This window comes from Virgisporangium aurantiacum (genome assembly GCF_016863635.1).
GTDB lineage: Bacteria > Actinomycetota > Actinomycetes > Mycobacteriales > Micromonosporaceae > Virgisporangium > Virgisporangium aurantiacum.
This window is the reverse complement of the sequence record NZ_BOPG01000001.1, coordinates 1-45373: the sequence shown is the minus strand read 5'-3', so window position 1 is coordinate 45373 and position 45373 is coordinate 1. Positions and strand designations below refer to the sequence as shown.

General features: G+C 70.1%; 50 protein-coding genes and 1 pseudogene. 10 read left to right on the top strand and 41 right to left on the bottom strand.

Annotated features, from left to right (window positions below):
* Together Vau01_RS00255 and flhA are read right to left on the bottom strand one after the other, a co-directional pair.
* Window positions 1-928 (bottom strand): annotated as a pseudogene (locus Vau01_RS00255) (hypothetical protein); the annotation flags it as partial.
* Window positions 906-2948, bottom strand: a complete 2043-nt coding sequence (flhA, locus tag Vau01_RS00250; protein ID WP_239151180.1) for a flagellar biosynthesis protein FlhA — start codon at window positions 2946-2948, stop codon at window positions 906-908. The pseudogene Vau01_RS00255 and the gene flhA, both read right to left, overlap by 23 nt.
* Window positions 2949-3198: 250 nt before the next feature.
* Here flhA and Vau01_RS00245 point away from each other — a divergent pair, with 250 nt between their 5' ends.
* Window positions 3199-4350 (top strand): EAL and HDOD domain-containing protein, encoded by a 1152-nt coding sequence (locus Vau01_RS00245; RefSeq protein ID WP_239151179.1) that lies wholly within the window; start codon window positions 3199-3201, stop codon window positions 4348-4350.
* Between the two features lie 12 nt (window positions 4351-4362).
* Here the strand turns inward: Vau01_RS00245 and Vau01_RS00240 are convergent, their stop codons facing one another.
* The 28 genes from Vau01_RS00240 to Vau01_RS00105 all read right to left on the bottom strand — a co-directional run bounded on the left by Vau01_RS00240 (window position 4363) and on the right by Vau01_RS00105 (window position 27215).
* Entirely contained in the window at window positions 4363-5448 is a 1086-nt protein-coding gene (locus tag Vau01_RS00240) for an EscU/YscU/HrcU family type III secretion system export apparatus switch protein (protein ID WP_203985519.1), read from the bottom strand.
* Window positions 5449-5457: 9 nt separating this feature from the next.
* On the bottom strand, window positions 5458-6225 hold the full coding sequence (gene fliR / locus Vau01_RS00235) for a flagellar biosynthetic protein FliR (protein WP_203985516.1): 768 nt from the start codon (window positions 6223-6225) through the stop codon (window positions 5458-5460).
* Window positions 6222-6491, bottom strand: a complete 270-nt coding sequence (gene fliQ, locus Vau01_RS00230; RefSeq protein ID WP_203985513.1) for a flagellar biosynthesis protein FliQ — start codon at window positions 6489-6491, stop codon at window positions 6222-6224. Before fliQ ends, fliR begins: the two co-directional genes overlap by 4 nt.
* Before the next feature lie 15 nt (window positions 6492-6506).
* Window positions 6507-7115: a flagellar type III secretion system pore protein FliP gene (gene fliP / locus Vau01_RS00225; protein WP_239151178.1), complete on the bottom strand. Its 609-nt coding sequence runs from the start codon at window positions 7113-7115 to the stop codon at window positions 6507-6509.
* A gap of 155 nt (window positions 7116-7270) precedes the next feature.
* A complete protein-coding gene (gene fliO / locus Vau01_RS00220; RefSeq protein ID WP_203985510.1) occupies window positions 7271-7636 on the bottom strand; it encodes a flagellar biosynthetic protein FliO in 366 nt (121 codons plus the stop codon).
* Window positions 7633-8451, bottom strand: coding sequence for a flagellar motor switch protein FliN (gene fliN / locus Vau01_RS00215; RefSeq protein WP_203985507.1), 819 nt, complete (start codon window positions 8449-8451; stop codon window positions 7633-7635). The genes fliO and fliN overlap by 4 nt, the downstream gene beginning before the upstream one ends.
* A 5-nt stretch (window positions 8452-8456) precedes the next feature.
* Window positions 8457-9407, bottom strand: coding sequence for a flagellar motor switch protein FliM (locus Vau01_RS00210; protein WP_203985505.1), 951 nt, complete (start codon window positions 9405-9407; stop codon window positions 8457-8459).
* Between the two features lie 103 nt (window positions 9408-9510).
* Entirely contained in the window at window positions 9511-9954 is a 444-nt protein-coding gene (locus tag Vau01_RS00205; RefSeq protein WP_203985502.1) for a flagellar basal body-associated FliL family protein, read from the bottom strand.
* A 20-nt stretch (window positions 9955-9974) separates the two neighbouring features.
* Window positions 9975-10886 carry an OmpA/MotB family protein gene (locus Vau01_RS00200; RefSeq protein ID WP_203985500.1) on the bottom strand — a complete coding sequence of 304 codons (912 nt, stop codon included), beginning with the start codon at window positions 10884-10886 and terminating at the stop codon, window positions 9975-9977.
* Between the two features lie 11 nt (window positions 10887-10897).
* Window positions 10898-11674: a motility protein A gene (locus Vau01_RS00195; protein WP_203985497.1), complete on the bottom strand. Its 777-nt coding sequence runs from the start codon at window positions 11672-11674 to the stop codon at window positions 10898-10900.
* A 3-nt stretch (window positions 11675-11677) separates the two neighbouring features.
* Window positions 11678-12007 carry a flagellar FlbD family protein gene (locus tag Vau01_RS00190; protein WP_203985494.1) on the bottom strand — a complete coding sequence of 110 codons (330 nt, stop codon included), beginning with the start codon at window positions 12005-12007 and terminating at the stop codon, window positions 11678-11680.
* Window positions 12008-12065: 58 nt separating this feature from the next.
* Complete coding sequence (locus tag Vau01_RS00185; protein ID WP_203985491.1) at window positions 12066-13277, bottom strand: flagellar hook protein FlgE; 1212 nt, start codon at window positions 13275-13277, stop codon at window positions 12066-12068.
* 15 nt (window positions 13278-13292) lie between these two features.
* On the bottom strand, window positions 13293-13748 hold the full coding sequence (locus Vau01_RS00180; protein WP_203985488.1) for a flagellar hook assembly protein FlgD: 456 nt from the start codon (window positions 13746-13748) through the stop codon (window positions 13293-13295).
* A 27-nt stretch (window positions 13749-13775) separates the two neighbouring features.
* Window positions 13776-15740, bottom strand: a complete 1965-nt coding sequence (locus tag Vau01_RS00175; RefSeq protein ID WP_203985487.1) for a flagellar hook-length control protein FliK — start codon at window positions 15738-15740, stop codon at window positions 13776-13778.
* A gap of 4 nt (window positions 15741-15744) precedes the next feature.
* Entirely contained in the window at window positions 15745-16350 is a 606-nt protein-coding gene (locus tag Vau01_RS00170; protein WP_203985485.1) for a lytic transglycosylase domain-containing protein, read from the bottom strand.
* The gene (locus Vau01_RS00165) at window positions 16340-16789 is read right to left on the bottom strand and encodes a hypothetical protein (RefSeq protein ID WP_203985483.1); all 450 of its coding nucleotides are present in this window, start codon (window positions 16787-16789) and stop codon (window positions 16340-16342) included. Before Vau01_RS00165 ends, Vau01_RS00170 begins: the two co-directional genes overlap by 11 nt.
* A complete protein-coding gene (locus Vau01_RS00160) occupies window positions 16789-18081 on the bottom strand; it encodes a FliI/YscN family ATPase (RefSeq protein ID WP_203985536.1) in 1293 nt (430 codons plus the stop codon). Before Vau01_RS00160 ends, Vau01_RS00165 begins: the two co-directional genes overlap by 1 nt.
* A 5-nt stretch (window positions 18082-18086) precedes the next feature.
* A complete protein-coding gene (locus Vau01_RS00155; protein WP_203985481.1) occupies window positions 18087-18746 on the bottom strand; it encodes a FliH/SctL family protein in 660 nt (219 codons plus the stop codon).
* A gap of 19 nt (window positions 18747-18765) precedes the next feature.
* On the bottom strand, window positions 18766-19773 hold the full coding sequence (gene fliG, locus Vau01_RS00150; RefSeq protein ID WP_239151177.1) for a flagellar motor switch protein FliG: 1008 nt from the start codon (window positions 19771-19773) through the stop codon (window positions 18766-18768).
* A 44-nt stretch (window positions 19774-19817) separates the two neighbouring features.
* The gene (fliF, locus tag Vau01_RS00145) at window positions 19818-21437 is read right to left on the bottom strand and encodes a flagellar basal-body MS-ring/collar protein FliF (RefSeq protein ID WP_203985479.1); all 1620 of its coding nucleotides are present in this window, start codon (window positions 21435-21437) and stop codon (window positions 19818-19820) included.
* The gene (gene fliE / locus Vau01_RS00140; protein ID WP_203985478.1) at window positions 21434-21766 is read right to left on the bottom strand and encodes a flagellar hook-basal body complex protein FliE; all 333 of its coding nucleotides are present in this window, start codon (window positions 21764-21766) and stop codon (window positions 21434-21436) included. Before fliE ends, fliF begins: the two co-directional genes overlap by 4 nt.
* Window positions 21767-21842: 76 nt before the next feature.
* The gene (locus Vau01_RS00135) at window positions 21843-22253 is read right to left on the bottom strand and encodes a flagellar basal body rod protein FlgC (RefSeq protein ID WP_203985477.1); all 411 of its coding nucleotides are present in this window, start codon (window positions 22251-22253) and stop codon (window positions 21843-21845) included.
* A 5-nt stretch (window positions 22254-22258) separates the two neighbouring features.
* The gene (gene flgB, locus Vau01_RS00130; RefSeq protein WP_203985476.1) at window positions 22259-22600 is read right to left on the bottom strand and encodes a flagellar basal body rod protein FlgB; all 342 of its coding nucleotides are present in this window, start codon (window positions 22598-22600) and stop codon (window positions 22259-22261) included.
* 254 nt (window positions 22601-22854) lie between these two features.
* Window positions 22855-23199 carry a hypothetical protein gene (locus Vau01_RS00125; protein WP_203985474.1) on the bottom strand — a complete coding sequence of 115 codons (345 nt, stop codon included), beginning with the start codon at window positions 23197-23199 and terminating at the stop codon, window positions 22855-22857.
* A gap of 4 nt (window positions 23200-23203) precedes the next feature.
* The gene (gene fliS / locus Vau01_RS00120; protein ID WP_203985472.1) at window positions 23204-23608 is read right to left on the bottom strand and encodes a flagellar export chaperone FliS; all 405 of its coding nucleotides are present in this window, start codon (window positions 23606-23608) and stop codon (window positions 23204-23206) included.
* 43 nt (window positions 23609-23651) lie between these two features.
* On the bottom strand, window positions 23652-25112 hold the full coding sequence (fliD, locus tag Vau01_RS00115) for a flagellar filament capping protein FliD (protein ID WP_203985470.1): 1461 nt from the start codon (window positions 25110-25112) through the stop codon (window positions 23652-23654).
* 181 nt (window positions 25113-25293) lie between these two features.
* On the bottom strand, window positions 25294-26124 hold the full coding sequence (locus Vau01_RS00110; protein WP_203985468.1) for a flagellin N-terminal helical domain-containing protein: 831 nt from the start codon (window positions 26122-26124) through the stop codon (window positions 25294-25296).
* A gap of 224 nt (window positions 26125-26348) precedes the next feature.
* Entirely contained in the window at window positions 26349-27215 is an 867-nt protein-coding gene (locus Vau01_RS00105) for a sigma-70 family RNA polymerase sigma factor (RefSeq protein ID WP_203985467.1), read from the bottom strand.
* 240 nt (window positions 27216-27455) lie between these two features.
* Here Vau01_RS00105 and Vau01_RS00100 point away from each other — a divergent pair, with 240 nt between their 5' ends.
* Genes Vau01_RS00100 through Vau01_RS00075 form a run of 6 tightly spaced genes read left to right on the top strand, consistent with a single transcriptional unit; the run spans window position 27456 to window position 32648 of the window.
* Window positions 27456-27938 carry a flagellar protein FlgN gene (locus Vau01_RS00100; protein WP_203985465.1) on the top strand — a complete coding sequence of 161 codons (483 nt, stop codon included), beginning with the start codon at window positions 27456-27458 and terminating at the stop codon, window positions 27936-27938.
* Between the two features lies 1 nt (window position 27939).
* Window positions 27940-29340: a flagellar hook-associated protein FlgK gene (gene flgK / locus Vau01_RS00095; RefSeq protein WP_275423900.1), complete on the top strand. Its 1401-nt coding sequence runs from the start codon at window positions 27940-27942 to the stop codon at window positions 29338-29340.
* A gap of 6 nt (window positions 29341-29346) precedes the next feature.
* Complete coding sequence (gene flgL / locus Vau01_RS00090; protein ID WP_203985462.1) at window positions 29347-30225, top strand: flagellar hook-associated protein FlgL; 879 nt, start codon at window positions 29347-29349, stop codon at window positions 30223-30225.
* Between the two features lie 11 nt (window positions 30226-30236).
* Entirely contained in the window at window positions 30237-30692 is a 456-nt protein-coding gene (gene fliW / locus Vau01_RS00085; protein ID WP_239151175.1) for a flagellar assembly protein FliW, read from the top strand.
* 58 nt (window positions 30693-30750) lie between these two features.
* A complete protein-coding gene (gene csrA / locus Vau01_RS00080; protein ID WP_203985461.1) occupies window positions 30751-30990 on the top strand; it encodes a carbon storage regulator CsrA in 240 nt (79 codons plus the stop codon).
* A gap of 56 nt (window positions 30991-31046) precedes the next feature.
* Entirely contained in the window at window positions 31047-32648 is a 1602-nt protein-coding gene (locus Vau01_RS00075; RefSeq protein ID WP_203985460.1) for an ATP-binding protein, read from the top strand.
* A gap of 12 nt (window positions 32649-32660) precedes the next feature.
* Here the strand turns inward: Vau01_RS00075 and gsmA are convergent, their stop codons facing one another.
* The 4 genes from gsmA to Vau01_RS00055 all read right to left on the bottom strand — a co-directional run bounded on the left by gsmA (window position 32661) and on the right by Vau01_RS00055 (window position 36644).
* Window positions 32661-33527 carry a sporangiospore maturation cell wall hydrolase GsmA gene (gsmA, locus tag Vau01_RS00070; protein WP_203985459.1) on the bottom strand — a complete coding sequence of 289 codons (867 nt, stop codon included), beginning with the start codon at window positions 33525-33527 and terminating at the stop codon, window positions 32661-32663.
* Window positions 33528-34024: 497 nt separating this feature from the next.
* Window positions 34025-35020 carry a zinc metalloprotease gene (locus Vau01_RS00065; RefSeq protein WP_203985458.1) on the bottom strand — a complete coding sequence of 332 codons (996 nt, stop codon included), beginning with the start codon at window positions 35018-35020 and terminating at the stop codon, window positions 34025-34027.
* A 79-nt stretch (window positions 35021-35099) separates the two neighbouring features.
* A complete protein-coding gene (locus tag Vau01_RS00060; RefSeq protein WP_203985457.1) occupies window positions 35100-35732 on the bottom strand; it encodes a response regulator transcription factor in 633 nt (210 codons plus the stop codon).
* 45 nt (window positions 35733-35777) lie between these two features.
* The gene (locus tag Vau01_RS00055; protein WP_239151173.1) at window positions 35778-36644 is read right to left on the bottom strand and encodes a peptidoglycan DD-metalloendopeptidase family protein; all 867 of its coding nucleotides are present in this window, start codon (window positions 36642-36644) and stop codon (window positions 35778-35780) included.
* A 246-nt stretch (window positions 36645-36890) separates the two neighbouring features.
* Here Vau01_RS00055 and Vau01_RS00050 point away from each other — a divergent pair, with 246 nt between their 5' ends.
* The 3 genes from Vau01_RS00050 (at window position 36891) to Vau01_RS00040 (ending at window position 40288) form a co-directional block, all read left to right on the top strand.
* Complete coding sequence (locus Vau01_RS00050) at window positions 36891-38768, top strand: sensor histidine kinase (RefSeq protein ID WP_203985455.1); 1878 nt, start codon at window positions 36891-36893, stop codon at window positions 38766-38768.
* Window positions 38765-39460 carry a response regulator transcription factor gene (locus tag Vau01_RS00045; protein WP_203985454.1) on the top strand — a complete coding sequence of 232 codons (696 nt, stop codon included), beginning with the start codon at window positions 38765-38767 and terminating at the stop codon, window positions 39458-39460. Before Vau01_RS00050 ends, Vau01_RS00045 begins: the two co-directional genes overlap by 4 nt.
* A 99-nt stretch (window positions 39461-39559) precedes the next feature.
* Entirely contained in the window at window positions 39560-40288 is a 729-nt protein-coding gene (locus Vau01_RS00040; protein WP_203985451.1) for a hydrolase, read from the top strand.
* A 10-nt stretch (window positions 40289-40298) separates the two neighbouring features.
* On the opposite strand, the gene Vau01_RS00035 is transcribed toward Vau01_RS00040, so the two are convergent.
* The 7 genes from Vau01_RS00035 to Vau01_RS00005 form a co-directional block, all read right to left on the bottom strand.
* Window positions 40299-40748 carry a deaminase gene (locus tag Vau01_RS00035; RefSeq protein WP_203985448.1) on the bottom strand — a complete coding sequence of 150 codons (450 nt, stop codon included), beginning with the start codon at window positions 40746-40748 and terminating at the stop codon, window positions 40299-40301.
* Window positions 40748-41386 carry a RibD family protein gene (locus Vau01_RS00030; protein WP_203985447.1) on the bottom strand — a complete coding sequence of 213 codons (639 nt, stop codon included), beginning with the start codon at window positions 41384-41386 and terminating at the stop codon, window positions 40748-40750. The genes Vau01_RS00035 and Vau01_RS00030 overlap by 1 nt, the downstream gene beginning before the upstream one ends.
* Before the next feature lie 6 nt (window positions 41387-41392).
* Entirely contained in the window at window positions 41393-42808 is a 1416-nt protein-coding gene (locus tag Vau01_RS00025; protein WP_239151171.1) for a glycosyltransferase family 2 protein, read from the bottom strand.
* The gene (locus tag Vau01_RS00020; RefSeq protein WP_203985446.1) at window positions 42805-43914 is read right to left on the bottom strand and encodes a HEAT repeat domain-containing protein; all 1110 of its coding nucleotides are present in this window, start codon (window positions 43912-43914) and stop codon (window positions 42805-42807) included. The genes Vau01_RS00025 and Vau01_RS00020 overlap by 4 nt, the downstream gene beginning before the upstream one ends.
* A gap of 10 nt (window positions 43915-43924) precedes the next feature.
* Window positions 43925-44299 (bottom strand): response regulator transcription factor, encoded by a 375-nt coding sequence (locus tag Vau01_RS00015; RefSeq protein ID WP_203985445.1) that lies wholly within the window; start codon window positions 44297-44299, stop codon window positions 43925-43927.
* Between the two features lie 32 nt (window positions 44300-44331).
* A complete protein-coding gene (locus tag Vau01_RS00010; protein ID WP_203985444.1) occupies window positions 44332-44841 on the bottom strand; it encodes an SRPBCC family protein in 510 nt (169 codons plus the stop codon).
* Window positions 44842-44963: 122 nt separating this feature from the next.
* The coding region (locus tag Vau01_RS00005) for a proprotein convertase P-domain-containing protein (protein ID WP_203985443.1) at window positions 44964-45373 on the bottom strand (410 nt) is incomplete at its 5' end.

The following is a 45373-nucleotide window of genomic DNA, read 5'->3' as shown; positions in this document are numbered from 1 at the left end:
TGCCCGTGCCGTTCGGGGCACCGTTTGCTGTGCCGTGCAGCGCGCCGTTGGCGGCGCCGTTCGCGGTTCCGTTGATGGCGCCGTTCGGGGCGCCATTCGGAGCGAGGCCGGCGGGCGAGGGGGGCGCCTCGGGGCGCTTGGCCGGTGCGAAGATCGGATCCATCGAGAACTCCACCGTTTCTAGGCCGGACGGGCTCGATTCCTGCCGCAGGGCACCGGGCAAGGAACTTTCCAGAGCGTTCTCCAGAGCGCTCTGGGCGCTGGACTGTGCTGGTTGGGCCGCTCCCTCGGCGGCGGTGGCCTGGGCGATGGCCGCGGCCCGGGCGATGGCGGCGCCGTTGCCGACACCGGTGTTTCCGTTGACGCCGCGCAGCTCGGCGAGGACGTCGTCGAAGTTGCCGACCGCGGAGGAGTCGGGGGTGGCCTGCTCGCGCTGTTCGAGCAGCGCCAGCAGTTCGTCGACGTCGGGGGCCGCGTCGCCGGTGGCGATCGCCTGCCGGGTGGCCGGCGCCGCCGGGCGCGCCCCGGTGCCGGCGGTGCCGACGGTGCCGGCAGTACTGGCGTTGCCGGCCTTCGCCGCGGCCGTCGTAGCCGGGCGGGTCGTCGTGGCGGGGGCCGCCGCTGCGCGCGTCACATTTGATGGTGATGCCGGACGGGCCGCGGGCGCGCCCGGTGGTGGGGGCGCGGCGGCCGGACCGGCCGACCCGCCCGCGCCCGCCGGCGCGCCGACGGCGACCGGCGCCTCGGCGGACTCGTCGTCGGCCAGTTCGACCGTGATCTCGTAGCGTTCGGCGCGCAGGAGGCCGGTGAGGCCGCCCGCACGGACGCGCTCGGCCGAGACGATCTTCGCGCGCGCGCCGTGCTCCTCGCGCACCTGCGCGAGCAGCTCCTGTAGGTCGCCGCCTTCAAGCAGCAATCGAGTGGGCACCGCTTACCACCCCAACAGTTTCGATACGGAATGTGCACTTCGCGATCTCGGCGTAGGACAAGATCGGCAACCGGGGGACGGCCACCGCGGTCAGCCGCCGGAGCGGCATGCGCAGTTGCGGCGAGACCACGACGACGGGCGTCGTGCCCTGCTGCTCGGCCGTTTCGAGCAACCGGTTCAGGTCGCTGAGCAGCGACTCGGCCCGGTGCGGGTCGACGAGGATCTGCAGCCCGGCGTCGGTGGGACGCAGGGACTCCAGCAACGACTGCTCCAGGCGGGGCTCCAGCGTGATGGCGTGGAGCGTCCCGTCGGTGAGGTGGCGGGCCGCGATCGCCGGGCCCAGCGCCACCCGCGCCGCCTCCAGGAGGGAGTCGTGGTCGGTGGTGACCTTCGCGGTCAGCGACAGCGACTCGAAGATCCGCACCAGGTCGCGGATCGGGACGCCCTCGTCGAGCAGGCCCGCGAGCACGCGCTGGACCTGACCGAGCGAAAGCAGAGTCGGAGTCAGTTCTTCCACCACTACAGGATGCGTTCGTTTGACCACTTCTGTGAGAGTTCGTACATCTTCGCGACCGAGTAGTCGCGCAGCGTTGGAACGCACGACTTCAGCGAGGTGCGTGATGATCACTGAGGCGCGGTCGACCACCGTTGCGCCGCTCATTTCGGCCTGGTGCCGCAGTTCGGCCGGCACCCATTTGCCGGGCAGGCCGAACACCGGCTCCACCCCGGCGCGGCCGGGCAGGAAGTCGAGGCCCTCGCCGATCGCGAGCACCGTGCCGGGCGGCGCCTGACCGGTCGCCACCTCCACGCCCGAGATGCGGATCGAGTACGTCGACAGGTCGAGCGTCAGGTCGTCGCGGGTGCGCACCGGCGGCATGAGGATGCCGATGTCCAGCGCGATCTTCCGCCGGAGCGCGCGGACGCGGTCGAGCAGGTCGCCGCCGCCGGTGTCGACGAGGTCGACGAGGTCCGGCGCGAGCGCCATCTCCAGCGGGTCGACCCGCATCTCGCCGATGAGCGCCTCGGGGGAGTCCGGCGAGGGCAGTTCCGGCGGCGCCTCCTCCCGCGCCTCGATCGCTTCCAGCTCCGACGCCTTCGGCAGCCGCTGGGCCAGGATCAGCACCGCGCCGCCGACGATCAGGAACGGCAGCTTCGGCAGGCCCGGTATCAGGCACAGGGCTAGCGCGGCGGCGCCACCGATCTGCATCGCCAGGCGCTGCCGGGAGAACTGGGCGATCACCGTCGACCCCATGTCGCCCTCGCCGGCGGCGCGGGTGACCATGAGACCGGTGGCCACGCTCAGGAGCAGCGCGGGGATCTGCGACACCAGGCCGTCACCGATGGACAGGAGACTGTAGGTCTCCACGGCGTCCATCGCGTCCATGCCCTTCTGGAGCATGCCGACGGCGAACCCGCCGATCAGGTTGATCAGCGTGATGATGATCGCGGCGATCGCGTCACCCTTGACGAACTTCGAGGCACCGTCCATGGAGCCGTAGAAGTCGGCCTCCGCGCCGACGTCCTCGCGACGCTTGCGGGCCGTGTTCTCGTCGATCAGGCCGGCGTTGAGGTCGGCGTCGATCGCCATCTGCTTACCGGGCATCGCGTCGAGGGTGAAGCGGGCGCCGACCTCGGCGACGCGCTCGGCGCCCTTCGTGATCACGATGAACTGGATGACGACCAGGATCGCGAAGATCACCAGGCCGACGATGAGCGAGCCACCGACCACGAAATGGCCGAACGCCTCGATGACGTCACCGGCGAACCCGTCGAGCAGCACGAGCCGGGTGGCACTGATGTTCAGCGCGAGCCGGAACAGCGTGGCGACCAGGAGGATCGCGGGAAAGGCGGAAAACTCGAGCGGACGGTTGACGAACATCGCGACCAGCACGATGAGCATCGCCGCCGTGATGTTGACCGCGATCAGAAGGTCGATCAGCAGCGCCGGCAGCGGCACGACCATCATGATGATGATCAGGACCACGCCAACCGGCACCACGAAGCGACCGATCCGACCCACGCACACCCACCCTGCCCCGGTGCCGTGCAGATGTCGGCCACCGTGTCAACTCGGAGCGCCGTCCTGGCAGAGTTTTTCGCCGTCCTGGCAGTCGTCCGATCGGCCACTCCTGCGCAGGGTTGAGGTTTTTCTTCATTCAGTGCCGTGGGTGCCGATCCGGACCAGCGTGACCCTCGTGACTGAAGCCGCTGGAGCCAGCGGACTCGTACACATCGGCAGACAGCCGATCCATGACCGCTCGGGAGCGATCGTGGCGTACGAACTTCTGTTCCGGGGCGCGCGGTCGGCCGTCACCGCCACCCAGTCCGACGCGTACGCGACCACGCAGGTGATCCTGACGGCGTTCCAGGAGTTCGGCCTCGACCAGATCGTCGGCGACAAGCGCTGCCTGTTGAACATGACCCGCGAGTTTCTCGTCGGCGACCTGCCGTTGCCGTTCGAGCCGGAGCGCGTGGTCCTCGAAGTGCTGGAGACCGTCGAGATCGACGAGGAGGTCATCGCCGGTGTGGCCGCGCTGGCCGCCCGCGGTTTCAAGATCGCATTGGACGACTTCGTGTGGGGCAGCGGGCACGAGCGTCTGCTGGGGTTGGCGTCGTACGTGAAACTCGACGTGCTCGGCGTGCCGATCGCGGAGGTGGAAGCCGCTCTGCACGACGTGCGGCGGTACCCGCACATCGAGGTGCTGGCCGAGCGCATCGAGACGCAGGAACAGCTCGACGCGTTGATGGACCTGGGGTTCGACTACTTTCAGGGGCACGTGTACGCGCGTCCGCAGACGCTCACCGCGGTGTCGGTGAACCCGTCCCGGCTGCGCCGGCTGGAGCTGTTCACCGCTCTGTCGGCCGCCGACACCGACATCGACGAGGTCGTGCCGATCGTCACCGCCGATCCCGCCCTGTCGTTCCGGGTGCTGCAGGCCACCAACTCCGCCGCGGTCGGCCTGGCGCGCAAGGTGTCCTCGGTACGCGAGGCCGCCACGGTGCTCGGTGCCAACCGCATCCGCCAGTGGGTGGTGCTTCTGATGGCGTCCGACGTCGCGGAGGCGTCGCCGGAACAGTTGGCCGGCACCCTCACCCGGGCCCGCCTGTGCCAGTTGGTGGCCCGGCACGCGGGTGCGCCCACAGATGCCGCCTTCACCGTCGGTCTTCTCTCGGGGGTGGCCGACCTGGTCGCCGAGCCGATCGAGGAGCTGGTGCCGCGCCTGCCGGTGACGCCGGAGATCGCCGCCGCGCTGACCGGCGGCTCGGGGCGGCTCGGCGCGGTGCTGCAACTGGTGCGGGCCTACGAGAGCTCGGATCTGCCGGCGCTGGCGGTGTCGCCGATGTCGGCGACGGAGCTGGCGCGGGCGTATCTGTCGGCGGTGGGGTGGAGCGAGAGCGCACTCGCGGGGCTGGCCCGGTAAGCGACCGCCCGGTCAGGCGACGGGGGCGTTCGGTTGGCGATGCAGGCCGGCGGCCGCTCCCTTGGCCTTCAGCGACATGACGAACGCCAGCACCCGCGCCACCGCCACATACAACTCGGGCGGGATCTCCTGCCCGAGCTCGACCGTCTTGTAGAGGGTCCGGGCGAGCTCGTGGTTCTGCACCATCGGGATGCGTAGTTCGGTCGCCTTCTCGCGGATCTTCGCCGCGATGGCGCCGGCGCCCTTGGCGATCACCCGCGGCGCGCCCTTCGACGGCTCGTAGGCCAGTGCCACCGCCACGTGCGTCGGGTTCACCATCACGACGTCGGCCACCGGCAGGTTGGACATCATGCGGTTGCGGGCCATCGCGATCTGCTTCGCCCGGATGGCGCCCTTCACGTGCGGGTCACCTTCGGTGTTCTTGTGTTCCTGCTTGATCTCTTCCTTGCTCATGTAGATCTGCTTGTTGATGCGCCGTTTGGCCATCGCGTAGTCGGCCGCGGCCATCACCAGACCGGCGGCGGCCGCATACCGCATCAGGCCGACAGCCGTGTCGGCGACCAGGTGCAGGAGTGTCTCCAGCGGCATCGCGCCGTGTGCGATGACCGCCGGCACCAGGTCCTTGACGGCGTAGTACAGCACCAGCCCGAGCACCGAGGTCTTCAGCGTGACCTTCACGGCCTCCCACACGGCGTGGCCGCCGAACGTGCGCTTGAGGCCGGGGAACGGGTTGAGCCGGTTGAACTTCGGCATGAACATCTTCGCCGGGAAGTGGATCCCGCCCTGCGCCGCGCCGGCCGCCAGACCGAGTGCCATGAGCCCCAGGCCCAGCGGCGCGACGGCCATCGCCGCGTCGATGAAGCCGCTCTTGAACAGTTCCTGCGCCTTGCCGATGTCGGGGTCGCTCGCCATCTGGACGCCCTGCCGGAAGACCTGTGCGGCGCTGTCCATCGCGCTGCCGAGCGCCCTCGGGACGAGGAAGCTGGCCAGCAGCATGCCCGCCCAGGCGCCGAGGTCGGGGGTCCGCGCGATCTGCCCCTCGGAGATCGCCTTCTTCTTGCGTTGCGCGGTGGGTTTTTCGGTCTTCTCACCGGACATCGGATCGGCTCACCCCCCGATCAGATCCAGCACCGCCCGCACGGCCCGGTCGATCAGACCGGTGAACGCGTGCGGCAGCAGCACCAGTGCGGTGCCGGCGACGGTGAGGGTCAGGGCGATCTTCAGCGGGAACGCGAGCGAGAACACGTTGAGCCCGGGCGCCACGCGGGTGAGCAGGCCGAGCGCGACGTCGGTGCAGAACAGCACCGCGACGAGCGGTCCGGCGATCTGCAGCGCGGCCAGGAACATCTGGTCGACGCCGGTGGTGAGCAGCCGGGCCAGGCCCTCCCACGAGAAGACGCCGCCGATCGGCAGCGTGCGGTAGGACGTGGCGAACCCGCGGACGATCATCGCGTAGCCGTCGGTGGCGAACAGCAGCGCCGTCGCGAGGATGTTGTAGAACCGGCCGAACACGGCGGTGCCGCTGTTGGCGAACGGGTCGAACGCGAACGCCACGGAGAAGCCGCCGAACAGGTCGATCATGCTGCCGGCGGCCTGCACCGCGGCGAAGAACAGCGCGGTGACGAAGCCCAGCGAGGCACCGACCACCACCTGTTCCAGGATCGCGCCGAGGAAGCGCCCCGTGTCGGACGTCGGCGGGGCCGAGTCGACGAGCATCGGCGCGAGCGGAAGCGCGATGGCCACGCTCACGATCGCCTTGACCCGCGCCGGAACCAGCCGGGAGTTGAACGGGGGGACCGCGATGAGCCACGCCAGCGCGCGCACCGACGCCAGCAGCACCGCGATCAGGGTGTCTTCCGCGACCCCCAGGTTCATAGCAGGAGGGACGGAATCTGCTCGTACAGGTTCGTCGTGTACGTGACCATCTCGTGGAGCATCCAGTTGCCGCTGAACAGCAGCGCCACGCCGATGCCGGCCGCCTTCGGCACGAACGACAGGGTGGCTTCCTGGATCTGGGTGACGGACTGGAACAGGGAGATGCCGAATCCGAGGATGAGCGCGGTGAGCAGGATCGGCGCGCCGAGCTTCAACGAGATCTGGAACGCCTGCATGCCCAGCGTCACGACTTCGTTGTCGGTCATGAAGACCCCCAAACGCTACTGGTAACTCGCCACCAGGGCCGTGATGATCAGGCCCCATCCGTTGACGAGCACGAAGAGCAGCATCTTGAACGGAAGTGACACGGTCACCGGGGGGAGCATCATCATGCCCAGCGACATCAGTGCCGCCGATACGACCATGTCGATGATCAGGAACGGTATGTAGATGACGAAGCCGATGATGAACGCGGCCCGCAGTTCCGAGAGCGCGAACGCCGGGATCAGCGTGGTCAGTTCGACGTCGTCGGCGTTCTTCGGCTGCGGCTTGTTCGCCACCTTGGTCAGCAGCGCGATCTCTTCCTCGCGCGTCTGTTTGAGCATGAACTGGCGCAGCGGCTTCACCCCGTCCTCGAAGGCGACCGTCTGGGTCTTCTCGCCTTTGAGGTAGGGCTGGACGCCCTGCTTGTTCATCTCACCCACTGTCGGCCCCATGATGAACAAGCTGAGGAAAAGGGCCAGTCCGGCTATCACCTGATTGGGTGGCACGGTGGTCAGGCCGAGCGCGTTGCGGGTGATCGACAGGACCACGAACACCTTGGTGAACGCCGTCGTCATCAGCAGGATCGAGGGGGCGATCGACAGCACCGTCAGCGCGAGGATGATCACGATGGACGTGCTGGGCTTGCCGCCGCCGATGTCGATGTTGACCCCGGCCGGTGGCGAGGGCGGTGCCGGTGGCGAGGGCGTGGGCGCCGCCTCGACACCCGAACCCCACAGGACGACGAGCAGCATCCCGAAACACGCGCCCGCCACCAACCTCCTCACGACTTCCGCCCGCCGCGGATGGCGTCGACCGCGCGGCGCCAGGTCGTGGGGGACAGCACGGAACCGTCGAGCGGGATCTGTTCCCGGATCTCGTGCGGCGGGTTGACCGCCGCCTCGATCGCGGCGGGGTCGGTCTCCGCGAGCAACGTCACGGTCTGATCGGTGACGCCGAGCACGAACGCCTGCCGGCCGACGCGCACCACGGCCACCGACGCCCCACGCGTCAACGGTTGGCGGGCCAGCACCGCCATCGCGCCGGCACCCCGCCCGCCCAGCGGCCGCCGGACCAGCCGGGTCAGCAACCACATCAGCCCCAGCACGAAGGCCAGGGCCAGGAACATGTTCACCGCGATCTGGATCATGCGACGATCTCGGTGATCCGGATGCCGAAGTTCTCGTCGATCACCACCACTTCCCCCCGGGCGATGAGCCGGCCGTTGACGAGCAGGTCGGCCGGCCCGCCGGCCAGCCGGTCCAGTTCGATCACCGCGCCGGGCGCGAGCGACAGCAGGTCCCGCACGGTCATGCGGGTGCGGCCCAGTTCGGCGGTGACCTCCATCTCGACGTCGTGCAGCAGTTCCAGCCCGCCCCGCACCACGGGCGCGCCCCGGGGTCCCGGCGTCAGCGGCGAGAAGCCGGCCGGCACGGCGCCCGGGTCGCCGTCGAGTTCGCCCTCCAGCACGTCGTCTTCGTCGTCCCCACCGCCGAACCCGCCGCGGGCGCCGCCGCCGCCCGCCCCGCCGATCTGACGGTCGATGACCAGCCCGATGAGCGCCCGGACCTCGGGCTCCTCGGCGCCCTCCTCGACCAGCGGCACCAGGAGCCCGCCCGCGTCGATGATGGACTGCATCGCGACCGCCGGGTCACCCTCGACGCCCGGGTCGACCACGACGGGGCCGAGCGTGGCCGCGGCGGCCTCCAGCGCCGGGCGGACGGCCTGCGTGATGTCGAGCGCGCCGAGCGGGCTGAGCGCCAGCGCACCGACGAGTTCGGGACCCACCATGACCGCGATCTCGCCCTGCGCGGATCCGGTGAAGCGGGCGGTGATGGCCTGTCCGAAGAGTTCGACCGGCTCGTTGCCCGGCGTGCCGACCGCGAGCGGCGTGGGGGCGGGCAGCAGCCCCACAGCCGCCTCAGCGGCGGCGCTCGCGCGCGCGTCGGTCAACGCAGAGGTCATGCGGTTCAGTCCTCCTTCGGCGGCGGGACCACGAGACAGGCCAGGCGGTTACCGGAACTACCGGCGACGGCGTGCGCGAACGTGACGCCGTGCGAGGTGACGACCAGCGGCGTGGTCACCGGGTGCTCCAGCGGAACGATGTCGCCTGGTCGCAACGTGACCAGATCGCGTGGGGACATCAGCACCGAGTTGAAGCGCACGGAGACCTCCACCGGTGCGGTGCCCAACCCTGCGGTCATCGCCCGGAGGGCGGCGTCGCGGGACTGCCGCTGCGTGTCCGTCAGCTCGGCGCCCTCGGCATCGGGGCGCAGCTTCGGGAAGATCGAAGCGAACGGCATGCAAATGGTCGCGACGCACTCCTGGCTGCCCACCTTCAACTCGAACGAGGTGACGATCATCGCGTCAGACATGGAGGCGGTCTGCGCGAACTGCGGGTTGTACTCCAGCCCGACGATTTTCGGCGGACTGAGCTCGACGATGTGCTCGAACGCGCCCCGAAGTTCGCCGAACACCCGGTCGAGCATGCTGTTGACCAGTGGTACCTCGATGTCTGTCAGTGGCCGTTGGGGCTGCTTGCCGCCCGGGCCGCCGAGCATGTGGTCGACCCAGGCCAGCGCCGTCGTCAGTGAGAACTCGAAGATCGTGACCCCGGGCAGCGGCTCCATTTCGATCATGAACATGCAGGTCGGGTTGTTCAGGCTGGCGATGTAGTCGTCGTAGGTGACCTGCTCGATGGACAGTAGGGAAACCTGTGAGACGGCGCGCAGGGTGCTCGTGAGCAGGGTCGTGTACTGGCGGGCGAAGGCCTCGTACGCGACCTGGAGCGTCCGGATGTGCTCCCGGGCGAGCTTCGTCGGGCGCCGGAAGTCGTACTTCTCCGGCCCGGCCGACTTGGCGCGCCGGTTGCCCCGCCCGGTTGACCGGGTGGTGCCGGTCTTAGGCGCCGAATTGCTCACAGTCGGCCCATCGGCAGCCCATATGCCGGGTTAAGCAAAGTCCGTCCCGATGCGATCCACGCGTCATCACGCCATAAACTAACTCACTAACGGATCAAATGGGTCACTGCATGACAAACTCGGTGAAGTAGACGTCGTACACCTCTTCCTCGTACGCCTTCTTGATCTTCTCCACCAGCTCCTTCTTCATCTCGTCGCGCGCCTCGTTCGTCGACAGCTCGGCCACCGACCTGTTGCTGAACTGGCTGATCAGGATGTCGAGAGCCTTGCTGCCGTCGGGCTCCTCGTGCGCCTCGATGGTGGCCTGCAACGCGATGCTGACCTTGAGGAAGTGCCCGTCCTCCAGGTTGATCGTGATGGGCTCCAACGCCACCACCACGCCCGGCTCCGGAGCCACGACCTCCTCCTCGCCGCTGCTCTTGAAGAACATGAAGTAGGCACCGGCGCCACCGCCACCCAGAAGCACGACGGCGAGGACGATGATGATGAGCATCTTCTTGCTCTTCTTCGGCGCCTCGGCGCCTTCGGCTTCCTTCTCCTTGGCCATTGATCAGTTCCCTCGGTAGGTCAGTTGGTGTCGGCGGCGGCGCCGGGGAGCAACGCGGCTTCGTTGGCGGGCAGGGTCGACATGACGATGACCTCGACGCGACGGTTCATGGTCGCCGCCTGCGGGTCGCTCGGGGGGATGAGTGGACGCGTGTCGGCGTAGCCGGCCGCGCTCATCCGGGTTGCGGGGAGGCCGAACTTGGAGATCAGGTACCGCACCACGCTCGACGCGCGGGCCGACGACAGCTCCCACCCGCTCGGGTAGTTGCGCGTCTGCACCGGCAGCTGGTTCGTGTGCCCGTCCACCTGGATCCGGTTCGGCAGCGCGGCGATCGTCGGCCCGACGGAGTCGAGCACCCCGCGGCCGCCCTCCTGCAGTTCCGCGCTGTCGCCGGCGAAGATCACGGAGCTGGTGACGATCGTGACCACCAGCCCCCGCTCGTCGATGGTGAACCGGACGTTGTCGGCCAGGCCCTTGGCGGCCAGCTCCGCGGCGAGCTTCTTCTGGATCTCCTGCAACTTGTCGGCCTCGGTCTCGGCGTGCTGCGCCATCTGGCTCTGCTTGGCGCGGTCGGCACCGGCCACCGCCTTCTTCAGCTCCTCGTCCTCGGCCGCTTCCGAGCCGGCGTCGACCGGCACGCCGACCTTCGCGCCCGGGTCGAACGGCTGGGTGTCCGGGTTGGCCTCCTCGAGCTCCTTGCCCTGCCCCTCCAGCGCCACGCTCTCGGCGCCGAACCCCGCCGCGAGGCCCGACTTGAGCTTCACGAACTTGGTGGCGTCGACCTGGCTGATCGCGAACAGCACGATGAACAGCACCATCAGGAGCGTCATCATGTCGGCGTAACTCACCAACCAGCGCTCGTGGTTCTCGTGCTCCTCGTGGGGAGGATGTTTCTTGTGGCGACGGCCCTTGCCACCGTGCCCACCTGACATGCGACGCCCTCCTAAGCGGCCTTCTTGTCGTCCGCGGGGGCGGAGCCGGGCGGCAGCATGCTGCGCAGCTTCTGGCCGACCAGGCGCGGGTTGGCGCCCGACTGGATGTTCACGATGCCGGCGATGACCAGCTCCATCTGGGTGGCCTCGTACTCCGAGACCCGCTTGATCTTGGCCGACAGCGGCAGCCACATCATGTTCGCCGAGAGCAGGCCCCACAGCGTCGCCACGAACGCGCTGGCGATGAGGTGGCCGAGCTTCTCCGGCTCGCTGAGGTTGGCCAGCGCGTTGATCAGACCCAGCGTGGTGCCCACGATGCCGACCGTCGGCGCGTACGCGCCCATGTCGGCGAGGATCTTCGCGTTGACCTTGTCGTGCTTGCGTTTCGCCTCGACCTCGGCCTCCAGGATGTCCTGCAGCTCGTCCTGGTCGGTGCCGTCGACGGCGAGCTGCAGGCCCTTGCGGAGGAACTCGTTCTCGACGTCGCGCATGCCGTCCTCGAGCGCCAGCAGACCTTCGCGCCGCGCCTTCTCGGCGAGCTTGACGATGTCGGCGAGCAGCGCGTCGGGCGGCTGGACCTTGGTCATCAGCGCGTCCTTGAGCGACCCGAACATGCCGGTCATGTCCTTGAGCAGGCCGCCGGCGAGAGCGACGCCCAGCGTGCCGCCGAACACGAGGAGCAGCGGGGCGACGAGGAACATCTCGCCGATGCTGCCGCCCTCGAGGATGACGAGCGTGAAGACGGCGCCGAAGGCAACGATGATGCCGATGATGCTGGCCGGATCCATCTGTCAGCGCTCCCTTGGGTGTAGCTGGACGACGTTGGTCGGCTCGGTGCCGTCGTCGGACTCGGGCGGGGTCTCGCCACCGTTGGTGGCACGGGGGTTGTTGCGGCCGTGCGAAACGGTCAGCATCGCCTCACCGGCCATGTGCTGCGCGTCGGCGATCACCGTGGCGCGGTACTGCCGGATGAGGCTGATGACCTCCGGCAGCGACTCCGCGACGAGGTACTTCTTGCCGTCGACGAGCGTGATGACCGTGTCGGGCGTGCAGTCGCACCGCTCGACCAGATCGGGGTTCAGGGCGAATACGGGGCCGCCCAGGCGGGTCAGGAGTATCACGGTTGTCCTTCCGTCCCAAGCAAGTCCGGGCGGCCTCTTGTGTCGTCCTACCGGCTGGTTATCGCTTCATGTTGACGAGCTCTTGGAGCAGCTCGTCGGCGGTCGTGATGACCTTCGAGTTCGCCTGGAAACCGCGCTGGGACACCACCAGGTTGGTGAACTCCTGGCCGAGGTCCACATTGGACATTTCCAGCGCCTGGCCCTGGAGGAAGCCACGGCCACCGGTACCGGCGGTACCGAGCTGGGCCTCACCGGAGTTGACCGACGCGCGGTAGACCGATTCACCGGCCTTCTCCAGACCCGGCGGGTTGTTGAAGTTCGCCATCGTGAGCTGCGCCAGGGTCTGCTTGCTGCCGTTGGAGAAGACGCCGACGAGCAGGCCGTCCTTGGAGATGCTGAACGACGACAGCGAGCCCATCGCGGAACCGGTCTGGCTCTGCGGCGCGACGGTGTTCTGCCCCTTGTACCCCGTCACCCCGGTGAGGTCGATCGTGATCGAGTTGCTGGACTGCGCGATGGGCAGGGTGAGGACGGTGTTGTGTTTGTTGGCGCCGTTGGCGCCGGGTTCGATGGAACCGGTGACGGTGTTCGGCGGGGTGGCGGTGTCGGTCACCGACACCTGCCACGTCGTCGCCGGCGCGGCGTCCTTCGTGAACGTCACCGACAGCGTCTGCTCGCCACCGGCCTGGTCGTAGACCTTGACCGAGGAGGTCAGCTCGGTGGCGTCCTTCGCGTCGCCGGGCAGGTTACCGGTGAAGATGGCCTTGTCGGTTTCCTTCGGCGCCCGCAGCGTGCTGATCGGCAGCGTCACGTCCTTGGGGACCGACTTGGTGTCGATCGCGCCCGCGGCGTTCGTGCCCCAGCCCTGCATCACCATGCCCTGCGGGTTGACCAGGCGGCCGTCGGCGTCGAACGAGAACGAGCCGGCCCGGGTGTACATCTGCTCGCCCTTGTTGTCGACCACGAAGAAGCCGTCACCGTTGATCATCATGTCGGTGTTGCGACCGGTCACCTGCGTCGAGCCCTGGGTGAAGTTCGTGGTGACGGCCGACAGCTGCACGCCCAGACCGATCTGCGCCGGGTTCGTACCGCCGTTGCCGGCCTGCGGCGCGCCGGCGCCGGTGACCATCTGGCTCAGCGTGTCCTGGAAGATCGCCGACGACGACTTGAACCCGGTGGTGTTGACGTTCGCGATGTTGTTCGCGGTGATGTCCATCATCTGCTGGTGCGTGCGCAGACCACTGATGCCGGTGAAGAGAGAACGAAGCATGGCGGATGTTGCCTTTCAGCTCTTGACTTCCCTGACCGAGGACAGCGCAACATCCGTGTTCCCGACCTTCAGGTGCGGGTCGCTGCCGATGGTGGTGGCGGTGACTACTCCGGTGGCTTCCTTGCCGTCGAGGCCGGTGTAGGTGACGGTCCTGCCGAGCATGCTGGTCGCGCTCGTCATCAGTTGGGCGGTGATCAGCTGCTGCTGTTGCTTGGCCGCCTCCTCCATCTTCTCGACCATCGTGAACTGCGCGGTCTGCGAGAGGAACTGCGACGTGTCGGTCGGTCGGGACGGGTCCTGGAACTTCAGCTGCGCCACGAGCAGTTTGAGGAACAGGTCCTTGTCCATCGCGTTCCTCGACTTGGCGTTCGGGTCGGGCGTGGGTCCGGTGCCGGGTGTCGCCGGGATCGTCGGCGCGGTGGCCGGCAGGCCGGGCGATCCGGGAGGCGACCCGGAGACGGGCGTCGTCATCGCGATTCCTTCTTCCAGTCGAGTGGGTCAGACCCGGAGGTCCACCGAGCGGACGCCGGCGCGGTTCGCGGGCCGGTTCCCGGTGGCCGGTGGATCGGGCTCGCCGGGCGCGGGATGGCCGGCCTGCGTTCCGGCGCCGTTGTCGGGCGCGGGGCCGGGATGCCGCCCGCCGGTGAAGCCGGGCTGATTCGGTTGCTGGCCGGGTTGTCCGCCGGGCTGGCCGAGATTCAGTTGTGCGGAAAGCTGCTGCTGCCCGGCGCTGTTGCCGGCACCGGCACCGCCCGACTGGGCACCCGACGACTGGTGCGTCGCGGCGACCGCTCCGGCGGCGCTGTACTGGCCGGTGCTGTCGTCTCTCCGGATCGGACCGGATCCGTCCGGCTGAAGGACCTGTCCGATCGGCTGACCGTCAGTCTTGGCGCCCGTGGTTGTCGTTGCGGTTCCGTTGGTTGCGAAGTCGGTTGCAGTCGGCGTGACCGCTGCGGCGCCCGGTGCCACCTGCGTCGGCTGCGCCGGTTGTGCCGCCTGTGCCGGCTGCGCCGGTTGGGCCGGTTGGGGTGCGGTCGGGGTGGCCCACGCCGGGCGGGGATCGGGCGGCGGCGCGTCGCGCACGTTCAGGGTGAGCGTGGCGAAGCCACCGTCGCGCAGGTCGCGTTCCAGCTCCGGCAGGGCGGCGCGGAGCGCGTCCCGGCCCACCTCGGTGGCACCGGTCAGCTGCACCGACAACTGGTCGCCCTTCACCGTCGCCACCACGCTGACCGCGCCGAGTTCCGCCGGGTGCAGCAGGATGGTGAGCTGGTGCGTGCCGTCCGGCCCGGCGCGCAACGGCGCCAGCCGCAACGCCAACTGTGCGGCCGGTGGCAGTTGCGGCGCGGGCGGCTGGCCCGGTGCCGCCGGCGCGGTCGGTGCGGCGCTGTCCGCGCGGGCCGCGGCCAGCGTCGGTGCCCACCCCGCTTCGGGACCGCGGGGGAGCGCGCCGTCGCCGCCGTCCGGCCCGGCGGCGTTGTCGCCGAAGGCGTGCCGGGAGCGGGTCGTGGTCTCCACCGGGGACCCGGCTCCGGTGTCCACTGTGGACGACGCGGCACCCGGCGGGCCGGTGGCGACGCGGGTGACCGGGTCGGTGGCGGCGACCTTCGGCACACCCGGAGCGGGTGTCGTGCCGGCCGCGGTGGCACCCGCCACCGAGCCGGCGAGCGTTCCGGTGAGCGCGGCCGCCGCGGCCGCACCGGCGAACGCCTGTGTGGCCGGCAGAACCGGCGCGCCGGCGACCGGAACCGTCGGAGCGTCCCGTGTGGACGGTGCGCCGGCGACGACGGCCGTGGCCCCCGGTGGCGCGGCCGTGTCCTGTGTGGACGGTGCGGCCGGTACGCCGCCGGCCGGCACACCGGTGCCCGACACGCCCGTGCCCGCGACACCGGTGCCCGACACGTCCGTGCCCGCGACGCCGGCGCCCGGGACGGCTGTGCCCGCCAGGCCCGTGGCCGGCGCGCCGCCAGCCGCCATGCCGCCAGCCGCCACGCCGCCGGTGGCCACGCCGCCAGCCGCAATGCCGGCGACCGCAACGCCGCCGGCCGCAATGCCGGTGCCCGCAACGCCGGTGGCCGGCACGGTACCGCCGAACGGCGTCGGCGTCGCGGATCCGGAGAGGACCGGCGGGAGCCCGGTGCCGCCTGTCGGCGTGGCCGCCACCACCGGTGTCCGTACCGCGAGTTGCGCGGTCGCTCCGGGGACCGTGCGCCCGTCACCGATCGGGAGATTGAGCCCGATGAGCAACGCGCCGCCCAGCGGCGCGGAACCGGCCGCGGCCAACGCGTTCAGGGCTTCCTCGGTGGGAGCCTCGCGGTCGTCGTCGGGTGAACCACCGAGATCGGCGGAGATCCCGGAAAGCACCGCGCCGAACAGCGCACCGGGCTCGCCGCTCGTGGCGGAAGCGCCCGCCGGGGCCGGTGATGCCGGCGCGACCGGTGCGGTGAACGTGATCGGCATGGACATGACATCAGCCTCCGAGCGCGGACAGGGCCGCCTTGACCTTGGGCACGTACGCCTGCGTCTCCGCGCTCGGCGGGATGCCCCGGTGCTTCCGTACGGCGCCGCCACCCGAGTTGTAGGCGGCCAACGCGAGATCGACAGATCCGAATTCCTTCAGGTTCGCCTTCAGGATGCGGGCCGCGCCGTCGACGGCCTGGGCCGGATCGAACGCGTCGACGCCGAGGCCGCGCGCGGTCGACGGCATGAGTTGCATCAGTCCCTGCGCGCCCGCGGGACTGACCGCGCGCCGGTTGAACTCCGACTCCACCCGCGCGACGGCCGCGAGCAGTTGCGGCGGGACGCCGTGCCGCGCGCCGGCGGCGTTGAACAGGTCGGCGTAGGGGACGCCGGACACGTCTCCGGTGAGGCCGGTGGCCGCCCGGAGGTTCGCCGGGCGCGCGGCGTAGGCGGCCGGGTTCGCGTTGCGGGCCACGGACTTCTCCGTGCTGTGGCCACCGACCGCGGACTGCAGGGTGGCCGCGAACTGTTCGCTCGCCGCCGTGAACGGCCGGCGTTTCACCGTGAGCTGGCCCTGCAGCTGCGCGATCCGGTTCATCACATCGTTAATCGCCATGGCGGTCCTTCCGCTGGTTGCGCTGGCTGGCCGTGTAGCGGCCGTTGGTCAGGTCGTCGACCTCGGCGCGCTCGGCGATGTCGGCGCGGTGCCGGCGGGTGGCGGCGTGCCGTTCGGAGAGCTTCTCCATCGCCTTGCGCTGGCGGGCCGCCGCGGCCAGGTCGGCCTTGCGGTTCTCGACGATCACCTCGGCCTCCTCGGCCTCGCCCTGCGCGAAGCTCAGCTCGGCCGCCATCGCCTGCCGGGTGGCGAGCGCGACGGCGAGCGCGTTCGCGGTGCTGTAGCCGGCCTTCTCGGCCTCGTCGAGGGTGGCCGACTGGCGGTGCACCTCCGCCATCGCGGCGCCGGCCGCGACCCGCGACCGGGCCACCTCGGCCTTCGCCGCGTTCTCCTGAGCGACGCGGGCGCGCAGCACGCCGGCGAACTTGAACAGAGCCATCAGGATTCTCCCTCCATGAGCAGATGGGCCAGCGCGACCCAGGCGTCGTGCGCAGAGGTCTGGTCGGTCATGTCCTGGCGCAGGAACGCGTTGATGCGCGGTTCCAGCGCCCGGCCGCGGTCGGCCATCGGGTTGGTGCCGGGTACGTACGCGCCGATCTCGACGAGCTCCTTCACCTCGCGGCCGGCGGCCATCAGGCGGCGCAGTTCGGTTGCCGCAGCCCGCTGGGCGGGCGTGGTGACGGCACCGGCGACCCGGGAGATGGACTCCAGCACGTCGATGCTCGGGAAGTGGCCGGAGGTCGCCAGCTTCCGGTCGAGCACCACGTGACCGTCCAAAATGGACCGTGCCGCGTCGGCGATCGGTTCGTTGTGCTCGTCGCCCTCGACGAGCACGGTGTAGAGCCCGGTGATGCTGCCGACCGGGCCGGGCCCGGCGCGCTCCAGGAGGCGGGGGAGCATCGCGAACGTCGACGGCGGGTAGCCCCGGGTCGCCGGCGGCTCGCCGGCCGACAGACCCACCTCGCGCTGCGCCATCGCGGCGCGGGTGAGGCTGTCCATCAGCAGCAGCACGTCCTTTCCGGCATCGCGGAAGAACTCGGCGATGCGGGTCGCCACGAAGCAGGCGCGCAGGCGCACCAGCGGTGGCTGGTCGGAGGTGGCGATCACCACCACCGCCCGGGCCAGGCCCTCGGTGCCGAGGTCGTGTTCGAGGAACTCGCGGACCTCGCGCCCGCGCTCACCCACCAGGCAGACCACGGTGATCTCGGCCTCGGTGCCGCGCGTGATCATCGACATCAGGCTGGACTTGCCGACGCCGGAACCGGCGAAGATGCCCAGACGCTGCCCGCGGCCGCAGGGGATCAGCGTGTCGAGCGCCCGCACGCCGAGCGGCAGCGGTTCGTTGACGAGCTTGCGCTCCAACGCGTTCGGCGGCGTGTTCTCGACCGTCACGAAGTGCAGCCCCGGCGGCAGCGGTCGGCCGTCCATCGGTTGGCCCAGCCCGTCGAGGATGCGGCCGCGCAGGCTGTCGCCGACCGGGATCTGCAACGGGGCGCCGCTGTTGCGTACCCGGTCGCCGGACGCGATGCCGGCGAGGGGCCCGAGCGGTAGGCACTGGAGGACGTCGTCGTCGATCGCGACGACCTCGCCGGGCACCCGTTCGTCGATCAGCACGAGGTCACCGACGGCGGCGCGGATGCCGCTGACGGCGATCGACAGGCCGACGACCGACGAGACCCGGCCGAAGACCTCGGGAGCGGCGACCAGGAACGCGGGTCGCATGACGTCCATCAGACTCACTCGGGAATTCCTATCTGCAGTGCCTGGCGGGCCCGCTCCATGGCCGCGCCCAGACGGGACTCGATGGTGCTGGCCTCGCACTCGACGATCGCGTCGCCGGGTGCGATGGCCGGGTCGGCGACCACCACGATGTCGCGTCCCGCGACGGTGGCGGTGCCGGGCAGGGTGGCCGCGTCGGCGGGGTTCAGCCGCACGGCGGCGCCGCGACCGGGCGGCGCGAAGGCGAGGGCGCGGGCGGCCGCGTCACGGCCGGGCTCGGCGGCCGTGGCCAGTTCCCGCCCGATGACGAACTCGGCCAGCGCGAACGCCGCCTCGACGAGTTGGTCCTGGAGGTCCTCCACGGCCGGGGTGGCCCGCTGTTCGAACCGGTCGACCGCGTCGGCGACGGCGCCCAGCACCAGCCGGGCACCCTCCTCCGTCGCGTCGGCGATCGCGGCCGCGTCGGCGGCGAACGCCTCCCGCGCCTCGCGGGCGGCGAGTTCGGCCGCCTGCCGGCCCTCGGCCCACCCGGCCGCGAAGCCGGCGGCCTGTGCCTCGGAGCGCAGCCTGGCGACCAGTTCGGCGGGCAGTGCGGCGTGCTGCGCGAAGGCGGCGTCGAACCGGACGCTGCGCACGGTGTCGTCCGTGGCGTCCTTCTTCACCGGCGCCGTCGTCACGGCCCGAAACCCGCGCGGGTCAGCCGACCATCTCGTCATCGTCACCCCGTGTGATCATGATCTGGCCCGATTCCTCGAGCGCCCGGATGCTCTGGACGATCTTGGCCTGGGCGTCCTCGACGGTCTTCACCCGCTGCGGGCCGAGCAGTTCGATCTCCTCGCTGAGGTTCTCGGCCGCCCGCTCCGACATGTTCTTCATGACCTTCTGGCGCACGTCCTCGCGCACACCCTTGAGGGCGACGGCGAGGTCGCCGCTCTCGACCTGCCGCAGCACCAGCTGGATGGCGCGGTCGTCGAGCGTGACGATGTCCTCGAACACGAACATCTGCGCCCGGACCAGCTCGGCGAGCTCGGGGTTGCGCTCGGTGAGCCCCTCCAGGATCATCCGCTCGGTCGCCCGGTCGGACCGGTTGATGATGTCGACCAGCGGTTGCAGGCCACCCACACTCGACAGGTCCGACGGCTGCAGGACGGAGCTGAGCTTGCGCTTGAGCGTCGCCTCGACCTGGCGCACGATGTCCGGCGACGTGCGGTCCATCACCGCGATCCGGTTCGCGACGTCGGCCTGCAGGTCGGGCGAGAGCCCGGACAGGACCTGCGAGGCCGCCGAGGCGGTCATGTGCGCGAGGACGAGGGCGACCGTCTGCGGGTGCTCGTCCTGCACGAACGAGAGCAGTTGCCGCGAGTCGGCCTTCTCCAGGAACGCGAACGGCAGATCGGCGAACACCGCCGCCAGCCGGTCGACGATCTCGTTGGCCTTGTCCCGGCCCAGCGACTGGACGAGCATCTCCCGGGCGAAGTCCATGCCGCCCTGTGCCACGTGCCGCTGCACGGTCATCATCGAGTGGAACTCGTCGACCACGTTGTCGATCGCGTCGGCGTCGACGTAAGCGGTCCGCACGATCTCGGCGGTCAGCTCCTCGACCTCCGAGTCGCGCATCTGCCCGAGCACCTTGGCCGCGTGCTCCTTGCCCATCTGGACCAGGAGCACCGCCGCTTTACGCAGCCCGCTCATGTCGTCGGCCATGGTTCCTCCTCCCAGTGCTCAGGTAGACGTGCTCGGGTATCGGGTCAGCCGCGCCGGTCGGCCAGCCACGTGCGCAGGAGCGTGGCGACCTCGTCCGGCTGGCGTTCCACGAGCGCCGTGATGTCGCGGGCGCGTTCGGCCCGGGCGAGCGCCTCGGCGTCGCTCCCGGATCCGGCCGTCAGGGCGCCGGCGGCGCCGGTGCCCGCGGAGAGGGCGGCCATCTGGCGGCTCTCCAGCTCCGCCTGCTCCGCCTCGAACCGCTCGATCTCGGCCTGCAGCATCTTCTTCAGCTTCTTGTTGCGGCGCCGGTTGCCCAGCAGCGCGATCAGGATCAGCAGCACGACGCCGAAGATGGTGGCGCCGGTCTTGATCATCGACATCAGCGCGGCGTTCTTGTCCGCCGCCTGCGCCTGCTCCAGTTGCCGCTGGGCCGCCTCGGCGCCGCTGGTGTCGAACGCCATCGCGCTGACCGCGATCGAGTCGCCCCGCGTCGGGTCCAGGCCGACCGCCGAGGAGATCAGCTGTTGCAACTGGGCCTCGTTGGCGCCCTGCACGGCGTCACTGTTGATCATCACCGCGATCGAGAGCTTCTTGACCGCGCCCGGCGCCGACCGTCTCACCTCGTCGGTGACGTCGACCGCGTTGTTGCGGGTCGCCTCGCTCTGCTCGTACGAGCCGCCGCCGGCGCTGTCGTTGTTGACCGGCACCTGGACGTTGTCCGGGCCCAGCACGCCGCCGACCGGTGCTCCGTTGCCGCCGGAGTACTTCTCGGTTTTGGTGTTCTCCGCCACCGGTGGCATGTTCGGCGTCGCCGAGTACTTCCGGCTCTTCGTCTCGGTGTTGTCGAAGTCGAGGTCGGCGCTGATCTGCACCACCGCGTTGCCGGAGCCCAGCGCCTGGTCGAGCATCCGTTGCACCGCGGCGTTCAGCCGCGATTCGTAGTCCGACGTGGCCCGGGCGCGCGAGTCGCTGCTCGTGCCGCCGGAACCGGATCCGTTGGCGGACAACACCTTGCCGTCGGCGCCCACCACCGTCACGGCACTCGGTTCGAGCCCCTCGATACTCGACGACACCAGATGCACCACGGCCTGGACCTGATCGTCGGTCAGCTCCTTGCCGGCTCCGGTGGCCACGAGTACCGAGGCGGTCGGCTTCTGCTGCTCGTCGGTGAAGACGTCCTTCTGCGGGATCGCCAGGTGCACGGTCGCGGCGGTCACGCCGTCGATCGACTTGATGGTGTTGGCGAGCTCGCCCTCCATCGCCCGGCGGTACCCGACCTGCTGCATGAACTCGCTCGTCATGACGTTCTGGTTGTCGAGGATCGAGTAGCCGCCGTTCGACGTGTCGGCCGGTAGCCCCTGCCCGCTCATCTGCAGGCGCAGCGAGTACACCTGGTCCTTCGGCACCAGGATCGTGTTGCCGCCGTCGGTCAGCTCGTACGGCACGCCGTCGGCGTCGAGCTGCTCGACGATCGCCGCCGCGTCGGACGAGGCGAGGTTCGAGAACAGCGGCGAATACGTGGGCTTGGACACCCACGTCGCGAAGAAGTACCCGCCCACCGCGATCGCGATGACCGCGACGATCGAGACGGCCTTCTGCCCGGGTGTGAACGAGCCGAACTTGCCCGTCACACTCCGCAGAGCGGCCGTGAGCCGATCCTTCACGCCTGCAACCTCATGATCTCGTTGAAGGCTTCAACCGCCTTGTTCCGCAACGCGACGGTGAGCTGGACGGCGAGCCCGGCCTCGTTCGCGGCGATCAGGTAGTCGTGCACGTCCTGCAGCCGGCCGGAGGCGGCCTCGATCGCGAGCCCGTCGGACCGGTCCTGCAGCGCCTGCACCTTCTCCAGGCCGCCGGCGACCAGCGCGCCGAAGTCGGGACCCGAGGTGGAGCCGACGGCGTCCGGGTTGCCGATCGCCGCGGTGTTGGTCAGCCCGGCGACGGGACTCAGCGGCGCGAACCCGCCGATGGCGCCGATAGGTTCGATGCTCATGCTGTCGCTCCGCTTCGCTCCGCGACGCATGAGCCGAACACTGAGTTGATGATTCGCTCGCTATGCTCGCTCATGCTCAGCCCTTCCCGAGTTGCAGCGCCGACTGGTACGCCTCCCGCGCGCGGTCGACGACCGCGAGGTTCGCCTGGTATCCGCGCTGCGCCATGATGAGGTTCCCCATCTGGTCGCCGAGGTTGATGTCGGGATACCGCACGTTGCCCCGCTCGTCGGCGAGCGGGTGATCGGGCTCGTAGACGGTCTTTCCCTCCCGCTTGCCGGAGAGCGCCGCACCGCCGACCTGTACCCCCTCGGTGCCACGGCCGTAGTCGACCGCCTGCGCGAGGATGTAGCGCGCCTGGAAGGCGTCGTTGCTCGTGCTGGTGACGTTGTTGATGTTCGCGATGTTGTCGCTGGCCGCGTCGAGCCATTTCCGGTGGACCGTGAGGCCCGTGCCCGCGATGCCCAGCGCACCGAAGATTCCACTCATGATGCTCAGCCACCCATCGCCGTGCGCAGCGTCGAGATCTTGCCGTCGAGGACGCGCAGCATCAGTTGGTAGCGCAGGTTCGTGTCGATGTGCGTGAGCGTCTCGTGGTCGAGGTTGACGTTGTTGCCGTTGACCCGCGTGGGCTCCATCGAGCGCTCGTTGAGGAACTTCGTCTCGGTGGGCCGGCCGTCCGCGACGGCCTTCCGCAGGTTGTCCTCGAACGAGACGCGTCCGGCGAGGAAGCCCGGGGTCTCGATGTTCGCGATGTTGTCCGCGGTGACCCGCTGCCGCATGGCGAGGCCGTCGAGTGCCGTGTGCGCTGTGACGGAGGTGATGTCGTCGAGCACGGACGAACTCCTTCTCGCGAGGAGGATGCCAGTCCGTGGCCGGTGTCGAGCGATCCGTGCTCTTCACAACCACTATCGGATTTTCGTCCGGCGCGCCGAGTGCGATTCGGGTGCGGACCGGTTGTATCCTGCGCCGAACCGGACACCCGGGCGGTTCCGTCCGGTTGCGAAAGGGTTGCGAGCCATCGCTTACCCAATTCCGTTGCCGTACAAAGAGAAACGGCCCTCCGGTTCGGGCCGGAGAGCCGTTCCTTCTACATCGCCCTGTCTACATAGGACGGTGGTGCTTTTCCGTAACCACCGGCCTCCACCCGGGCGGCGAACGCGGCCTGCTTGCGGTTGGCCGCGATCGCCAGGGTGAGTTGCCGGGTCGCGTGCAACTGGCGGGCCAGGATCGCGTCGGCGCGCGGGCGCAGGTCGAGCGGCAGCGGCCCGAGGCCCGCCGGTGGCGACCACGGGTCGCTGAGCGGAAGATCGCGGACGCGTTGCGCGTCGGCGAGCAGTTCCTCGACCAGCACCACGTCGGCGTCCAGAGCGTCCAGGGCCGCGACCCAGGCGGACCGCCAGTTCTCGGGTTGGGGGGTCTCCGGGCGGGCCATGGCGCTACGGCGTCGCGGCCGCTACCGGTGCCATCACCGACATTGCGGCCTCGCGCCAACTCTCGCGCAGCGGCTCGATCAGGCCGCGACAGTCGGACACCCGCTTGATGTCCCCGTTCATGTTGGCGTGGATGAGCTCGGTGAGCACGAACGTGTAGATCTGTGCCAGCCCGTTCGCGCCCTCCCACTCGTCCAGCTTCAGCGACGTGCGCAGTTCCAGCACGATGTCCTGGGCGTGGATGAGGTGCCCCGACGCGCCCGTCCGGTCGCCCGACCGCAGAGCGTCCTCGGCGCGGGTGAGGTCGAGGACGAGCCGGTCGTACAGCATGACGAGCAGCTTGGCCGGCGGAGCGGTGGCGATGGTGTCGGCGAGGTAGCGCTCGCGCATCGCCGGGTTGGGAACGGTCATGGATTATCGTCCCTTGCTGGTCGGGTGTTCGCGGATCTGGGGATCAGCCGAGGCTCGCCAGCTGGCCGGAGAGCCAACTTGACTGCGACTGCAGCTTGCTCAGGGCGACCTCGAGACCGGAGAACTGCCGCTCCAGGTTGGTCTTGCGCAGTTCCAGGCGGGTGTCCCACGCGGCGACCTGGTCGTTGAGGCCCTTGATGGTCTCGTTCCGGCGGGAGATGATGCCGGCGAGCGTGCCCTGCTTGACGGTGCCGTCCTGGTCGGTGGGCCGGATGACGCCCTCGGTGGCCGTGACGCTGAGGGTCTGCAGCTTGCGCGCGAGGCCGTCGGCGGTGTCCCAGCCCGGATCGAACGCGGCCGGGTTCGCCTTCGCGTGCGGAACCTCGGTGTAACTGTCGAAGTAGGCCTGTGTCTTCACCGGGTCGGCCTCGTACGCGGTGAGGAACTTGTCGCGGTCGAAGCTCAGCGTTCCGGTCTTGTCGAGATTGATGCCGACCGCGGAGAGGCTGCCGAGGTTACCGGCGCCGCCGGCCACCGCGCTCAGGATGCCCTGGCTCAGCTGGCGCAGCGCGGTGTCGCCCGGCAGGGGGCCGGCGGCCGGGTTGGTGCCGCCCTTCGTGGCGGTCGCGGTGCTGATCTCGGACAACGCGCCCTGTGCGGCCTCGACCATCGCGGCGACCTTGTCGGCCACGGCGGCGGAGTCGGTCGCGACGCCGACGGTCACCGGGGTGTCGGTCTGCTTCTTGGTGACGGTGATCGACAGGCCCGGCAGCACGTCGTTGAACGTGTTGCTGGCCGAGGTGACCGTGAACCCGGTGCCGGGGTCGCCGACGGTCAGTTTCGCGTCGGTGCCCTTGGTGGTGGTGGTCGGGGCGCCGCCGAGCAGGTCGAGGCCGAACGGTGCGTAGGCGCCGCCCGCGGCGTCCGCCGCCTTGGTGAGCGCGCCCTCCGCGCCGGGCTCGGTCGCGGTGAGCTGCAACGTGTACTTGCCGGGGGAGACCTGCACCGCCGCGGCCTTGTAGGCGGCGTTCGCGGTGTTGTTGATCGCCTGCACCACCGACTGCAGCGACCCGTCCGCCGGATTGATGTCGACCTCGCCGCCGTTGCCCTTGAGCAGGACGCGCAGGGTACCGCCCGACATCACCGGATCGCTGACGGAGCTGACGAAGCCGCCCGTGTAGGTCTCGGTGTGGGTCGCGGCGACGGCGTCGACGGTGAAGCTCAGTGAGCCGGTGGGGGTGCCGGCCTTCGCGGTGACGATTGCGGCGTCCGAGGAGGAGGTGGTTTTCGCCGCGCCCCACGTTTCGGCGGAGCTGACCGCCTTGGCCGCGGTGGCGAGCGCGGCGAGTTTCGTGTTGACGGCCTGGTACGCGGTGACGGCCTTGTTCTGTACGGAGATCTTGGTCTTGAGCTGGTTCTGTGGAACGGCTTCGACCTGCATGAGCTGTTTGATCATGTTGGTCGTGTCGAGACCGCTGACCAGTCCGTCGATGCTTGACGTCATCGGTGGCTCCTCCGGGAACAGAGCTGAAGCGAAAGACAGGCGGCCGGCGATGTCGCCGACCGCCCGCCTGTTCGGTTGTGGGTTCGTCTCACCGAACCGATTCAGTTGTGTATTCGGTTGTGGGCTGCTCGCCGCTCACACACTCCGCGTGCGTGAGCGGCCGTTGTTGCTACCGCTCGGATTAGCGGAGCAGCTGCAGAACACCCTGCGGAGCCTGGTTGGCCTGCGCCAGCATCGCGGTACCCGCCTGGGACAGGATCTGGCTCTTGGTGAACGAGACCATCTCCTGCGCCATGTCGGTGTCACGGATCCGGCTCTCGGACGCGCTCAGGTTCTCCACCGCAACCGACAGAGAGTTGATCGTGTGCTCGAGCCGGTTCTGCGACGCACCCATCTTCGAGCGCTCCGAAGAGATCGCCGTGATCTGGGTGTCGAGATCCGTGATCGCCGTCCCCCGCGTGGTGCTTGCGAGGGTGTTGCCGGTCACCGCGTCGTCCAGCGACTTCGCGGCGGCGGCCAGGTCGACGCTGCTCAGGTCCACGTCGAGCGTGTCGGTCGCGTTCGCACCCACCTGGAACTTCAGGTTCGCGTTGCCGTCGAGCAGCTTGACGCCGTTGAAGTCCGTGCGGACACCGATCGCCTCGATCTCGTCCGCGAGGGACGTGAGCTCGGCGTTGATGCCGTCCAGGGAGGTCTGGTTGTTGCTGCCGTTCGCGGCCTGCACCTGCAGGTCGCGAGCGCGCTGAAGAATGCTGTGCACCTCGGTGAGGGCACCTTCAGCGGTCTGCACAACGCTCACACCGTCCTGGGCGTTGCGAGTGGCCGTCTTGAGACCACCGATCTGGCTCCGCAGACCCTCGCTGATCGCGAGGCCCGCGGCGTCGTCGGCCGCCCGGTTGATCCGGAAACCCGACGACAGCTTCTCGAGCGACTTGGACATCTGGCCGTCGTTGACGGACAGGTTCCGGTAGGCGTTCTGAGCAGCGATGTTCTGGTTGATACGGAGGGCCATGGTGTCCTTCTTCCTTGAGGGGTCCTCTACACCGGCTCCATCCGTGGGGCCGGTCGACTGTCACATCGGGTGTGCGGCTGCGGTCCTGAGGAATCGCGGCGAACTTTTCCGGAAAATATTGGGAAAACCAGTTCGCAACCGGTCAGCAACCGTTAAAAGACAACGACAAAGCCCTGCCGACCACGCCGGATGCGTGGAACGGCAGGGCCTCGGTCATACCGGAGTTACGCGGTGCGGGTCAGGGGAAGGCCGTGGTGGTCGGTGAACGAAAGCCGGCTGCGCAGGTCGCCGTTCGCGCTGATCTGCGCGTAGTAGGCCTCGCGCCGGCGCGCGACGCAGCCGCCCGGGCGGTCCGGCTCGGTCACCAGGTCGGGGTCGAGGTGCGCGTTCAGCCCGTCGCGGAGCAGGATCAGCGCCTCGGCGCGCAGCTGCGACACCCGGGACTCGGTGACGCCGAGCTCCGACGCGATGTCGGCCATCGGCAGCTCCTGGAAGAAGTACGCCTCCACCACGCGGCGCAGCCGGTCCGGCAGCACGGCGATCGCGGTGTGCAGATAGCCGACCTTCTCCCGGTGCACGAGCATGTCCTCCGGACCGGCGGTGCGCTCGGGCACCAGGTCCTCGGCGGTACCGGCGGCGAAGCCCTGCAGGCTCAGGACCACCGCGCGCTGCACGTCCTCGTCGACGGCCTTGATCTCGTCGATCGCGACACCCATCGCCTCGGCCAGTTCGGCCGGCGTGGGCGTGCGGCCCAGCGTGGCGGTGAGCTGCTGCTGCGCGTTCTCCAGCCGGCGGGCCCGGCTGCGCACCGAGCGGCTGGCCCAGTCGAGGCCGCGCAGCTCGTCCAGCAGCGCGCCGCGGATGCGCGTGGTGGCGAACCCGCCGAACGGGATGCCGCGGTCGGCGTCGAAGTTCTGCGCCGCGCCCGCCAGCGCGGCCATCCCGGCCGAGACCAGGTCTTCGCGGCTGACGTGCGACGGCAGCCGGCTGAGCATCTCGCGGACCAGGTGTCCGACCAGCGGCAGGTGGCTACGGACCAGCTCATCGACCGACGGGTTGGCGGTCGGTGCGGGTGCGGTGGAAAGACTCACGGCGACCTCTTCGCAGGCGATGTGGCTGTGCAGGTGCGGCAGCAGGTCGGAATCGGATCCGTGATCAGCTGGCCAGGTACGAGCCTGCGTTGCTCTGGGTGCACCCAGAAGTCACTGTCAGTTGCAGTCGAGTTGCCGTCGTCGGGGGCGGACACCGAAAACCTCAGGTGCCGCCGGTGACCGACGAATTGCCAGGCAACGCCAGCGCTTGAGGCGCGGCGCCGACGGAAGGGGCAGCAGGTGGGCCTGTCAGACCTGTCGAGCATCCTGTGGCGGGAACGGGAAATGCTCGAGCTGCTCCTGTTCAAGCTCGAGGAGGAGCAGCTCATCCTCGCGAGCGGTCGCGGCCGGTGGCTGGCTCACGCGACGCGCGAGGTGGAAGTCGTGCTCGACCAGATCCGCCGCACCGAGGTGGTGCGCGCGGCGGAGGTCGAGGTCATCGGTGCCCAGCTCGGGCTCGGCCCGGACGCCAGCCTCGGCCAGATCGCCGACCTCGCCCCCGCCCCCTGGGGCGACCTGCTCCGCGAACACCGGAAGGCGTTCCTCGCGCTCGCCGCCGAGGTGAGCGCGATCGCCGAGACCAACCGCGACCTGCTCACCTCCGGCCAACGCGCGGTTCGGGAGACGATGCTCGCCTTCGTCGGCTCGGTGGAGACCTACAACCCGCGGGGCGAGACGGTCGCGGCGGCCCCTCGAACCCGCATTCTGGACCAGGCGGTGTGAATTGAGTAGCTTTCGAGGCATTTCCGCTTCGCTGACCGCGTTGCACGCGAATCAGCGGGCGATGGAGGTGTCGGCGAACAACATCGCGAACGTCAACACCGAGGGCTACACCCGGCAGCGCGTCAACATGACCGAGATCGGCGGCCCGTCCGTGCCCGGCATGTACTCGCAGGCCCGGGCGATCGGCGACGGTGTGATCATCGACAACGTCGAGCGGCTGCGGGACCAGTTCCTGGAGAGCCGCGGCCGGGTCGAGCACGGCCAGCAGGCTTACCTGCAGGGCACGCAGCGGACGCTGGCCGGCATCGAGACGGCGTTCGCCGAGCCCGGCGACACCGCGTTGCAGGCGCAACTGGGCGACATGTGGAACGCGTTCGCCGACGTGGCGAACAAGCCCGAGGACGAGGCCGTCCGCTCTGCGCTGGTGGTGCGCAGCACGCTGGTGGCCGACACCCTCCGGAACACCTCCGGCCAGCTCGAATCGGTGTGGGACACCACCTACAACGAGTTGGAGTCGATGGTCTCCGAGGTCAACGCGACGGCCCGGACGGTGGCCGACCTGAACAAGTCCATCGTCATGAACGGCAACCTCGGCCAGCCCGCGAACGACCTCTCCGACCGGCGCGACATGGCGGCGATGAAACTGGTCGAGATGACCGGCGGCACGGTGCTCAACCGGCCCGACGGCTCACTCGACATCATGGTGGGCGGCTCGATGCTCGTCGGTGGCAGCACGACCCGCGAGATACTGCCGCCGTCGGGCGCACACACCGTGGACGACGCGAAGGCCGGCACCCTGGTCGACCTGCGGTGGGCCGACGGGACCAACCCGAAGGTCACCACCTCGTCCGGCAAGCTGGGCGCCAACCTGGAGTCGCTGAACTCGACGCTGCCCACGTACAGCAAGGGGCTCGACGAGGTGGCGAAGGACCTGGCCGCCACGGTGAACGCCACGCACGCCAAGGGGCAGACCGACGCCGGCGTCGCGGGCGGCACGTACTTCGGATCGGGCTCGACGGACCCGGTGGACGCGTCGAACATCCGCATGGACATCACCGCCCCCAAGGATCTGGCAATGGCCGACCTGGGCGTGACTCCCGGCGCGAAGGACGGCACGAACGCCGACCGGATGGCCGATCTGGCCAAGGATCCCAACGGGCCGAACGCGCGCTACAAGCGGCTGGTCGTCGACCTCGGCGTGCAGACCCAGGCGGCCAACCGCCGGGTGGACATCCAGACCGGCATCGTCGGCGACGTCGACGCCCAGCGGGCCGGCGAGTCCGGCGTGAACATCGACGAGGAGATGACCAACCTTGTGCAGTTCGAGCGTGGCTACCAGGCCGCGGCGAAGGTGATCACCACCATCGACGAGATGCTCGACACGCTGATCAACAGGATGTGATGAACGATGCGGGTAACCCACGGCTCGATCGCCAAGAACGTCCTCGCCAACCTCCAGGGCAACATCAGCCGCATGAGCGACACCCAACAGCGGATGTCGAGCGGCAAGCAGATCAACCGGCCGTCCGACTCACCGAGCGGCACGGCGTCGGCGATGGAACTGCGGGCGCAACTCGCCCAGCAACAGCAGTATGTGCGCAACATCGACGACGGGACGGCCTGGCTCAACGCGGCCGACAGTGCCCTGCAGGGCGTCGACGAGAAGGTGGCCCGCGCGCGCAGCCTGGTGCTGCAGGGCATGTCGGCGGGCAGCAGCGGGCAGACCACCCGGGACGCGCTCGCGGCGGACATCCGTGAGCTGAGCGAGTCGATCCGGGTCGAGGCGAACACGACCTACCTGAACCGCCCCGTGTTCGCCGGCAACAGCGACAAGGGCGAGGCGTACACGGCGTCGGGAGGCTTCAACGGCGACGGCGGAACGGTGGTTCGCACGGTGGGTTCCAACACCAAGGTGGCGGTCAACGTGGATGGGAAGGCTGTGTTCGGTGAGGGCAACGATTCGATATTCAGCATTCTGTCGACGATCGCCACCAAGTTGGAGTCCGATCCCGGTGCGTTGACAGGAGAACTCGACCGCCTCGACGTGCGGGCGGCTACGATCCGAAATGGATTAACCACTGTCGGTGCACGTAGCAACCAGTTGGAACGGATGCGTCAGTCGGCCGACGACATGGCCCTCAACGTGACCAAGTCCCTGAGCGACGTGGAGGACATCGACCTGCCCCAGACGATTACGGATTTGCAACTCCAACAGACCGCGTACCAGGCGGCACTTGCCGCCGGAGCCCGCGTCGTCCAACCCAGCCTTATCGATTTCCTCCGTTAAGGAGTCACATCATGCCTAGCGTCAAAACCCGATCCGAGAAGGCCGTGGAGAACGCCGAGATGGCCGCAGCCGACCTCGAGATTCCCGTTCTCGAGTTCGTATCGCCGATGCCGGGCTTCCCGGGTCACCGCCAGTTCGTGCTGGTGCGCGTGCACGAAGAAGGCGTCCTGTACGCACTGACCTCGGTCTCCGACCCGGATCTGCGCTTCCTCGTCGTGCCGCCGGGGCCGTTCTTCCTCAACTACGAGCCGGAGATCGACGACGAGTCGCTCTCCGCGCTGGGCGCCTCCGAGTCCGACGCCGGCAACCTGGCGATCCTGTTGGTGGTGACGGCCGGCGACACCGCCGGGTCCTCGACCGCCAACCTGATGGCGCCGATCATCGTGAACGAGTCCAACCGGACGGCGTGCCAGCTGGTCCTCGGCGGGGACTGGCCCATCCGTGCGGTTCTCATGCCTGCGGCGTAAATCGGGTACTCTACGCTTATCGCCCATTTCGGGGTGACCACCCGAAGGGGGAGCGCCAGTGCTCGTGCTGACCCGCCGCCCAGGCGAGAGCATCATGATCGGCGACGACATCGTCGTCACCGTGCTCGACGTCCGCGGCGAAGTCGTCCGCGTGGGCATCCGGGCGCCGCGATCGGTTCAGGTACACCGTGAAGAGGTCTACCTCGAACTGCAGAAAGCCAACCGGGAGGCGGCCTCGCCGAGCGAATCCGCTGTGGAGGCGCTCGGCGAGCTGCTGAAGGGCGGCCACCCGTCCTGAGCGGAACCGACGGGGCGAGGCGGCCCCTCGACTCCGCCGGTAGCTGGCGGCGACTGGTGTCGGCGCTGTGGCGGTGCGCCGGTGCGGCGGTCACGTGGACCACGCACCGGCTGGTGCCGCGCATCGCGTCCGCGAGAACCGCCGCCGGCCGCGAGCGTGAGTTCACCGCGGCCGTGCTCGACGCGAGCGCCCTGCTTCTGGTCGTTCTCGACGGGGACGGCCGCATCGTCGCGTTCAACCGCCGCTGCGAGGAGCAGACCGGGCTGCGCGCGGCCGACGTGCTCGGCAAGCCGTTCTTCGACGTCGCACCGGCGCCGGAGGCGTCGACCGCCGACCCGCACACGATCCGCGCGGCGTTCACCCGGATCGCGGCCGACGACTTCCCGCTCACCTACGAGAACCACTGGGCGTTCGTCGACGGCCGGCGCCACGCGCTCGTGTGGCGGGCCACCGCCCGCACCGACCGGACCGGTGCGGTGACGCAGGTGATCGTCACCGCCGTCGACGTCACCGACCAGCGCGAGGCCGAACTGACGCTGGCACACGTGCTCGCCGCCGCGACCGACAACGCGATCATCGCGACCGGCACCGACGGCGTGGTCACGGTCTTCAACGCCGGCGCGGAGCGGATGCTCGGCTACGACGCCGAGGAGGTCGTCGGCTGGGTGTCGCCGTTGCTGTGGCACGAGCCCGACGAGATCGCCGCCCGGGCGGCGGCCATGGGGGTCGTGCCGGGGCCGGCGTTGTTCCGTCCGGCCGAGGAGATCGGCCCGCAGGAGTGGACGTTCGTGCGCAAGGACGGCTCGCGGCTGCCGGTCGTGCTGACCACCACCGAGATCCGTGACGACAACGGCGGCGTGACCGGGTTCCTCGGCGTCGCCCGCGACGTCACCCGCGAGCGGCGCGGCGCCGAGGCGATGCGGGCGGCGCTGGCCAGGGAGACCGCCGCCGTCGACCGGCTCCGCGAACTCGACCGGGTCCGCAGCGACCTCGTGGCCACCGTCTCGCACGAACTGCGCACGCCGCTCACCAGCATCCTGGGCAACGTCGAGCTCCTGACCGACGGCGACGCCGGCGCCCTCGGCGCACCGCAGGCCCGCCTGTTGGGCGCCGTCGAACGCAACGCGCGGCGGCTGCTGGCCCTGATCGAGGACCTGCTGATGCTGTCGCGGATCGAGGCCGGCGCGGTGAAGATCAACGCCCGTCCGGTGCACGTGCGGGCGATCGTCGGCGGTGCGCTGGAGGCGCTGCACTCGACCCGGGCCGGCCGCGGCGTCGAGCTGTCCGTCGACCTGCGGCACGAGCACCTGGTGGTGCTGGGCGACCAGGCCCAGCTGGAACGGGTCCTGATAAACCTGGTCGACAACGGCTTGAAGTTCACCCCACCCGGCGGCCATGTCCGGGTGACCGTCGACGGCGACGAGGAGGGGTTCGCCCGGCTGGTCGTCTCCGACACCGGGATGGGCATCCCGGGCGACGAGGTCGACAGCGTGTTCGAGCGGTTCTTCCGCTCCACCCGGTCGCAGGAGCGGGCCGCGCAGGGCACCGGCCTCGGGTTGGCGATCACGAAGTCGATCGTCGAACGCCACGGCGGCCGCATCTGGGCCGCCTCCGCGGGCGAGGGCACCGAGGTGACGTGCCTGCTGCCGCGCGCCTGAGGTCCGTGCGGTCTACGGCAGGTCGTACTGGTACAGGTTGTACTTGACCATGATGCCGACGAGCTTGTCGGTGTAGGTCAGGTCCGTCGCGTAGCCGGCCTTGTGGATCTCGGCGGCGAACTGGTTCGGGTTGTTCGGGTAGTTGAACGCCGCCTTGTAGCGGGTCAGCGTCGCCAACTGCTTGCCGTGGTCGCGGAACGAGTCCGTGGGGGAGTGGTAGACCCGGAACGTCGCGGTGGTGGTGAAGCAGGTCTGGGTGGCCTGGTCGCACTCCGTCGTCACGTAGTCGTGGCAACCGATCGCGATCGTGCCGGGGTTGCCGAAGCACTTCATGCCGAAGTAGTTGCGGTCGTTCACCGACAGCTTGCTCTTGCCCCAGCCCGACTCCAGAATGGCCTGGGCCAGGGTCACCGACGCCGGCACCTTGAACTCGTACTGGCTGGCCCGCGCCGGTGCCACCGCGGCGGCGAGGAACGCGGCGTTGCTCGTGGTGGCGAGCGGACCGGCCGGGGCCATCGGCGCCGTCACCGGCTCCGGGCACGCCGGGATCGTCGCGCTGGTCTGCACGTTGGCGTGCGCCAGGAACTTACCGGTCGACAACAGGTCCCACTGCGTGGAGTTGCCGACGGTCCCCTTCACGTACTGGCCGTTGACCCGGCACTTGATGACGACCCGGGTCTCGGCCCGCACCGTGTCGACCCGGCCGACCGCGTTGGTGGCGGACGCCCGGGTGGCTCCGTCGGCCTTGACGATCCCGGTGATCTCACCGGTACCGCCGTCGAAGGCCGGAGCGGCACCGGCGTCGATGGTCAGAACGGCGCCGGATGCGCACACGGCCAGGAGCGGACCGAGCAACAGGCGGCGGGCATTTCGGAACATCGTGGGCCTCCGACGGGGGGAACTGGTGAGTCCCTACCGTCGGTGTCGCGGGTAGCCCTGATCGGACCCGCGACGGTGCGCGATGGTTGCGGCGCGCCCTACCGGCGCGGCCGTCCTATGTAGACAGTTGCGGTCGAGTTGCCGCCGAGTACCCACCCGTCAAGGCGGCGTCGGCGCGCTTACGAGTTCGGCCGTGGTCGCGCCGCACTTGTGCGGACACCTTTTGTAGCCAGGACTGCAAAAAGTGCACGCCATCCATGCTGATCGAGGAAGAAAAGGCCTGTCAGGACAGGCCCACTCTTCCTCGATCACTTTGTCCGGCCACGCTCCGTGGCTGAGAGGCGATCCGAGCCCGGACCTGGGAGACAAAGGTCGGCCGGAACCGACGTTTCTCTCCCCAAAGTGCCGTGTCATTGCCGCGATTCACGTAGGCGCGGCAGAGCGCGCAAATCGCCCCCGGCAGCTGGATTGCCGAGGGCGAAAGCGCGAGAAGGGACCTACGTGGTGCCGTATTGGCCGCGGAGGGTTTGGTAGTCGCCCAACCCGAGGGCGCGGAAGCCGGTCGAGCAGGCGGCCAGGCCGTCGCTCATCGTCAGTTCGCCGTGTTCGGCGTACGAGACGTGACCCAGGCCGAAGACGTGGCCGAACTCGTGCGTCAGCGTCCCCTGCAGGTCCCAGCTGCCCGAGCACCCGGCCACCGGGTCCAGCGTGAACAGGCCCGGCACGTCGCTGATCCGCACGTCGGACTCCACCGTGCGCCCGCGCGACCACCATAGGCAGGTCAGCGCCAGCAGACCGCCGTCGAGGCGGCCGAACGCGACCACGTTGCGGTCGTCGCGGTCGCCGCAGGTGCCGTCGGCGTTGATGCCGGCGTCGCGGGTGGTCTCGCCGCTGTAGCGCTGTGACAGGGCCAGGTCGGCGGTCAGGCCGCAGCTGTTGCGGCCCTGGTCCACGGAGGTCGCGGCGGCGCGGACGGCGTCGCGGACCGGTTCGAACGCGCCGAGGTAGGCGGGCAGGCCGGCGACCCGCATCGTCCAGCGGTAGGGGCTCTGCCAGCGCATGCCGAGCCAGGCGCCGGCCGCGTCGCCGCACCGCACGCTGGCGGTCTCGGTGACGGCGCGGCCCATCCGCGACACCGGGGGCCGCGGTGCCGGCGCGCCGCCGGGTCGCCAGATCCGCGCGCGCACCGTCCCGTGGCGCCGTTCGACCGTCAGCGTCGTCGGGTGTCCGGTCCGCGCGGACCCGGCGGCCGTCACGGCCTCACCGTCCTTTTCGGGGACGCGCACCGCGAGCGGCCCGAAGCCGACGACCTTGCCGGCGAGGGCGCAGGCCCGGGCCGGAACGGGCGACTCGAGTGTCGCCGCCGACACCGTTCCGGCCGCGTCGACCGTGGGGCAACCGTCGGTCGACGGCACCGCCGGACCGATGCCGATCAATGCCGCGGCGGCCACGAGCGCGACCACGGTGGGGAGCAGGATCCCACGCCTCTTCATGATCTTTCATTGTGAGACGCGAGCGGCATCTTGTCCGGATTTCTCCAGTTTTCGCGAACGCGCCTCGGGGCGCGCTCGCTTATGCCGCAGCCGAGTCCAGGAGTCCCTGCGTCACCGCGGCCATCAGCGCCTGCGACCGGTTGTTGACGCGCAGCTTCGTGTACAGCCGGGCGACGTACGTCTTCACCGTCGCCTCCGACACCGCGAGCCGGTCGGCGATGCCGGGCAGGCTGATGCCGTCGCGCATGAGCGCCAGCACCTGGCGCTCGCGCTGGCTGAGCAGCCCGACCGACGCCCGCCGGCGGGCCAGCGCCGCGGCCAGGCCGACCGCGTTGAACGACCGGGGCGCCTGCGCCGCGTGCCGCACGGCCGCGAGCACGTTCGACGGCGGGGCGTCCTTGCTGACGAACGCCGAGAGGCCCTCGTCGAGTGCCCGGGTCATGGCGGCGTCGTCGCCGTTCGAGCTGAGCAGCACGAGGCCGAGGGTCGGGTCGGCGGCCCGGAGTTCGCGGGCCATGTCCCAGCCGTCGCCGTCGGGCAGGGCGGTGTCGAACATGACGACGGTGGGCCGGGTCTCCTCGACCAGGGCCCGTGCCTCGGCAACGGTTCCGGCCTCACCGACGAGTTCGATGTCGGCGATGCCGGCGAGCAGGCGGGTCAGGCCGAGCCGGATCAGGGCGTGTTCGTCCACAACGATCAGTCGGATGTTCATTGGGGGGACTCCTCGGGGGATGGAGCATTTCTGTGGGGGATGGGGTTACAGCGGTGCGCCTACGAACTGCATGAACGGGACGGGGTCGATGGCGTTCTCCCGGGTGGCCGGGTCGCCGAGGTGCACCTCGAAGTGCAGGTGCGGTCCGGACGAGTGACCGGAGGTGCCGACGAAGCCGAGCACCTGGCCGGACTCGACGGCGTCGCCCACCACGACCTCGGGTTGGCGGACCATGTGGCAGTACCGGGTGGTGATGCGATCGGGGTGCACCACCTCGACGTACCAGCCGCAGCCGCGGATGCCGGGTGAGCCGTCGACGTCACAGGAGGGGCCGGAGGTGTTGCAGCGCACCGTCACCACGACGCCGGCGGCCGCCGCGACGATCGGCGTGTTGCGCGCCTGCGGCAGGTCGACGCCGTCGTGCTCGGGCCGGCCGACGGTTCGGAAGCCGCCGACCTCGGTCGGCGGGACGGGCAGCGTCCACAACGGCTTGTTCTGCTCGAACGTCGCCGCCGGTCCGGTGAGCGGGTACACCGATCTCGCCGGGCCGATGCCGCGGTATGCCGCCGCGGGGCCGGCCGGCACCACGGTCGGCGCGCACGCCGGTACGGCGATGTTCCTGTCGCGCTTGATGAACGCGTCCGACACGTAACGGCCGTTGGTCAGCCGGTCCCATCGGTCGGTGCTGCGCACGCGTCCCTTGATGCGCTCGTCGCCGCGGACCTGGCACACGACGCTGACCTTCGCCTTGTTCCTGAGGAACTCGACGTGGGCCGAGCCGGCCGTGGCCGCGACCCGGACCGCCAGGCTGCCCTTGACCACGACGGTGCCGGCGACGGCCCCGTTGGCGGTGGCGGAGGTGGGTTCGCCGAACAGGGCCGCTGTCGCGCCCGCGAGGGCAACGAACAACACACCGAAACCGCGAGCACGTCCCATAAGACAGCCTTCCGTCCGGTGACAAGCCCCGACCGGTCGGTCGGGTGCAGCCCACAGCACCGAGCCGAGGCTCGGAAAAGTCGGGCACTTGTCGAGGTTCGCTGGCCGAGAGCGCTACAGCGGTCCCCGCCGGATGCGAACGGGTTGCCGAGTACGTCCGGAATTTACCGTACAACCCATGACACTAGGTAAGAATGGGACGCACAAAGAGTGAGGAGAACTGTGCGCGGAGACACCGATCACGGCTCAGCCGCCGAACTCGTGGCACCGGCTGCCACCGAGTTGATCGATCGCGCCGAGCGGGCCACGACGATGGTCGAGGTTCAGGCGCTCCTCCCGGACGTGCGCCAACTGCCCGGCGTGCGCGGCGCCGGCTTCACGCTCGCGGGCCGGCCCGGCGCGGGCGGTCGGCCGGAGCTCACCGCCTCCCGGCCGGTCGGACCGCTCGAATGGCGGCAGACGCTGCGCGCCGACCTGTCCGACCCGGAGGCGCACCGGCTGGCCCGCGGCGCCCTCGACGCGATCGTCGACGCGGCCGGCCGCGCCCTGCGGCTGCCCTGCCGGGCGGTGCCCGAGCACCCGGGGCCGCCGGTCGGGCTGCACGGGGTGCTCTCCCGGAACGCCCGGGCCCTGATCGTCGTGATCGACCCCGCACACGGCTGGACCCCGCTGTCGGAGTCGTTCGGCAGCCTGCTCGGCTACGACCGGGAAAGCCCGCCCACCGACAACCTGCTCGACCTGATCCACCCGGAGGACCGGCCGGACGCGATCGGCACCTTCATCGCCGCCTGCGCCGGCGAGACGCCGCCGAGCAGCGTCGACCTGCGGATCCGCACTGCGGCCGGCAACTGGCGCCGGTTCGAGTTCGCGGTCCGCAGCTTCGTCGACGTGCCGGACGCCGGTGTCGTCGCCTACTTCGGGCTCGACGTCACCACCCAGCGGGCCGCGGAACGCGCGTTGCGGGTGGAACGGGGGAGGCTGCTGTCGCTCGTCGAGACGCTGCGCGACGGCATTCTCCTGATCGACGAGGACCAGCGCGTCACCGTCGCGAACTCGGCGTTCCGCCGCATCCTCGGCATGGCCGACCCGGTGCAGGTCGGCGGCGAACGGGGCTGGCCGCGGCTGCTGGCCAAGCTGCAGCCGCTGTTCGGCGCCGGGGTCACCGACGCCGTGCGCCTGCGCGACATCGTGGCGGCGCGCCGGGCCGTGATGGGCGAGGAGGTCGAGCTCGCCGACGGTCGCGTGGTCGAACTCGACTTCGTGCCGCTGGAGAGCGAGGGCGGGCACCGCGGCACGCTGATGCACCTGCGCGACGTCACCTCGAAGGTGGCCGTGCGGCGCGGCCTGGAGGAGCGCAACCGCGGCCTCGCCGAGGCCGCGGCCCTGAACAACCAGTTCGTGGCGACCGTCGCGCACGAGCTGCGCGGTCCGCTCTCGTCGGTGGTCGCCTTCGGTCACCTGCTCGGTGACGCGAGCAGCGGGCTGCTCAACGACGAACAGCGGCAGTACCTCGACGTCATCGACCGCAACGCCAACCGGCTGCTCCGCCTGATCGAGGACCTGCTCCTGCTGTCCCGCCTGGAAGCGCGCACCCTGCACCTGCGGCCGGCCCCGGTGCGCCTGCCCGACCTGGTGCGTACCGCCGTGACCGAACGGCTGCCGGCGGCCGAGAACGCCGGCCTGCGCCTGGTGGTGGAGACGCACGACGGCCCCGAGCTGACGTGCGACGAGACCCGGCTGCACCAGGTGATCGACAACCTGCTGAACAACGCGCTGAAGTTCACCCCGGCCGGCGGGTCGGTCACGGTCCGGGCGCAGCCCGTCTCCACCGGCTGGCAGCTGTCGGTGGGCGACACCGGCGTGGGTATCCCGGCCGCGGAGCTGGCCCGGGTGTTCAGCGCGTTCTTCCGGGGCTCGAACACCGCGGCGGGCGGCCAGCCGACCCCGCCCGGCACCGGGCTCGGACTGGTGGTCAGCCGGGCCATCGTCGAACTGCACGGCGGCACCATCCAGGTCGCCAGCACCGAGGGCGCAGGCACCACGGTGACCGTGACCCTTCCCACGCGTCCCGCACGTCGCACACATGGAGGTTCGTCATGAGTCGTCTTTTGGTCGTTGAGGACGATCCGGACATCGCCCTCGCTCTGCGACTGCTGCTGCAGCGGGCCGGCCACCAGGTCGCGCACGCCAAGGACGGCCGGGCCGGCCTCCGCGACGCCTTCAACGAGCGGCCGGAGCTGGTGATCCTCGACATCGGCCTGCCCGGCATGGACGGCTGGCAGGTGCTGGAACGCCTGCGCGACATCTCCGACGTGCCGGTGTTGCTGCTCACCGCGCACGGCCAGGAGTCGGACAAGGTGCGCGGCCTGCGCGGCGGCGCCGACGACTACCTGACCAAGCCGTTCACCAACGCCGAACTGGTGGCCCGGGTGGAGGCGCTGCTGCGCCGGTCGGGCACCACCGCGTCGTGGGCCGACGAGGTCTACGACGACGGGACGTTGCGGATCGACCCGGCCGCCCGGCGCGCGTTCGTGTCCGACGCGGAGGTCCGCCTGACGCCGACCGAGTTCCGGTTGTTGAACGTGCTCGTGCGGCACGCGGGCGCGGTGCTGTCGCCGAACCAGTTGCTGGCACAGGCCTGGGACGACCCGACCGGCATCGGCCCCGAGCGGGTCAAGTTCGCCGTGCTGCGGCTGCGCCGCAAGCTCGGCTGGACCGACCCGGAGGCGAGCCCGATCGAGAGCGTGCGCGGCTTCGGCTACCGGTACCGGCGGCCGGCCCCCGTGCAGTAACCACCTTTCGGCAACGTCGCGGGTCACCGAACGGCACGGGTCGGTCCGGAGTATTGGTCAGGCAAGCCACCGCCCCTGCCAACACACGGATGTGTACCCATGATCGATCTGAGCCGCGACGCCCACGTCCACACCGCCTACGCGGCCGGCCACGACAGCGTCAGCATCGTCGTCGCGGCCGCCGAGGCGGCCGGCATCACCGAGCTGACGTTCGCCGACCGGGTCGGGTCGGACACCGGTTGGCTGCCCTCGTACATCGCGACCATCCAGCGGGCGCAGAAGCGCACCGACGTGATCCTCCGGCGCGGTGTCGAGGTCGAGGCCATCGGCGTCGACGGCTGGCTGGCGTTCCCGTCCGACCTCGGCCAGCTGGAGATCATCTCGCTGGCCGTCTCCCGGCTGCCCACCCCGGCCGGCCTGCTCGGCCCCGACCTCGTGCGGGCCCAGCTCGACAGCGGCGTCCTGGCCGCCGACGAGGTCGCCGCCCGGCTCGTCGGCGTGCTGTGCCTGGCGATGGAGCGCGTCGGCCGCTACGCCCCGACCACCCTGGCCCGCCCGCTGGAGTTCCTGGCCGAGGCCGGTATCGCGGAGTCCACTGTGGACGATGCCATCCTCGCCACGCTCGCCGACGCCTGCCGCGGTACCGGTACCGCCGTCGAGCTGAGCGAGCGGCACCGCCTGCCCACCCGCCGGGTGGCCGGGGCGATGGCCGCCGCGGGCGTGAAACTGGTGGCCGCGAGCGATGCCTACACCGCCCGTGACGTGGGCCGCTGGCAGTACCTCGAAGAGCTGGCCGCCGACCTCTCCGAGGCACCGCTGTCGGTCTGAGGCAACGCCGTCAGCGGCGCACGTCGCCGAACAGGTGCGCGTTCACCGCGCGCACCGCGTCCGAAAGCTCGTTCATTTCGACCACCTCGACCCCGGCGGCGCGCAACATTCCCGCGCCGCCGCCGGGCGCGAGCGTCGGTGGTTCGCGCATCGCGAACACCACGCGGCCGATCGCCGTTTCGGCGATCAGCCGCGCGCACGGCACGGGTCGCGACGTCCGTACCCCGCACGGCTCGAGCGACGAATACAGCGTGGCGTCCGCAAGATCATTTAATGTGACGCGTGCCAGCGCCGCCTCCTCCGCATGCGCCGTCGCCTCCGTCTCGCGGGAGTAGCCGCGGGCCAGTTCCACCCCGGCCGACGACACGATGATCGCGCCGACCGAGTACGCGGCGTAACTCGGCAGGCAGTGCCGCGAGTGCTCGATGGCCGTCCGCAGCCACTCCTCGTCGGTCTTCATCACGGTCTTTTCCAGGGCCGGCCGTAGGTGAGCACGGCCATGTCGCCGACCCGGTCCATCGCCAGCAGGGTGAGGCGGCCGGGCGGGAACGTGGCCGGCTCGACGAACCGGGTGCCGCCGCCGACCAGGATCGGCGCGACGGCGAGCTGGAGCTCGTCGGCCAGCCCGCCGGACAGGAACGCGGTGTGCATCGCGGTGCCGCCCTCGACCAGCAGCCGCTCCACGCCGCGGCCGGCCAGGTCTTCGAGCAGCGCGGGCAGGCCGTCGGCGGCCACGATCGTGGCCGGGAGGTCCGCGGTGGTTCCGGGTGGCACGTAGACGATCCTCGCCGCGTCGCCCGCCGTGAAGAAGGCGGCGTGCGGGTCGAGGTCGCCGGTCGTGGTGAGCGTCACCTTCGTCGGGTTCTCCGGCTTTTTCCGACGCTTGCGCTCGGCCCGACGCGTCGCGCTGCGGACCAGCAGGCGCGGATTGTCGGCGCGCACGGTGCCGGCGCCGACCAGGATCGCGTCGCAACCCGCGCGCAGGGCGTCGACCCGGTCGAGGTCGGCCGGGCCGGAGAGGATCAGCCTCTCGTCGGTGGCGTCGTCGATGTACCCGTCGAGGGACATCGCGCAGCTGAGGATCACGTGCGGCCGCATCGGCTCCTAGCGTGCCTCATGGAAGCCGGTGCGCGTCATCACACCCCACACCTGGCGTTTCTTCCGGATCGCGGCCCAGGCGCCCATCACCCGCCACACCGCCGTCAACTGGCGGTAGCCGATGTTCTCCAGAGCGCTCGCGACGGTCGCGTAGGCGAGGTCCTTCCAGCCCGGGTAGCGGGCGAACGTGAACTCCTCGACGGCGAGCGCGATCAGGTTCACCACCATCGCGTAGCCGTAGGCCACGAGGAGGAACTTCAGCGCGAAGTCGACGTTCACCGCGCCGACGGCGAAGCCGAGCGGCACCATCACCAGCCCGGCCAGCTCGATCACCGGCGCCAGGAACTCGAACAACACGTAGTAGGGCATCGCTATGAGCCCGATCCGGCCGTACCGCGGGTTGGCGAGCATGCGGCGGTGCTTCCACAGGATCTCGGAGATGCCGCGGTGCCACCGGCGCCGCTGCCGGCCGAGCACCCGCGCCGTCGACGGCGCCTCGCTCCACGACACCGGCTCGGCGACGAACACCACGCGGTAGTCGCGCCGCTGCTCGCGCATGTGCCGGTGCAGCCGGACCACCAGTTCGGCGTCCTCGCCGATCGTGTCGTGGTCGAGCCCGCCGATCTCCACGACCAGGTCGCGGCGGAACATGCCGAACGCGCCGGAGATGATGAGCAGCCCGCCGAGCCGCGACCAGCCGGTGCGCCCGAGCAGGAACGCCCGCAGGTACTCCACCACCTGCACCCGGGGCAGCCACTTCGGCGGCATCCGGACGTCGACGATGCGGCCGGCGACGACGCTGCAGCCGTTGGCCACCCGGATGACCCCGCCGGTGGCGGCGGTGCGCAGCGGGTCGTCGGCGAACGGCTTGGCCACGGTCAGGAGGGCCTGCGGGTCGAGGATGGAGTCGGCGTCGACCATGCACACCAACGGCTGCCGGGCGAGGTTGATGCCGGTGTTGAGCGCGTCGGTCTTGCCGCCGTTCTCCTTGCGCACCACGATCAACGGCTCGGGCCGCAGGCGGGGCACGTAGACGCCGACCACCTTGCCCTTGGTAGGCACCTCGTTCGGCACGACGCGGGGCGTCTCGATGAGGTCGAACTCCTCTTTCAGCCGGTCGAAGGTCCTGTCGGTCGAGCCGTCGTCGATGACGATCACCTCGAGCTGCGGGTAGCGCAGCGCGAGCATCCCCTGCACCGACGCGACGATCCCGGCCTCCTCGTTGTGGGCCGGCACGAGCACGGAGACGCCCGGGGTGAGCGGGCTGCGGTACATGTCCTCCAGGCCGGCGAACGGCTGGTGCCGCAGGTGCCGGACGAACTCGGCCGCGGCGAGCACGATGAGGATCAGGTAACTCGTGTTGATGACGAGGAAGTAGGTGAGGATCGCCACGTCGGTGATGCGGAAGAAGTCCTGGATCACCGCGCTGCCCCGGCCAGCGCGTCTTTCCGCAGCTCCGCGAGGTGGGCGGCGCTGAGCGCCTCGCGGGCGTGCCCGCCCGGGGTCTCGGCGTTCAGCGGCTCGTCGTCGGCCTCGTCGACCGCCTTCTCCAGCTCGCTCCGCCCGGCCACGCCCAGCTTCAACAGCGCCCGCGCCGACTCGTGGGCCACCTCGTACTCGTCGTCGGCGAGCAGCGCCGCAAGCGGCTGCGCCGCAGCCGGCGCCCCCAGCTCACCGAGCGCCTTCGCCGCCTCGGCCCGCAACTGCTTGGCGTGGCCCGGCTCGACCGCCTCCAGCAGCGGCGCCAGCGCCGACCGCGGACCGAGCCGGCCGAGCGTGCGGGCGGCCCGCACCCGGACCTCCAGCGACAGGTCCGAGCGCAGCGCGAACTCCACCTGCTTGGCGGCGCCCACCGCGCCGATCAGGCCGAGCACCTCCAGCGCGGTGGCGCGGACCAGTTCGGAGTGGTGCAGCATCCCGGCCGAGAACGCGGCCTGCGCGCCCAGCCCCAGCCGAACGAGCGCGTGCGCGGCGATCTGCGGCGGCACGGCGTTCCGGCCGTCGAGCGAGTCGAGCAGCGGGATCGCCGCGGCCGGGTCGGCGATGCGGCCGAGCGACCGGGCGGCGACCACCCGGACGTCGGGGTCGCGGTCGCGGAGCAGCGTGCACAGCGCGGGGACGGACGCCGGGTCACCGAGGTTGCCGAGCACCTCGGCGGCGCGGGCCCGGGTCACCGGTCCGCGCGCGGTGAGTTCCCTGAGCGCGCGGTCGCCGGCACCGCGCCGCTTGAACACGGTGACGAGGCTCGTGTGCGCCTCCCCCCGCACCTTGCCGAGCATCCCGACCGCGGCCGGCTCGACGGCGTTCCAGGTGCGCTGGTCGACGGCGACCAGTTGGTCGAGGAGCGTCTCGTCGTCGTCGCCCGCCGTCAGCCGTACCAACAGCTTGCGCGCGGGTGCGGCGAGCCGGGCGCGGCGGGCCGTCAACTGCCTCTTCGTCACGCGTCCCAGCACGGTGATCGCGCCGAACAGCAGCGCCGCGGCCATCAGCGCGGCGAGCGCGATCGCCGCGGCGTGCGCAAGCGTCATGCGTTGGCGCTCATGCTTTGGCGCGCGACAGTACGGCCTCGACCCGGCTCACGAGTTCCTTGGGACTGAACGGCTTGACGACGTAGTCGTCGGCGCCGGCGCCGAACCCGATCTGGACGTCGCCCTCCTGCGCGCGGGCCGTCAGCAGGATCACCGGCAGCTGGGCGGTGGCCTCTTCGGCGCGCAGCGCCCGGCACACGTCGATGCCCGACAGCCCCGGCATCATGACGTCGAGCAGAGCGAGGTCGGGTGGCCGGTTACGGGCGGCTTCCAGTGCGGAGAGTCCATTGTCGACCGCGGTGACGTCGAAGCCCGCCGCCTCGAGCTTAAACAGCACGAGCTCCCGAATGTCCTCGTCGTCATCGGCGACCAGGATCGCGGTCATCGAACCCCCTTTTCCCCGCTATTTGTCCAACTCTAGGCAGCGGGTCCCTGCCGTGCTCCGCGTTCCCCGGTACTGGTGCGCCCGATCATGCGCTGTTCACGCCAGTTCGACCGGTGCCGGTTGAGGGTCGGCGGGCGCTCGTTCACGAAGTGGCCCAGCGGCGGGTGGTCCCGCTCGACCTGGCGCTTGAACTCCGGCAGGTCGGCCGCGAGCCCGTCGACGATCGTCGCCGGCCCGTTCAGCTCGGCGGTCACCAGGCATCGTTGCGGGGAAAGTGGCTGGATCGTGACGGTCTCCGTGCAGTCCGGGCCGTCGACGCTGTGCCACTGCAGCAGGCGGTCGGGCTCCCGCAGGTCGAGCCGGGCGGTGAAACTCTCGCCGGGGAGATCCCACCGCAGCGTGTCGTCCGACAACGCGAGCACTTCACGTACCTGATGCCGAAACAATGGATACTCTTCGATGCGACACATCCGCTCGTACGCGATGTGCGCGGGCACTGCGATCTCGACCGTGCGCCGCACGGCCGCCCCCCGGGTCTCCATTCTGAACACGGTACGTCTCACACTCGCGTTTGCCTACAAAAGGTAAAAGTCAGGCAATCACTGGGTCTGCTGATACGCAAAGGGCGCCTCCGGCTCGGTGGAGGCGCCCTTGTTTTGGTTGTTCAGACGGTGAGATTCCAGGTGTCGAGAGTGCCGGTGTCGCCGGCGAACGCGTCCTGCACCCGCAGTTTCCAGGTGCCGGCGCGGACCTCGCCCGACAGGTTGACGGTGTAGACCGCGTTGAGGTTGGCCACGTCGTCACCGGAGGTGGCGGTCTTCAACTGGTATTGCGTGCCGTCCGGGGCGATCAGGTAGACGGCCAGGTCACCGCGATCGGTGTGGCGGGCGCTGACCTTGACCACGGCGGCAGCGGAGCCGTTGCCTGCCGCGTTCGCGACGGTGATGGGGCTTTCGACGGTGGCGCGGTCAGCGATCGGGAACGCGGTGGGGTTGATGATGTAGACGGTGGTTCCCGCCGGTGTGGTCGGGACCGCGGGCTTGATGTTGCCGGTGTAGACGAGTTTGTTCGGGG

What these genes read in the sequence shown, in the direction of transcription:
- Vau01_RS00240 (WP_203985519.1), bottom strand. Translation starts at nt 5,448, where the DNA reads ATGTCCGGTGAGAAGACCGAAAAACCCACCGCGCAACGCAAGAAGAAG.
- fliR (WP_203985516.1), bottom strand. Translation starts at nt 6,225, where the DNA reads ATGAACCTGGGGGTCGCGGAAGACACCCTGATCGCGGTGCTGCTGGCG.
- fliQ (WP_203985513.1), bottom strand. Translation starts at nt 6,491, where the DNA reads ATGACCGACAACGAAGTCGTGACGCTGGGCATGCAGGCGTTCCAGATC.
- fliO (WP_203985510.1), bottom strand. Translation starts at nt 7,636, where the DNA reads ATGATCCAGATCGCGGTGAACATGTTCCTGGCCCTGGCCTTCGTGCTG.
- fliN (WP_203985507.1), bottom strand. Translation starts at nt 8,451, where the DNA reads ATGACCTCTGCGTTGACCGACGCGCGCGCGAGCGCCGCCGCTGAGGCG.
- Vau01_RS00205 (WP_203985502.1), bottom strand. Translation starts at nt 9,954, where the DNA reads ATGGCCAAGGAGAAGGAAGCCGAAGGCGCCGAGGCGCCGAAGAAGAGC.
- Vau01_RS00200 (WP_203985500.1), bottom strand. Translation starts at nt 10,886, where the DNA reads ATGTCAGGTGGGCACGGTGGCAAGGGCCGTCGCCACAAGAAACATCCT.
- Vau01_RS00195 (WP_203985497.1), bottom strand. Translation starts at nt 11,674, where the DNA reads ATGGATCCGGCCAGCATCATCGGCATCATCGTTGCCTTCGGCGCCGTC.
- Vau01_RS00185 (WP_203985491.1), bottom strand. Translation starts at nt 13,277, where the DNA reads ATGCTTCGTTCTCTCTTCACCGGCATCAGTGGTCTGCGCACGCACCAG.
- Vau01_RS00180 (WP_203985488.1), bottom strand. Translation starts at nt 13,748, where the DNA reads ATGACGACGCCCGTCTCCGGGTCGCCTCCCGGATCGCCCGGCCTGCCG.
- Vau01_RS00175 (WP_203985487.1), bottom strand. Translation starts at nt 15,740, where the DNA reads ATGTCCATGCCGATCACGTTCACCGCACCGGTCGCGCCGGCATCACCG.
- Vau01_RS00170 (WP_203985485.1), bottom strand. Translation starts at nt 16,350, where the DNA reads ATGGCGATTAACGATGTGATGAACCGGATCGCGCAGCTGCAGGGCCAG.
- Vau01_RS00165 (WP_203985483.1), bottom strand. Translation starts at nt 16,789, where the DNA reads ATGGCTCTGTTCAAGTTCGCCGGCGTGCTGCGCGCCCGCGTCGCTCAG.
- Vau01_RS00160 (WP_203985536.1), bottom strand. Translation starts at nt 18,081, where the DNA reads ATGGACGTCATGCGACCCGCGTTCCTGGTCGCCGCTCCCGAGGTCTTC.
- fliG (WP_239151177.1), bottom strand. Translation starts at nt 19,773, where the DNA reads ATGGCCGACGACATGAGCGGGCTGCGTAAAGCGGCGGTGCTCCTGGTC.
- fliE (WP_203985478.1), bottom strand. Translation starts at nt 21,766, where the DNA reads ATGAGCATCGAACCTATCGGCGCCATCGGCGGGTTCGCGCCGCTGAGT.
- Vau01_RS00135 (WP_203985477.1), bottom strand. Translation starts at nt 22,253, where the DNA reads ATGAGTGGAATCTTCGGTGCGCTGGGCATCGCGGGCACGGGCCTCACG.
- Vau01_RS00125 (WP_203985474.1), bottom strand. Translation starts at nt 23,199, where the DNA reads ATGGCCCGCCCGGAGACCCCCCAACCCGAGAACTGGCGGTCCGCCTGG.
- fliS (WP_203985472.1), bottom strand. Translation starts at nt 23,608, where the DNA reads ATGACCGTTCCCAACCCGGCGATGCGCGAGCGCTACCTCGCCGACACC.
- fliD (WP_203985470.1), bottom strand. Translation starts at nt 25,112, where the DNA reads ATGACGTCAAGCATCGACGGACTGGTCAGCGGTCTCGACACGACCAAC.
- Vau01_RS00110 (WP_203985468.1), bottom strand. Translation starts at nt 26,124, where the DNA reads ATGGCCCTCCGTATCAACCAGAACATCGCTGCTCAGAACGCCTACCGG.
- flgL (WP_203985462.1), top strand. Translation starts at nt 29,347, where the DNA reads ATGCGGGTAACCCACGGCTCGATCGCCAAGAACGTCCTCGCCAACCTC.
- fliW (WP_239151175.1), top strand. Translation starts at nt 30,237, where the DNA reads ATGCCTAGCGTCAAAACCCGATCCGAGAAGGCCGTGGAGAACGCCGAG.
- gsmA (WP_203985459.1), bottom strand. Translation starts at nt 33,527, where the DNA reads ATGTTCCGAAATGCCCGCCGCCTGTTGCTCGGTCCGCTCCTGGCCGTG.
- Vau01_RS00065 (WP_203985458.1), bottom strand. Translation starts at nt 35,020, where the DNA reads ATGAAGAGGCGTGGGATCCTGCTCCCCACCGTGGTCGCGCTCGTGGCC.
- Vau01_RS00060 (WP_203985457.1), bottom strand. Translation starts at nt 35,732, where the DNA reads ATGAACATCCGACTGATCGTTGTGGACGAACACGCCCTGATCCGGCTC.
- Vau01_RS00045 (WP_203985454.1), top strand. Translation starts at nt 38,765, where the DNA reads ATGAGTCGTCTTTTGGTCGTTGAGGACGATCCGGACATCGCCCTCGCT.
- Vau01_RS00040 (WP_203985451.1), top strand. Translation starts at nt 39,560, where the DNA reads ATGATCGATCTGAGCCGCGACGCCCACGTCCACACCGCCTACGCGGCC.
- Vau01_RS00035 (WP_203985448.1), bottom strand. Translation starts at nt 40,748, where the DNA reads ATGAAGACCGACGAGGAGTGGCTGCGGACGGCCATCGAGCACTCGCGG.
- Vau01_RS00030 (WP_203985447.1), bottom strand. Translation starts at nt 41,386, where the DNA reads ATGCGGCCGCACGTGATCCTCAGCTGCGCGATGTCCCTCGACGGGTAC.
- Vau01_RS00020 (WP_203985446.1), bottom strand. Translation starts at nt 43,914, where the DNA reads ATGACGCTTGCGCACGCCGCGGCGATCGCGCTCGCCGCGCTGATGGCC.
- Vau01_RS00015 (WP_203985445.1), bottom strand. Translation starts at nt 44,299, where the DNA reads ATGACCGCGATCCTGGTCGCCGATGACGACGAGGACATTCGGGAGCTC.
- Vau01_RS00010 (WP_203985444.1), bottom strand. Translation starts at nt 44,841, where the DNA reads ATGGAGACCCGGGGGGCGGCCGTGCGGCGCACGGTCGAGATCGCAGTG.